The sequence below is a fragment of the Paenibacillus sp. HWE-109 genome (genome assembly GCF_022163125.1).
Classification (GTDB): domain Bacteria; phylum Bacillota; class Bacilli; order Paenibacillales; family NBRC-103111; genus Paenibacillus_E.
In genome coordinates this window covers 7,008,015-7,065,685 of the sequence record NZ_CP091881.1, presented here as the reverse complement: position 1 = coordinate 7,065,685, position 57,671 = coordinate 7,008,015, and the positions used below count along the sequence as shown (strand labels likewise).

General features: G+C 45.8%; 44 protein-coding genes, 2 pseudogenes and 1 riboswitch (2 of these 47 cut by a window edge). Of the genes and pseudogenes, 23 read left to right on the top strand and 23 right to left on the bottom strand.

What is annotated here, in order from left to right; all coding sequences use genetic code 11:
• From LOZ80_RS30255 to LOZ80_RS30220, 8 genes are all read right to left on the bottom strand, one after another.
• Window positions 1-638, bottom strand: partial view of a polyphosphate polymerase domain-containing protein gene (locus LOZ80_RS30255; protein WP_238168082.1) — the 5' portion only. It extends 58 nt beyond the left edge of the window; 638 of the gene's 696 nt are visible here — the first part of the coding sequence; the start codon lies at window positions 636-638; the stop codon falls past the left edge of the window.
• A 35-nt stretch (window positions 639-673) separates the two neighbouring features.
• A complete protein-coding gene (locus LOZ80_RS30250; protein WP_238168081.1) occupies window positions 674-2,272 on the bottom strand; it encodes a CotH kinase family protein in 1,599 nt (532 codons plus the stop codon).
• 24 nt (window positions 2,273-2,296) lie between these two features.
• Complete coding sequence (locus LOZ80_RS30245) at window positions 2,297-3,967, bottom strand: CotH kinase family protein (RefSeq protein ID WP_238168080.1); 1,671 nt, start codon at window positions 3,965-3,967, stop codon at window positions 2,297-2,299.
• An 82-nt stretch (window positions 3,968-4,049) separates the two neighbouring features.
• Window positions 4,050-5,477, bottom strand: coding sequence for an exopolysaccharide Pel transporter PelG (pelG, locus tag LOZ80_RS30240; RefSeq protein WP_238168079.1), 1,428 nt, complete (start codon window positions 5,475-5,477; stop codon window positions 4,050-4,052).
• Window positions 5,458-6,888: a GT4 family glycosyltransferase PelF gene (gene pelF / locus LOZ80_RS30235; RefSeq protein ID WP_238168078.1), complete on the bottom strand. Its 1,431-nt coding sequence runs from the start codon at window positions 6,886-6,888 to the stop codon at window positions 5,458-5,460. The genes pelG and pelF overlap by 20 nt, the downstream gene beginning before the upstream one ends.
• Window positions 6,885-8,738, bottom strand: a complete 1,854-nt coding sequence (locus LOZ80_RS30230; RefSeq protein WP_238168077.1) for a DUF2194 domain-containing protein — start codon at window positions 8,736-8,738, stop codon at window positions 6,885-6,887. The genes pelF and LOZ80_RS30230 overlap by 4 nt, the downstream gene beginning before the upstream one ends.
• 3 nt (window positions 8,739-8,741) lie before the next feature.
• Window positions 8,742-9,635, bottom strand: a complete 894-nt coding sequence (locus LOZ80_RS30225) for a hypothetical protein (protein ID WP_238168076.1) — start codon at window positions 9,633-9,635, stop codon at window positions 8,742-8,744.
• Window positions 9,628-11,811, bottom strand: a complete 2,184-nt coding sequence (locus LOZ80_RS30220; protein ID WP_238168075.1) for an NAD-dependent epimerase/dehydratase family protein — start codon at window positions 11,809-11,811, stop codon at window positions 9,628-9,630. The genes LOZ80_RS30225 and LOZ80_RS30220 overlap by 8 nt, the downstream gene beginning before the upstream one ends.
• A 240-nt stretch (window positions 11,812-12,051) precedes the next feature.
• Here LOZ80_RS30220 and LOZ80_RS30215 point away from each other — a divergent pair, with 240 nt between their 5' ends.
• A complete protein-coding gene (locus tag LOZ80_RS30215) occupies window positions 12,052-13,461 on the top strand; it encodes a DUF4832 domain-containing protein (RefSeq protein WP_238168074.1) in 1,410 nt (469 codons plus the stop codon).
• 3 nt (window positions 13,462-13,464) lie between these two features.
• Here the strand turns inward: LOZ80_RS30215 and LOZ80_RS30210 are convergent, their stop codons facing one another.
• Window positions 13,465-14,004, bottom strand: coding sequence for a stalk domain-containing protein (locus LOZ80_RS30210; RefSeq protein WP_238168073.1), 540 nt, complete (start codon window positions 14,002-14,004; stop codon window positions 13,465-13,467).
• A 144-nt stretch (window positions 14,005-14,148) separates the two neighbouring features.
• Window positions 14,149-14,236, top strand: a riboswitch (cyclic di-GMP riboswitch).
• An 82-nt stretch (window positions 14,237-14,318) separates the two neighbouring features.
• On the opposite strand from LOZ80_RS30210, the gene LOZ80_RS30205 reads away from it, so the two are divergent.
• On the top strand, window positions 14,319-17,120 hold the full coding sequence (locus LOZ80_RS30205) for a right-handed parallel beta-helix repeat-containing protein (protein ID WP_238168072.1): 2,802 nt from the start codon (window positions 14,319-14,321) through the stop codon (window positions 17,118-17,120).
• Window positions 17,121-17,541: 421 nt separating this feature from the next.
• Here LOZ80_RS30205 and LOZ80_RS30200 read toward each other — a convergent pair whose 3' ends face one another.
• On the bottom strand, window positions 17,542-18,615 hold the full coding sequence (locus tag LOZ80_RS30200; protein ID WP_238168071.1) for a M42 family metallopeptidase: 1,074 nt from the start codon (window positions 18,613-18,615) through the stop codon (window positions 17,542-17,544).
• A gap of 165 nt (window positions 18,616-18,780) precedes the next feature.
• On the opposite strand from LOZ80_RS30200, the gene LOZ80_RS30195 reads away from it, so the two are divergent.
• Both LOZ80_RS30195 and LOZ80_RS30190 read left to right on the top strand, forming a co-directional pair.
• The gene (locus tag LOZ80_RS30195; RefSeq protein ID WP_238168070.1) at window positions 18,781-19,512 is read left to right on the top strand and encodes an MBL fold metallo-hydrolase; all 732 of its coding nucleotides are present in this window, start codon (window positions 18,781-18,783) and stop codon (window positions 19,510-19,512) included.
• 15 nt (window positions 19,513-19,527) lie between these two features.
• Window positions 19,528-20,094: a TetR/AcrR family transcriptional regulator gene (locus LOZ80_RS30190; RefSeq protein ID WP_238168069.1), complete on the top strand. Its 567-nt coding sequence runs from the start codon at window positions 19,528-19,530 to the stop codon at window positions 20,092-20,094.
• Window positions 20,095-20,422: 328 nt separating this feature from the next.
• Here LOZ80_RS30190 and LOZ80_RS30185 read toward each other — a convergent pair whose 3' ends face one another.
• Window positions 20,423-21,118, bottom strand: coding sequence for a DNA-3-methyladenine glycosylase family protein (locus LOZ80_RS30185; RefSeq protein ID WP_238168068.1), 696 nt, complete (start codon window positions 21,116-21,118; stop codon window positions 20,423-20,425).
• Between the two features lie 155 nt (window positions 21,119-21,273).
• Between LOZ80_RS30185 and LOZ80_RS30180 the strand changes: the two genes are divergently transcribed.
• The 7 genes from LOZ80_RS30180 to LOZ80_RS30150 all read left to right on the top strand — a co-directional run bounded on the left by LOZ80_RS30180 (window position 21,274) and on the right by LOZ80_RS30150 (window position 29,879).
• Window positions 21,274-23,250: a GTP-binding protein gene (locus LOZ80_RS30180; RefSeq protein WP_337950983.1), complete on the top strand. Its 1,977-nt coding sequence runs from the start codon at window positions 21,274-21,276 to the stop codon at window positions 23,248-23,250.
• A 159-nt stretch (window positions 23,251-23,409) separates the two neighbouring features.
• On the top strand, window positions 23,410-23,973 hold the full coding sequence (locus tag LOZ80_RS30175; protein ID WP_238168067.1) for a glycerol-3-phosphate responsive antiterminator: 564 nt from the start codon (window positions 23,410-23,412) through the stop codon (window positions 23,971-23,973).
• A gap of 18 nt (window positions 23,974-23,991) precedes the next feature.
• Window positions 23,992-25,500 (top strand): glycerol kinase GlpK, encoded by a 1,509-nt coding sequence (glpK, locus tag LOZ80_RS30170; RefSeq protein ID WP_238168066.1) that lies wholly within the window; start codon window positions 23,992-23,994, stop codon window positions 25,498-25,500.
• Window positions 25,501-25,633: 133 nt separating this feature from the next.
• Window positions 25,634-27,370, top strand: a complete 1,737-nt coding sequence (locus LOZ80_RS30165; protein ID WP_443146988.1) for a glycerol-3-phosphate dehydrogenase/oxidase — start codon at window positions 25,634-25,636, stop codon at window positions 27,368-27,370.
• A 205-nt stretch (window positions 27,371-27,575) separates the two neighbouring features.
• Window positions 27,576-28,160, top strand: a complete 585-nt coding sequence (locus tag LOZ80_RS30160; protein ID WP_238168065.1) for a sigma-70 family RNA polymerase sigma factor — start codon at window positions 27,576-27,578, stop codon at window positions 28,158-28,160.
• Window positions 28,153-29,130 carry a cell division protein FtsQ/DivIB gene (locus tag LOZ80_RS30155; protein ID WP_238168064.1) on the top strand — a complete coding sequence of 326 codons (978 nt, stop codon included), beginning with the start codon at window positions 28,153-28,155 and terminating at the stop codon, window positions 29,128-29,130. The genes LOZ80_RS30160 and LOZ80_RS30155 overlap by 8 nt, the downstream gene beginning before the upstream one ends.
• 161 nt (window positions 29,131-29,291) lie before the next feature.
• Complete coding sequence (locus tag LOZ80_RS30150) at window positions 29,292-29,879, top strand: TVP38/TMEM64 family protein (RefSeq protein ID WP_238168063.1); 588 nt, start codon at window positions 29,292-29,294, stop codon at window positions 29,877-29,879.
• Here the strand turns inward: LOZ80_RS30150 and LOZ80_RS30145 are convergent.
• Entirely contained in the window at window positions 29,876-30,775 is a 900-nt protein-coding gene (locus LOZ80_RS30145; protein WP_238168062.1) for a LysR family transcriptional regulator, read from the bottom strand. The genes LOZ80_RS30150 and LOZ80_RS30145 overlap by 4 nt on opposite strands.
• A gap of 111 nt (window positions 30,776-30,886) precedes the next feature.
• Between LOZ80_RS30145 and aroA the strand changes: the two genes are divergently transcribed.
• A complete protein-coding gene (gene aroA / locus LOZ80_RS30140) occupies window positions 30,887-32,248 on the top strand; it encodes a 3-phosphoshikimate 1-carboxyvinyltransferase (RefSeq protein WP_238168061.1) in 1,362 nt (453 codons plus the stop codon).
• A gap of 19 nt (window positions 32,249-32,267) precedes the next feature.
• On the opposite strand, the gene LOZ80_RS30135 is transcribed toward aroA, so the two are convergent.
• The 4 genes from LOZ80_RS30135 to LOZ80_RS30120 all read right to left on the bottom strand — a co-directional run bounded on the left by LOZ80_RS30135 (window position 32,268) and on the right by LOZ80_RS30120 (window position 36,093).
• Window positions 32,268-33,377, bottom strand: coding sequence for an ATP-binding protein (locus tag LOZ80_RS30135; protein ID WP_443146987.1), 1,110 nt, complete (start codon window positions 33,375-33,377; stop codon window positions 32,268-32,270).
• A 202-nt stretch (window positions 33,378-33,579) separates the two neighbouring features.
• Window positions 33,580-34,419 (bottom strand): SDR family oxidoreductase, encoded by an 840-nt coding sequence (locus LOZ80_RS30130; protein WP_238168060.1) that lies wholly within the window; start codon window positions 34,417-34,419, stop codon window positions 33,580-33,582.
• Between the two features lie 152 nt (window positions 34,420-34,571).
• Entirely contained in the window at window positions 34,572-35,072 is a 501-nt protein-coding gene (locus LOZ80_RS30125; protein WP_238168059.1) for a DinB family protein, read from the bottom strand.
• Window positions 35,073-35,166: 94 nt separating this feature from the next.
• Window positions 35,167-36,093, bottom strand: a complete 927-nt coding sequence (locus tag LOZ80_RS30120) for a helix-turn-helix transcriptional regulator (RefSeq protein WP_238168058.1) — start codon at window positions 36,091-36,093, stop codon at window positions 35,167-35,169.
• A gap of 113 nt (window positions 36,094-36,206) precedes the next feature.
• On the opposite strand from LOZ80_RS30120, the gene LOZ80_RS30115 reads away from it, so the two are divergent.
• A complete protein-coding gene (locus LOZ80_RS30115) occupies window positions 36,207-37,649 on the top strand; it encodes an amidase family protein (protein WP_238168057.1) in 1,443 nt (480 codons plus the stop codon).
• A gap of 59 nt (window positions 37,650-37,708) precedes the next feature.
• Here the strand turns inward: LOZ80_RS30115 and LOZ80_RS30110 are convergent, their stop codons facing one another.
• Window positions 37,709-38,260 carry an NAD(P)H-dependent oxidoreductase gene (locus tag LOZ80_RS30110; RefSeq protein ID WP_238168056.1) on the bottom strand — a complete coding sequence of 184 codons (552 nt, stop codon included), beginning with the start codon at window positions 38,258-38,260 and terminating at the stop codon, window positions 37,709-37,711.
• A gap of 133 nt (window positions 38,261-38,393) precedes the next feature.
• On the opposite strand from LOZ80_RS30110, the gene LOZ80_RS30105 reads away from it, so the two are divergent.
• Entirely contained in the window at window positions 38,394-39,209 is an 816-nt protein-coding gene (locus LOZ80_RS30105; protein WP_238168055.1) for a hypothetical protein, read from the top strand.
• 342 nt (window positions 39,210-39,551) lie between these two features.
• Here LOZ80_RS30105 and LOZ80_RS30100 read toward each other — a convergent pair whose 3' ends face one another.
• The 3 genes from LOZ80_RS30100 to LOZ80_RS30090 form a co-directional block, all read right to left on the bottom strand.
• Window positions 39,552-39,740 (bottom strand): hypothetical protein, encoded by a 189-nt coding sequence (locus LOZ80_RS30100; RefSeq protein WP_238168054.1) that lies wholly within the window; start codon window positions 39,738-39,740, stop codon window positions 39,552-39,554.
• The gene (locus LOZ80_RS30095; RefSeq protein ID WP_238168053.1) at window positions 39,695-40,522 is read right to left on the bottom strand and encodes a stalk domain-containing protein; all 828 of its coding nucleotides are present in this window, start codon (window positions 40,520-40,522) and stop codon (window positions 39,695-39,697) included. Before LOZ80_RS30095 ends, LOZ80_RS30100 begins: the two co-directional genes overlap by 46 nt.
• Before the next feature lie 152 nt (window positions 40,523-40,674).
• Complete coding sequence (locus LOZ80_RS30090) at window positions 40,675-41,904, bottom strand: aminopeptidase (RefSeq protein WP_238168052.1); 1,230 nt, start codon at window positions 41,902-41,904, stop codon at window positions 40,675-40,677.
• An 84-nt stretch (window positions 41,905-41,988) separates the two neighbouring features.
• Here LOZ80_RS30090 and LOZ80_RS30085 point away from each other — a divergent pair, with 84 nt between their 5' ends.
• The 4 genes from LOZ80_RS30085 (at window position 41,989) to LOZ80_RS30070 (ending at window position 46,712) form a co-directional block, all read left to right on the top strand.
• Window positions 41,989-43,650 carry a glutamine--tRNA ligase/YqeY domain fusion protein gene (locus LOZ80_RS30085; RefSeq protein WP_238168051.1) on the top strand — a complete coding sequence of 554 codons (1,662 nt, stop codon included), beginning with the start codon at window positions 41,989-41,991 and terminating at the stop codon, window positions 43,648-43,650.
• A gap of 235 nt (window positions 43,651-43,885) precedes the next feature.
• Window positions 43,886-44,590, top strand: coding sequence for a response regulator transcription factor (locus LOZ80_RS30080; protein ID WP_238168050.1), 705 nt, complete (start codon window positions 43,886-43,888; stop codon window positions 44,588-44,590).
• Complete coding sequence (locus LOZ80_RS30075; protein WP_238168049.1) at window positions 44,584-46,002, top strand: sensor histidine kinase; 1,419 nt, start codon at window positions 44,584-44,586, stop codon at window positions 46,000-46,002. The genes LOZ80_RS30080 and LOZ80_RS30075 overlap by 7 nt, the downstream gene beginning before the upstream one ends.
• Before the next feature lie 62 nt (window positions 46,003-46,064).
• Window positions 46,065-46,712 carry a hypothetical protein gene (locus LOZ80_RS30070; RefSeq protein WP_238168048.1) on the top strand — a complete coding sequence of 216 codons (648 nt, stop codon included), beginning with the start codon at window positions 46,065-46,067 and terminating at the stop codon, window positions 46,710-46,712.
• Window positions 46,713-47,219: 507 nt separating this feature from the next.
• Here LOZ80_RS30070 and LOZ80_RS39605 read toward each other — a convergent pair.
• Window positions 47,220-48,310: pseudogene (locus LOZ80_RS39605) on the bottom strand (winged helix DNA-binding domain-containing protein).
• Between the two features lie 192 nt (window positions 48,311-48,502).
• Between LOZ80_RS39605 and LOZ80_RS30055 the strand changes: the two are divergent.
• Window positions 48,503-51,856: an S-layer homology domain-containing protein gene (locus tag LOZ80_RS30055; RefSeq protein WP_238168045.1), complete on the top strand. Its 3,354-nt coding sequence runs from the start codon at window positions 48,503-48,505 to the stop codon at window positions 51,854-51,856.
• A 106-nt stretch (window positions 51,857-51,962) separates the two neighbouring features.
• Here the strand turns inward: LOZ80_RS30055 and LOZ80_RS30050 are convergent, their stop codons facing one another.
• Both LOZ80_RS30050 and LOZ80_RS30045 read right to left on the bottom strand, forming a co-directional pair.
• Window positions 51,963-52,340 carry a hypothetical protein gene (locus tag LOZ80_RS30050; RefSeq protein ID WP_238168044.1) on the bottom strand — a complete coding sequence of 126 codons (378 nt, stop codon included), beginning with the start codon at window positions 52,338-52,340 and terminating at the stop codon, window positions 51,963-51,965.
• Window positions 52,341-52,376: 36 nt separating this feature from the next.
• Entirely contained in the window at window positions 52,377-53,336 is a 960-nt protein-coding gene (locus LOZ80_RS30045; RefSeq protein WP_238168043.1) for a beta propeller repeat protein, read from the bottom strand.
• A gap of 701 nt (window positions 53,337-54,037) precedes the next feature.
• Between LOZ80_RS30045 and LOZ80_RS30040 the strand changes: the two genes are divergently transcribed.
• The 4 genes and pseudogenes from LOZ80_RS30040 to LOZ80_RS30025 all read left to right on the top strand — a co-directional run.
• The gene (locus LOZ80_RS30040; protein WP_238168042.1) at window positions 54,038-54,760 is read left to right on the top strand and encodes a hypothetical protein; all 723 of its coding nucleotides are present in this window, start codon (window positions 54,038-54,040) and stop codon (window positions 54,758-54,760) included.
• Between the two features lie 91 nt (window positions 54,761-54,851).
• A pseudogene (locus LOZ80_RS30035) lies at window positions 54,852-54,971 on the top strand (DUF72 domain-containing protein); the annotation flags it as partial.
• 318 nt (window positions 54,972-55,289) lie between these two features.
• Window positions 55,290-55,904 carry a hypothetical protein gene (locus LOZ80_RS30030; protein WP_238168041.1) on the top strand — a complete coding sequence of 205 codons (615 nt, stop codon included), beginning with the start codon at window positions 55,290-55,292 and terminating at the stop codon, window positions 55,902-55,904.
• A 708-nt stretch (window positions 55,905-56,612) separates the two neighbouring features.
• Window positions 56,613-57,671 carry the beginning of an RCC1 domain-containing protein gene (locus LOZ80_RS30025; RefSeq protein ID WP_238168040.1) on the top strand. The gene runs 7,968 nt beyond the window's last position, so only the first 1,059 of its 9,027 coding nucleotides appear in the window; its start codon is at window positions 56,613-56,615; its stop codon lies off the right edge, out of view.

Genomic DNA, 57,671 nt, shown 5'->3' with positions numbered 1-57,671 from the left:
GATCGTTGATGTGAGGTAATCTGTAAGGCGCGTCGAACAAATTCAGGTAAAAACTCATTATATTTGACTTCCATAACCAGAATAGGTTTCTGAAAGGCGTCCATCGTAACCAGCTCAGGGTCGAATAAATCCAGAGAGCTTACATTTCCTCTAAGATCTTTATCAAAGGTCACTCGAACCTCGCTTAAATCTAGCTTATAAGCTTCTCGTTTATAATCAACAATGGATTTTGGCACCAAACGATGCAGTTTAATTTGTTGATGGAAATCTTTCAGAAGGGGATGGTCTAAATGTTCTAAAAAGTCGCTATCACCGACTAGCAATCGGTTGGTTTGTTCCCTTGTAAGCGGTGCGGACTCTTTATTAATTAAATCCCCGAACTTTCGTTTGCGCTCCAAATGGATAACGGCATCGCTTTTGTTATAAATTCGAATACGATACTTGTTTCTTAACAAAACCCCGCTATTTTTATGCATAAGCGCGGAATCATAGACGTCATCATAATAGAGACTGCGAATTTCATAGCCATCATCGTCAATAGAGTGAGGATCTTTCTCTAGTACGGAAGAGATTCTATGGCGTAAAGCAACATATTCATGATAATGAATATAAAATTTAAGCTCATGGCGTAGCTTCATATTTCCTCTTTGAATGATTGCACCTCCAATAACCGTTAATCCTGTTGATTTAAACCATATTTCAGCATCTGCTCTTCTGTTAAATGGAACTCATCCTGAAGCTGCTTGCGCATATAGGATGGACGTTCTTTGGCGAACTTCCTCAAGCCATCCACATTCGTTTCCCACTCCGCCATGCTTCCACCCCATTTGTCCAAATGCCGCCCCATCTCTGGTTTCATTTGATTGTAGATCGCATCAATGACAGAGATAACCCGATCGGATTGAAATGTTTGCTGTAAGTGAAAGGCGAAACGTGTTAGAAACTGCTCCCGGAATGTATCATTTTTGATAAGCTGTTGAAGTATTGCCGGTGAGAGGAGCAGGTCCTTCTCTTTACTTTTTTTCTTAGTCGTTAAGATGCGATGGAGAGAAGATGTGGCGGGATCCCCGAAGCTTTGATCCGAGTCATAGACAATCCATTTCCACTTGCTACCTTCCTCACTTGTTCGCCAATATCGAATGTTATGATCAGGCCAATCTACGTTAGCGATAATCGTTTCTGCAATGTGATAATCCATAAAGTTCATGACATCAAGTTGACTACTGACATAATTGTAGGCGTCAGTTTGTCTGAGATCATGGGTTTGAATGTAATTGATCAACGCCAAGTAAGTACTGTTGCTCCCGCGTTTAACGATGGCGTCGGATTCGAGAAGATCGATGTCCTTTTCATCTACATTGTGATGCGAGGCAAGGAAGGATTCGTCAATCTTCTCGCGTAGATCATGGATTCCCCAGTATTGGGCATTCAAGTAAACGACCACAGGCCGGTAGGCTTGGACATCTAATCCCGTGTCTTTCAATAATGTAGCTACTAACCCATCTCGGAAGTGTGTCTGACTAAAATCCTGACCAGAATTCCTTAGTACGATGGAACGCGGCGACAGGATATTCTGTCCGGGAAATAAAGGCGCATTTAGTTTCTGGCCGTCTTTCTTCCCGGTTGTCAGAGCTAATGCTTTCTGGGGAAGCGCCCTTGTATTGCCCCCAAATATTTCGGCAGAGAGGTCGCTTTCTAACTTCAGAGAACCACCACTTTCGAAAAATTCGAGATGGAGAGGGATCTTCCAGTCCTGCCAGAAGTTAGCCCCCTCATATGGCGATTTGGAGGAGGCCTTAGGGCCTTTTACATAAATCCCCTTTTCATTAGACCAGAGGTTGTCAGGGTTTGTTGAAAGTGAGAATACGGCTAAAGGATGTGTCTGTCCAATGAAATAGGAAGCCGTAACCAGAGGACTGGATGAACTGTCAGGCGAGTAAGCCTTAGCCTTGAGCACGGTCGTTTCTTTAATGGAAAGCGACTCCTTATAGACAGGAGAAGCTTTGGTTGGATCAGAACCATCAAGTGTGTATCGTATGACATCTTGCTTCCCTGAGGTCTCCAGAACCAGAGAGATCGCTTCTGCGTAAAACCCGCTGGGCAGGGAGATTCGCAATTTCGATGAAGCCACCGATAGCTCCTGCTGTGTGTTTTGCGGAGCGCTCGATGAATGGGGTACGACAGCAGCAGGAGAGAGCCACCAGTAAACGATCATGCCGGCTATGGCCAAACTCATAACAAGAACGAGCCATTTTATATGTAACTTGGTCATAAAATCCTCCTGCTGTAAGCATTTCTAATTAACAATGTATTCTAGCATTCCATAGTAGATGTTATTGGAAACATCTGTGTAATCATCAAATGGAATCTGAGTGTTTCCTTTGCTATCTTTGATACTTACCCGCCAATAATAAGTGCCTTTGGTTAATCCGCTAACTGCATGATGAACAATTTTTAGTCCGGGTTGCTCGGCTACTATTTTAGTAAACTGGGGATCCTTGCTGAGTTGAAAGTCATAGCTGAGTTCATCGCCTTGCAGATCGAAAGATTGATCCCAATAGAAGGTTGTTACATTATCTTTGATCTCTGGTACTCCAAGGAAGATCGGCATAGGATTTTCAAGAGATTTGTAGTAGTCCTTCTTTTTCAATTCAGGGACATTTACAAGTCGCTTATACTCGTTTTCAAAAAAACTGATACCACCAGCCGGCAACGTATTAATATCAGGTGCATTATTTACAAATTTGGTCACGATAGGGTGATAAGAGTTAAGGAAACTTTGCGTTCGTTCTTTTGTGATAATCTTGGATAATTCCTCAATTTTTTCATTTAGCTGCTTGACGTTGGCTGGATCTTTAAAAAATCTTCTTTGTAATAATGAATCCCAGTAATTAGCGATCCCGTTCCCCCAGCTAGCACGAAGTTTAGTCTCTTTGGGTCCTTGACCGTACCAATCCCAACCACCATCATAATCCCACGGCAAAAAATACCATGTTTCTGAGTTTGATGGACTATACAACATGTAGTTCTGATTAATGGTGTCTGTGTTATCAAGTAAGATATTCGTTGCCATCCACGTCAAAAAGTTATCCCGGTTAAAGTAGGTATCAACAATATCATTAATATTCTTGGAGGTATCGTTGACTTCATCCAGCATGTGCAAAAACTTGGTGTGATTTTCACTTGCATTGATTTTCAAAATCTTCTCAAATTCTGATTTATTGTATCTAGGATCATTAGCTTCTACCAGAACATCAGGATATCTTTGGAATAGGAAGTTATTTGCTTTATACAAGTTTCCGTTAGGGTCTAGGCCATGATACTTGAGGAAAGTCTTATCTGGCTGCTCAATATCGGTGTACAATCCGTAGTCAACGAATTCCTTGGCCGGAACGGTCGTCGTTAGATCTTTAACCTTCAATTGAACGAAATGGGTACGCAAACTCGACATATTCGGAATCAGCTTCAGATAGTCAAAACTTAGTTTATTGCGTACGCGTGACAACTCGAAAGCATGCTTATTGAGGTTTAGGATTTTATGCTCCTGCCATAAGCCGGCTTTATTGTTTAATTTGATTTTATACGATTTTTGATTTGCGGCGCGGGATGTATTTCCTCGAATCTCGAGCGTTGCATTCGCTGTTTTCTCATTGAAGCCAATTCCACCCTTTACAGGGCCAGTCTCGTCGCCTTCTTGGATGATAACCTCAACTTGTGGATCGGCTTCATTATCAGGCATTCGGCCGCTTGTGTTATTCATCTCACTAAAAGAAAAGACGGGTTTATTTTTGGAAGAACCGCTCTTCAAGATGGTTACGTACATAATATGAAGGCCATCCGATTTATCCAGTTCATAGATAGCTCGGCTTTCTTTCAAATCAGGTGATTTAGAAGTAATGTGTGTAGGGCTATCATTTCCTGGTAGACCTTTGGCACTGTTCTCTTCACTTGTTGGCTTGCTTCCCAAGCAGCCTGTAACCAGTAGGGAAATGAGGATTAAGGTTATTGATAGCTTACTCCAGGTATATCGCATGACTATCTCCTATCAGTTATAAACGAATACGGTTCATAATTTTTTTGAAAATGGGTTGTTTCTCTTTGACGACCAAAGGTTGTGCACAATAGGTGTAATAATCAATGTTGTCAAGGATGTAAAGAAGTCTCATGATGGCTACCCCAACAGCAATAGCAGCAGAAATAAGAAGCCCTAACCCATGGTGCCCTGTCTGCATAATGATGGGTGTAGTAATTATGTTTGCTGCCAGAAAGAGTGACGAGGTAAGGATTGCCCCCTTCCGATCATCGAAATAAAGTAGAAGCAAGACAATTACATACATCAAGATATACAAACAATCACCTAGCACGAGAATATTAAAAGAGTCAATTTGCTCTGCGGTTTGGCCAATTTTCGGCAAAAGTTTAATCCCCACAGCCATAGCAAAGAGTGAGAAGAAGAGCTGAATTTGCATAATGAAACTTAGTTCCTGTAAAAGCACTTCGTTCATTTCTTTCTTGGCACGCGTGATATCTTGAATCGTGCCGGAGCCCAAAATAACGGCGTAATAGCTTCTGAATTTTTCGTAAAAGGATGTCTCTACGGAAACAACAAAGATAACCATTGTCGGTATGACCGATAAGAAGGCAAAGAAAACAGGAACATCGTAGGAGGGCGAGAACCTAAAAGTGTCACCCACGGTAATGCTCATGTGGCTTCCCCAGTAAATAAAGTTGTGCACATAAATGCCGAGTGTGGAAATGAAACCAATGGCAAAGACGGCAGGCAATTTCGTGATATACGTTAAAAAATGAAAATATCTTGTTCCGCCTTGGGGGAAATAACCTTCAATATGGGTCATCAATAAAATTAAGGTCGTAAGGAACCCTATATCCATGGCAGCGATGGTGGCCGAGGCATCTTTGATACCTAAGAATATAAGGAAGATAACTCCGCTTAAAATGGTAATAATAGCGCCGTATAAGAAACTTTTGACAATCCGGATATAGTCTTTCAACGCCGACACATAGACAGTTAATAACCAAATCACAATAAGTTCCATGAATAGTAAATATCCAGTGATTTTAAAGGCTAGAGAAAGTGGAGAACGGAATAAAAAGATAAATCCAACTATTCCTCCAACTAGCAGGCATATCGCCATTACGCCATACAATGAAGGCAGCAAGTCATCATATTTCTTCTCATATAAACGGTCGGCCACATAGCGTGAGAGCAGCATGACAAATCCGCTGGTAATCAGCAGCGAGAATACAAAAGCGTACTGCGAACCGGCTAAAAATAATTCTTTCTGAGCAAACGGCATTTCTACATAGCTTTGTAGTTTCTGCATGACAGCTACCATGACCATGCAAAGAAGCATAGGGCCAATGGTAACTAATGAGGAATAGGCGTAAGCCCGGATATTAGTAAAGAGACTTTTTTTCCGAAAGAGCTTTCTTAGTTCAAAACCGATCCCTGCCATATAAACTCCTTTCGTAATCGCTATAAATAGTCCGATAACCTTCGATGAACCGATCCCTGGAGTAGAGGGCGGATACTCTCCGCTTGCCATTCAGACCCATTTGCTCACGAAGTTGCTTATTCTGACATAATGAAATGATGGCTAAACCCAATTTCTCATAATGCATGACGGGCTCTACAATGCCTGCCGGGCCAAAATCATCCTGGTTGCCATAGAGCAACTCACGACAACTGCCTACGTCGGTTGTTACAAAGGGTTTGCTTGCTGCTAATCCTTCAAGCACAGCAAGAGGCTGGCCTTCACTTATACTGGTGAGAGCAAGAATATCCATCTTTCCGATATACTCCCGAACGTTAATACTGCCTGTAAATATGATGTCTTCCGTACCAAGCTCCTGTACAAGTTGCAAGCATTCCTCGTAATACTCTTCATCTTCATCTGTTGGCCCAAAGATATAGAATTTGGCATTCGGTATGGTGTGCTTGACGATAGCGAAGCTTTGAATCATCGTTTTGATATCTTTGATCGGGACAATTCGAACGATAGCGCCTATGGAGATCTCTTCGTCATTCTCTTTTTGCTGAAGGTAATCGTAGTCACTGGACTGAACACCATTAGGAATAATCGTAATTTTGTTACCATTGCAGCCGAGTTCTTCTTGAATTTCTTTGTTGCGATTGAATAATGAAATCACTTGATCCGTATAGGAATAGGCGCAGTTAGATAAGCTGTAGAAGTATTCGATCCATACGTCTTTGAAGTACCCCTTGACCCAGTCTGCTTTGATAATTTCTTCTTCCCGTTCTCGTGTGTAGATACCATGCTCGGTAAGCAAGAAGGGCTTATTATACAGATGCTTACCCAGGGAACCGAGAACACCGGCATAACCAGTTGCAACGCTATGGTAGAGATCCGCTTCCGGCATAGGGTTCCGAATTGTCAAAAACAAGGGGAGAATCATGGAACGCATTGTCCAGTACATCTCCGTAAATGGAATTTGGGAGTAACGCTGCTGACAGACTTCGTACATAATGTCGAAGAAATCTTTGCTAGTAAGAAATTCAGACACAGATTTAATCTGATTGCTAAGCAAAAAGGTAAACAGGTCTCCCCAGATGATTTTCTCGCCAGCTAAAAAGGAGTAAAGGGTTTCACGCTCACTTTTTGAAATCTTGTAGCGCTTCCCCCAGACTTCTTCTTCATTCAAAAAAGTATCCAAGAAGGTCTCACGAACTTCAATGACATTGTGAGGCAGCGTATATTTGAATTTCCCGCGTGATTTCTCTTCGGCTCCGATCACGTAAAGGATAAATTCATGCTCTGGCATATTCGTGATTAAGCTATGAATCCAACTGGAGACGCCACCCGTAATGTAAGGGTAGGACCCCTCAGCAAGAATACAAATTTTCATGACTGATCTCCCAACTCTATGGCAAAATGTGCTGCTTTAGCCTGCACAATGTACGTGTTAGTATCGATTAATGTAACCAGACAGTGATCTAATTTACCGATTTTACCTGTCGTGCGCAGGATATAATAGAGTTCACCGTGAAAGTTATTGACATATCCGTCGATCTTATTCTTATCCTTTTTGAAAACAACTTCGCTATTTAAGTAATCTTCGAAAGTTCTTCCGGCATCGGAGGCCGTCATAGCGCGTAACCAACCATATTTACTGTAAATGAGCTCCATGGTTTCATCGAATTCTTTGTATAATTGATCCCATGATTTATTTTGTGTTCTTGCCGGGTCCAATACATCGTCAGGATGGATAAAGTGAGAGAATACGCCGATGGATGTAATCGCATTGAAGATGTCCCAGTTCATGACTTGGTTATAATGATAGCCGGAAGAGACACGAGGGAGTTCAAGAATGCCATCATCGCTTTTTTTATATTCCTGAACATACGATTTATCGTAGGGATCTTCACTATAGAGAGAGGCGATAATTTTGAGATCTGGCAGCGATTTCTTTAATGCATCCCTTCCTTCCGCACTCAGGATATTGGATGGAGGCACATAGGTATTTATTTTGTACTTAGGATAAATATTAGAAAAATAGTTATTTGCTTCGGTAAGGGAAGCTTGCATATCTTCTTGAGACTCCCAAAGCTTGTAACCCTCTGAAAGGGAATTCTCCGTAGATTTAGAATAGGTGGCGACTAGAGACTGATGGTTATATCCATGCAAACCTAATTCACCGCCTAATTTCAGGAGTTCTCTCCCATAAATAATTAAATTTTCTTTTTCCTGTCCAACTGAAATATTGAAGGGCGGCTTAATGGTGTCATTATAATTCTCAATCAGAACACCTGTGTAGATAAGATCTCGATTTTTGGCGATTTTGATCATATCGGGCCACCAAATGTCGCGATAGAATCTCTGGTTGGTTCTCCCGTATTCCTTATAAATGTTGGTTGCTTTACCATCTCCGAAGGGAGCGGGAAAATCATCAATATAAGCGACTTTGGAATTAATAATCGGATAGATAAAGTTGTCATTGATTAAACTTAGAGCTCCTGCAACGAGCCCACGGCTAGTTTTTTCTTGGAGCGTAGAGCCGTTGTATACTATAAACTTCCCTTTGCCATACGTGTATTCCCAGATCAAAGGATTATTCTTATCGGTTACAGCATGGATTTTGCTATTGTTGTTAAGTTCAAAGAATACCATGGCATTTTCAATGAAATCCCCTTTGAATTCCATGCCCTTGGCTTTTATCAAAATATTGGATGTAATCTTAATTCCTTTCTCATTGACATAGGGACCAATGGAGTTGATGCCAAGCTTCCGGTAAATCGTATATAAACTATCGTCTACCAAAGGACTTTCGGCAAAAAATACGCGGCCCCCGTCGTTAACGTATGTCATTATGGCGTCCAAATTCTCGATTTTGGATAAATCCTGCAGGGCAATAATAATCGTTTCAAAGCCCTTGGTTTTGCCATCAAATAGCTTGGCTTCCACGTTTTGAGATTTCTTTTTCATATAATTAATTGTATAAGCAAGGTTACTTGCTAGTTTCGGACTGATTCCTTCTTCCTTGTCGAAAAGGATGAGGAAATTCTCGTTGTTGAGCTCATTGAATGCTTGTTGATCGAGACCATGAAGTGATGAAGCTGCTACCGTTGTTGAGGCATTCGTATTTGTAGTTAATTTGAACAAGAATTCCGAACGGACCGTTTCAATGGATATTCCTAGGACAACGATGATTAGGAACACGACAAGGGCCGTTCGTTTGAAATAATCAAAGGTTTTCATTACTTATACTCCTGACCAGAATCGGACGATATTTAAGGCTTGGTTGGACAAGCGAATGGGTGAGTTTTTCAAGCCGTTTAGGCTTTCTTGGAAACGCTCGTTGTTTCTTAATGTGTAATGTGTTTTCATCGAAACTAAATAAGGAGCTTCACTGTTAGGATGCGCTTGGTGGAAAGTTACACACATGCTTCGCGCTTTATCGACATTTCCGATTTCCAGATCACATTCGATCTTATCGACAAAATAGGACTCCTCTTCGGTATAAACGGACAACAGGCTCTCTAGCACTTGGGAATAGGTATGCTTGGTCTTAATAAGTGTCCGCTCATCCAAGAAACCGCTTGTCAGATAGCTCTTCAATACATTGACATAAGGAATCAATGTTTCTAAGTCCAATTTATTTTCTTCGTATTGAACTGCGAATTTCTGCTTAGTAAGCATCAGCTTGCGCTTGATTTCTAATACAGCTGTGGCTGCATAATGAGAGGTTTCCGTATCTTCATTTTCTAAAGCTTTTTGCAGAATACCAATGTATTCAATGGAATCATTTTTCAACGCATCGATCAGCATACGCCGCTTTGTCGAAGTGTCATTAAGCAGCAAAGCTTCTTCAATTGGAACAATATTAATTTCCTTTTTGACGTCGATCCTGTTGTATATGCCAAGTGATGAAGTTTGTGGAGAGATATCCTCATCGGAGAAGGAACTAAAAGCTTTTTGCGACTTTCTTCGCAATGTCAAGGAAGAGAAAGCAAGCATCAATGCTCCTGCAAAGGGCAGTAGAACCAGAATGGCAAGATGAGTTAACGCCCGCTCTTTGGTGTACTTCTTATAAAACTTCAGGATGTAGATACCAATGATTAGTAGATAAATGCCCAGAAGGATCAGTTCAAGCATAAAGTAGTTCCTCTTTCAGAATTATAGGAGTAATTCCTGATTTCGTTATGCGCTCCGTAACAATCGCAGCATCCTGCTGCTCAGAGTTCGATAGCAGGATATAGTAACGGCCGTCGGGCCCTTTCCCAATCACATCGGTCTCACGTAAAAAAGAGCTGACTTTAGTAGATAGTTCTTCCACTTGAATATCCGTATGAGGAATAACCAATAGCGTATATTCTATATTTTGTTTGATTTTCGTTTGTTTTTTACTGTCTAGAACCGTGAAGAAGGCCTCTTCCGTAAGTATTTCTGTTCCGTCTATGTAACGTTCACTTTGCGTAGCCTCCAGATAACGGTTGGCTTTGGATAAAGAGGCAGAGATTAGTTCTACAGCAACTTTAAAGAGATTTTGGTAGTATAAAGTGAAATTCTCAAAAGGCAGTTGATGCAGATTGACGACCGCAATGATACGATCATGATCCATAATTGGCGCTGATAGGACAGGAATATTTTGATCTAATGCTTTATTACTGTATAGGCTCTTGCTTTCAACTAACTGCTGCAGATGTGAAAAGTCGGCCACCTTCATCGATTTAGCCAGTTGCATCTCAGTTACTTTGGATTTGGCTGTAAGCCGTAAGAAATTGCCGTATTTATTAAAGGAATAGATGGAAATCGAGTTGGACTTCATAATTTGTTCCAATACGCTAATGGCTGAATTAAAGATTAACTCGGGTTCGAGACTATCTAATTCTTTGGTAATATTATAGATTTTGCCGAAGCTGTCTTCGGTATTCATGATCTGATTCTGCAGCTCTTCTTTGACAAGCCGAGTATCATTGTAGATTTCACTTAAGAATTCATTACGCTCTTCGCTTGCTACGACTTCAATTTTGGCCGTTTTGATTTCACTGTTTTTGCGATCTACCGTATACCCGACCACAATCCCAATAAAGAGATAAGCAGCTAAGGTAACCATACTTTGTGAGTCATAGATAAACGAGATCAAGTCGCGCCCGTTATAGAGGCTCATCCCAAGGAAGAGGAGAGAAGACAAGGCGAAGGAAATGATAGACTGCCTAGTGCCATAGAGCATACTGATCACAAGGATATAGATGAGTTTATAATCCAATTGATAGCTTTGCAGATCGGATTGTGTGCCGATCGTTAGAGCTGTTACAACACCAAAGGCAGCAAAGTTCTCGATGTAGGGTAGAGCAGGTTTCAGAGAAGTGAATAATTTGGATGAGGGTTTATCCTGTTTCTTTTGCTCCGGCTTTTTCTGCTGCGCTGCAAACCATTCATACGTCTTGGTTAACCCTTCTTTGAGGCTATACATGGGAACCCAATCGAGTTGACGTTTAACTTTGGTATTATCCAGGCTCGAGCGGTAAATATCGCCTTTGCGTGCTTCGCGGTACACCACGCCTTTGACCGGGTGAAGCTCTTGAAAGATGCCAAGCAGTTCGTTCACGCTTTTCTCCGTATTGGTGGATAAGTTAAGAACGTCCTTGTACTCGCTCTCTACTCCGCGATAGATAGCATCCGCGACATCTTCAACATAAATGAAATCACGCGTCTGATTCCCATCGCCAAAGACAAGAAGCTCCTGATCGTTGAACATGCGTTCTAAATAAATGGACACAACGCCGCCTTCACCAATGGTTCCCTGCCTAGGGCCATATACGTTAGAAAACCGGAAGCAAAGAGTATCGAGTCCATATAACTCAGTGAATTTTTTGCAATAGTATTCTCCGAGTAATTTATTCATCCCATAAGGTGAGAGTGGATTGCAAACCTCTTCTTCTTTGAGCGGTGTTTGTTCATTCATGCCATAAACGGCTGCGGAGGAGGCAAATATAAACTTTTTGACACCATACTTGGCCGAGAGATTGAGCATATTGTTTAAGCCGAGAATATTTGATTTGGCATCTAAATAAGGATTGTCCAAAGATGTGGCAACGTTGATTTGCGCAGCAAGATGAATCACTATATCGAATTTATGGCTATTGAATACTTCTGCGCATTTGGAACTTTCCACATTTAACGAATATAGTTTGTACGGGATATTGAGGTTGTCAGAATTTCCTGAGGATAGATTATCTATGATGTAAATTTGATGACCTTCTTTGTAGAAACGCTCTGCAACGTGGGATCCAATAAAGCCAAGACCTCCAGTGACTAAAACTCTCATTAAAAAAACACCTCGTGACTTCTAAATTTGATGTTGTAGACCTATATAGACATAGTTCTAAAAGACTATTCTATGTTGTTTTTTGTTGAAAAACAATAAATTTATGTAAACTTTGTTGAATCTTTATAAATTAAAGTTACATCCGTTAATATTTTGAGAACAATCGGTACTTATCTCGCATATTGCTGCGATTTAGCGTAAAATATGTCCAAATAACAGAGATTAGGAAGGCGAATATAAATGAAGCGCAAATATAGAACGTTAGGAATGGTTATTTTTCTTTCTGTCATTGTATTATCAGTTACTATAAGTCTAGTGAACGCTGAGGTTAAAAGGAGAGCAACCGTTAAGTTTACTCCGACTGAAGTGAGTAGTGTTCTAAATAACCCCTACATGGGGTTTGCTCCTGATGCACGCTGGGGGCCTTATAAACAGCCTCATCGACTTGTCTTCTTCGATTTTACGTGGAGGGACATCGAGGCGACCAAGGGCGTCTACACCTTCGACCAACTCGAGGAAAAGAATCAATTCAAGAAATGGACGAGTCAAAATGTAAAGATTATTTTCCGTCTTATATTAGATGATCCTACGGATAGTAAGCATATGGATATTCCGGATTGGTTATACAAGGAAATCGGGGAAGAAGGCACGTGGTACAAGACAAGTTACGGACAGGGGTTTAGTCCAAACTACGATAACAAGACATTAATCGAGGAACATCAAAAGTTGATTCGAAAGTTGGGAGAGCGGTACAACCGGGATGCCCGGATCGCCTTTGTGGAACTGGGCAGTGTGGGACACTGGGGAGAGTGGCATACCAAAGACGGTGATGGCGGAGTGGCAGAAGCATTTCCCAAGATTGCAGTTACGGATCAATATGTAGAAGCGTACATACAGGGGTTTCCTGACAAGCCTCTGCTCATGAGAAGGCCTCATGACATTGCGAAAACCAATCATATGGGTTTATTTAATGATGTGTTTGGTGATAAAGAGGAAACCACGGCTGGCTTTGTGGATTGGATTAATAATGGCTATACTTCTTGGTTGACAGAAGAGAAGATGCCAGCTATGCCGGAGCATTGGATCTACGCGCCTAGCGGTGGAGAGTTTGCTTTTTCCGAAGATGATACGAAGTACATTACAAACAAAACGATTGAAGAAACGCTAGCGCAGGCGAAGGCGAGTCATACAACCTGGCTTGGCCCCAATGTACCGTTACTTGATACAGAAAAGGGTAAATATCAAGGGAATATAGATCGTCTGTTGAATACAATGGGGTATCGATTCGTTCTTAAAACAGAAACACATCAAGCAAAAGTGAAGCGAAGTGAAAAGCTTGTAGTTAATACAATTATGGAGAATAAAGGTGTGGCGCCTTTCTATTACAATTGGCCGCTTGAATTTTCATTGGCGGATAAAGATGGGAAGATTGTTTATAAGGAAAACGCACAAGTGGATATCCGGAGATGGCTGCCTGGTACACAGAAATCCACAGCAAGCTTGAATATCCCTGGGACGCTGCCAGTTGGTAAATATACATTGTGCGTAAGTATCCTAGATCCCGAAAAAGGCAGCCCTGGTATCGATTTGGCGATCCAAGGCAAGCGGGCAGATGGCCGATATACATTGGGCATCGTTAATGTCGAGTAAGCTTCAGTAGGTAAGGTCGAGTTGAAATTGAACATATTTGTAGTCGGTTAGATCATCCGTGGTGACAAGATTAGCTACTTTCGTAACGCCTGGTTTAAGGTCGAACAAGTATCCATCAGAGGTGCCAAGCAAACGATCATGCTGATCAAAGAAACTCGCCTTGAAATGAAGACCGCGGTAAGCAATATCCTGGCCGTTCCAAACATCTGTCGTAATCTCCCAACCATATTCTTTATTCATCAAGGAGACATTGGAGAAAGTGATGCCATCCTCTTTATAAACGGCAGATATATCATTCAGCATACGTCTATGGGAAACAATGTTGATCGTGCGCGAAGAGTTGTCCCACTCAACATTAGCGCCAAACATTTCTGCAATAGAGCGAAGAGGAACATAGCTGCTATCATTAACGATCTCTACGTTGGAGTCTACCGGTTTTCCATCAATAACAATACGAATATCAGAGGCAGCGCGAACAACAATTGTGGCTGCTAGTCCAAGCGTAAGGATAAGCAAAAATGCCGATAATATTTTCCTTTTCAATATAAAAACCCCTTTAGTTTTCTAATAATTTCAATTGTTTTTTTTCTAAGCCTATCATTCGGGAAAAAGTTTTACAAATTTCTTAATATTGGGCATTTGGAACTATAGAATTGTCGACATTTTTTGATTATTGTGAATTTAATAAAACCGAAAAGGCATACCTTGGGAAATCAAGGGGCGCAAAACTATAGGGGCTTCCTCTTTCATGAAGAGTTGCCAGCCAGTTGCCGAAGTAAACGAATTCGCGGACCTTGCGGATACCGTTCTTCGGTATCCTATTTCTTTTTTATAATAAAGAATGAGGTGCTGACGATATGGATACAATGACAAATCGCAAAATAAATACTCTACATCAATGTGTATCTACATTTCTCGCTGTCATCATCATTTGCGCGCTGTTTGTAGCCGGAATCTCCGCTGCCCCTGTCCATGCTGCTGGAAACACGTATTATGTCTCCAACTCAGGGAATGACAGCAGCGCCGGGACATTAACTGCACCATGGAAGACGATTCAAAAGGCAGCCAATGTACTTGCTGCCGGAGATACCGTATATGTTAGAGGTGGCATCTATCGTGAGCTGGTGACAGTCAAAGGTTCAGGCTCAGCAAGCGGAGGCTATATTCAATTTCTGAATTATGCTGGAGAAACGCCTATAATCGATGCTTCTAGTCTAACATTAACGAGTGCAAATCAGTCTCTGTTCTATATCTCCAAAGTAAGCTACATCAAAATCAGCGGTTTCGAACTGGCTAATGCCAATGCTTCGAGCAGTTCCTTGGATCCTGCGGCAATTCGCGTGACGAATGGCAGTACTAACATCCAGCTTTTGAATAATCATATTCATGATATTAAAAATACAGCAAGCGGCGGTAATGCCCACGGCATTCATGTGTTGGGCAATATGGCGACTGCAATAACCAATCTTACGATAAGCGGCAATGATATTCATAATCTTGTGACGGGCTGGAGTGAATCCCTGACGTTAAGCGGGAATATTGATGGTTTTGAAATAACACGCAACAAGGTGCATGACAATAACAATATCGGTATTGAATTAGCTGGATTTTATGGTGCATGCGCTAGTTCCTGTGTAGACCAAACACGCAATGGACGAGTTGCAGAGAATACCGTCTATCATATTGATTCTTCCACAAACCCTGCTTATCGCGGCGTGCATGCAGCTGGAGGGATTTATGCCGACGGAGCTACCAATATCGTCATAGAGAAGAATCACGTCTACGCCAATGATTTTGGCATCGAACTAGCAAGTGAAAAGACGGGCAAAACGACAAGTGCTATCAAAGTACAAAACAATTGGATTCACCATAATTACGGAGCAGGCTTGATTATGGGCGGTTCCTCCTCCAGTAATGGCGGAGCAAGCAACAATCAGATCATAAATAACACCTTTGTAGAAAATGACACGCTTTTACAGGGGTATGGCGATATTGCTTTTCAGTGGAATATGGTGAATAACACACTTAAAAATAATATTATTTACAGCCAACCTCAAAAAACAATGTTAAGCAAGACTAACACAAGCGGTTCAGCAAATGTTCTTGACTATAATTTGTTCTATTCAGCAAGCGGAATGAACAATGGGTTATGGAAGTGGCAAGGTAAAACCTATACAACATGGGATTCCTATAAGACTGCGACAGGTAACGATGCTAATTCGCAGTTTGCTGATCCTAAATTTGCCGATAAGACTGCGAATAATTTTAACCTGCAGACCGGCTCTCCTGCAATTGATAAGGGTCTTGCCAGTGCCTTAGTCAATGCTATAGATGATTATAAGGGATCAGCTAGAATCCAAGGAGCTACCATTGATATTGGTGCAGTTGAGCATACATCCCTATCGATTCCTGCGAATCCTTCACCCACTGGATCCATAACGATTGATGGCAATGCAGCGGATTGGGAGGCAACAGCCCCCTTGAGTAAGAGTTCATCCAACGCAGCGATGTTAAAAGCGAAAATTGAAAATGCGAATTTGAATCTGCTTGTACAATGGAATGGCACAGCAGCGAAGCATCAATTTTATTTCAATACGGATCTAACTGCTTCAACTGGGTTTATCAATTCGAATTGGAGTTCGAGCGGAGCCGATTACTTAATGGAAAATGGCACCTTGTACAAGTATAGTGGAACTGATGGAACCACTTGGGCATGGACTAAGGTTGCCAGCTATAAAGATACGAAAAATTATATCGCCTCAAATGGAGCGCTGGAAGTATCTATCCCATTGTCAGCATTCGCTGTAACGAATGGTGAAACGATTCAGGTAGGCTACATGCTGAATGATTCCAAAACAGATAAACTTCCGCTTACTGGGTCGTTTATTTCCATAGGCAATGGTAGTCAAACAGGGGCTGTTGAACCAACGCCAGTGCCAACGCCGGTGCCAACGCCGGTACCAACACCAGTGCCAACGCCAGTGCCGACGCCGGTGCCAACGCCGGTACCAACACCAGTGCCAACGCCAGTGCCAACGCCAGTGCCAACGCCAGTGCCAACGCCGGTACCAACGCCAGTGCCAACGCCGGTACCAACGCCGGTGCCAACGCCGGTGCCAACGCCAGTGCCAACGCCGGTGCCAACGCCGGTACCAACACCAGTACCAACACCTGCGCCAACTTCACCAAATGTAGTTGTTAACGGAGAAAGTAGTGATTGGAGCAGCGTGGGTGTATTAAGCTCAGGTGATTCTAAAGTTAAAGTATTGAAGGCTTCAAACAATGCAACGAATCTGTACTTGTTAGTTCAAGGGAGTAGTTTAACTAGTAAAAGCCAAATTTATATAAACACCGATAACAATGAGTCCACTGGCTATTCGTTAAAATATTGGAGTTCAAGCGGTGCTGATTTCATGGTGGAGAATGGTAATTTATATCGCTATAACGGAACGGGCTCATCTTGGTCATGGACTAAAGTTACAAGCTTCGTAAGTAAGACTAGTTATGCTGTTAATGATTCGACCATTGAAATAGCTATTCCACAGACTGAACTTGGAATAAGTATTGGCAGCACCATTCATTTGGGCTTTCTTTGGAGCGATTCGGCAAGTAACCAATTACCGGCAAATGGGAAAATGGCGACATTTGTTTTGAAATAAAGAAAAAAGAGGCTGTTTCAATAGGTTAAAAACCTAGAGAGCAGCCTCTAATTTTTTTCGATGGGGAGCGAAATCTAACAGGAATTTCTCCTGCTATTTTGGCTTTACTAACGATAAACGGTCATCTAACTGGAAAACCTCCCGCTAAATTAGGGGGAAATCGTTATTCAGTGAGAAAGAGACAGAAATAACGGGAGATTTTCCATGTAAACCGGGTTTTCATGCAAAAATGCCTAATCTAACGGTAGCTTTTCCATGTAGTGCAATATTGAAAGCAAGAGGCTGCCCTGAAGTCATGAACTTGACTTGGGACAGCTTCTTTAATTCGATATAAGTTTATAGATTTTGGAGTTAATCCAGCTGTGTCGCACAGAGATAAGGGAACTAGAGGGCGCTAGTTAGCTGTTTGAAGGGAAAAGGATTACACGGCCGCATGGATCGTGTTCAAGGTCGTGCGATCACTCGCTTGGACGAGTTTGATGAGCAGTTCCTTCGCGGCTGCATAATCATCTACGTGGAGAATAGACGCGGAAGTGTGGATGTATCGCGCGCAGACGCCAATGACGGCGGAAGGAATGCCGGTGCCTTGCACGTGTACTTGACCAGCGTCTGTCCCACCGGCGGAGATGAAGTATTGATACGGGATCTTATGCGTCTCCGCCGTATCCAGAATGAACTCTACCATCCCGCGGTGGGTAATCATCGTGGGATCGAAAATACGCAGCAGCGCCCCGCGCCCCAGCTGCCCAAAAGCATTGCGGTCGCCGGTCATATCCCCGGCGGCGCTGGCATCCAGCGCGTAGAATAAATCCGGCTGAATGAGATTCGCCGCCGTGCGTCCGCCGCGCACGCCAACCTCTTCCTGTACCGTTGCACCTGCGTACAGGATGTTCGGGAGCTTCGTACCGTGAAGCTCCTTCATCAGTTCAATCGCCAGGCCGACGCCGTAGCGATTGTCCCAAGCCTTGGCCATAATCCGCTTCGGATTGGCCAGAGGGGTGAATGGGCAGATGGGAACAATCTGCTGCCCGAGCTTGATGCCGATGGCGACCGCATCGGCTTTGTCTTCCGCGCCGATGTCGATATACATCGTCTTGATGTCTGCGGGCTTGCTGCGTGACGCTTCGTCCAGCAAGTGCACGGGCACCGAGCCGATCACACCGATGATCGGCCCCTGCGGGGTCATGATCTGCACGCGCTGTGCGGGCAGTACTTGGCTGAACCAGCCGCCGAGCGGCTGGAACTTGATCGTGCCGTGCTCGGTGATGCCGCTGACGAGGAAGCCAACCTCGTCGAAATGGCCGGCAACCATGATTTTCGGTCCGGCTTCATCGCCGCGCAGGATGCCGAACAAACTGCCGAGTCCGTCCTGGACGAACTCCTGTGTATATTTTTCCAATTCGCCGCGTACAAAAGTGCGAATCTCTCTTTCGAACCCAGGCGCTGCCTGCAGTTCAGTCAGGGTTCGGAAAAGTTCTAAGGTTTCTGTATTCATGTGGATTCCCTCGCTTTATCAAGTGTGATCTTCTGGCTGTACAACAAAGTATGAGGATTATTTTAACATAGGGAGGCCAAAAGCGATAAATGCATAACTGCCCATTGACTAAACTAATGTTATTAGTTATTATACTAATATAAATAGTAATCAGGAGGCGTTATTATGAAAATCACGCAAATCGGTCAGGTCTATCAAGTTGCTTTTATGCCAAACGTATTCCCCGTTAATTGTTATTTGGTCGAGGAAGAAGAAGAGCTAACTTTGGTTGATGCGGCGATGCCATTCAGTGTCAAAGGCATTCTGGAAGCTGCTTCCAAGATAGGGAAACCCATTACCCGCATTGTTCTGACTCACGCTCATGGGGATCACATCGGCGCACTGGATGGTTTGAAAAAGGCGCTGCCACAGGCCATCGTGCATATCTCTCGCCGAGATGGAAAGCTGCTGGCCGGGAATCAAGAGCTGGAAGCTGGCGAGCCTAACCAGCCGATCAAAGGGGCCGTGCCTAAACCCGGAGCGATCCAAACGAAACCGGATGTTTATTTGGAAGATGGCGATAGGGTTGGTTCTTTGCAAGCGGTAGCGGCGCCTGGACATACACCGGGAATGATGGCATTCTTGGATATACGCAGCCGTGCGTTGATTGCGGGCGACGCGTTTCAAGTGCGCGGCGGATTTGCTGTATCCGGTGTGGTGAAATTCTGGTTTCCGTTCCCGGCCATGGCAACTTGGAGTAAAGAAGTGTCACTGGCAAGCGCAGTTAAACTGCGGGCCTTGAAACCAAGCCTGATAGCCGTAGGTCATGGTCAGATGATCGTGCAGCCGCAAGCGTTGTTGGATAAGGCTGTGGATGAAGCGTCGAAGAATTTTCAAATCGAAATCGCAAGCATTTAGAGATGGGGGAGCAGCATGGCCGTTCGACAAGGATTAGATACGGAAACTGTGCTTCAAGCAGCAATTGAAATTGCTGACGTGCAGGGGATCGAGCAAGTGACTTTAGCTGCATTAGCCGCCAAATTGAATGTGAAGACACCCTCACTTTACAACCATATTAAAGGACTGCCGGATCTCAGGAGATTGATGTCGCAGCGGAGTTTACAAGATATCAAGGCGGCGATGGTCGATGCTGTGATCGGCAAATCGGGGGAAGAGGCACTGCTGGCAGCTGGCTTCGCTTATGTGAATTTTGCCCGAAATCAACCGGGTTTATATGATGCTATGGCGGCGCTGCCTGATTTAGAAGATCCGCAAGTCAAGGAAGCAGGCACGCAAGTGGTGATGTTTATTCTTCGACTTCTGGCGTCCTATTCATTGAGCGAGGAGGATGCTTTGCATGTTGTGCGCGGATTCCGCAGCATCGTGCATGGCTTCTCATCCCTGGAGATGAAGAATGGCTTCCGTATGGGGTTGGAGCGCGATGAGAGCTTGAGGAGGCTCTTAACGACTTACTTGAGGGGATTGTCGGTTACAAGTTGAACAGGTGAGATCGTAGATGAGTGAGTCGGATAGGCAGCGCGGAGCAATCTGTGGCTGTCTTTTTTATTTGAGAATAGGAGTCTCTGAGAGCTTCTATTCCCTAGAAAAGCAGCCGCTCAAGGCAAATAGAAGACCCTAAGGGCCTTTATTTACAGAAGTGACTTGTCAAAACTCACCTTTTCCCGGGATAGGAGTCTCTGGAGGCTTCTAAATAGGTTGAAAATAGAGAATTTGCATGAATAGGAGCTTTCAAAGGCTCTTATATGATCTTATATGAGGTGTACTGCTTTCACTAGCAAGGAAAATGCTACGAATATTCACCAACAGATTAAGATAAGCTCACGCAATCTTCCACCCGCTGGCCGGAAGCAACGAAGCCCAAATCAACAGCGCGCCACAGGTAGAGGGAGGCATAACTGCGGTAGGGTGCCCAGACAGGAGCAATTTGGCCTAAATAGTTGCCGTCCTCGCGTTCTCCCAGTTGGTGCAGCCAGCGGGCTGCGCGCTGAAGCCCGGCGTCGCCCAAGGACATGACATCGGGGCGGCCCAAGGCGAAGATCAAGAACATTTCGGCGGTCCAGATGCCGATGCCTTTGACACTCGTAAGCTGTTTCAGCAGCTCGGCATTGTCCAGTTCATAGAGGCTATCCAAAAGCACCTCGCCTGCTGTAATTTTACTGCTCAGATCGCGGATATAGCGGATCTTGGGGGCAGATACGCCGCAAGCGCGGATCGCAGCTTCGTCAGCAGCCAGAACGGTTTCGGGCGTGAAGTCCGGTATGAGATGTTTGACTCTTGATTTTATCGTCGCAGCTGCCTTGGCTGATAATTGCTGGGAAATAATCGACATCGCTAACGATTCAAACGGATGGGAACTGGGCATTAGTGTTAATTCACCAACGAGCCTGATAAGCTGAGCTAGCTTGGGATCGGCTTGGCTAAGCGCAAGGATAGCCGGATGCTCATTATGAAGCAGAATGGGAGCTTCAGGCGAGAGGGATGGTTCGGAAGCGGGATGATCCATAAGGTGCTTACCTCCATATTGATTTAGTTAGAAGTACATACGACAGCTGTAATTATAGGTTGCGCATTTTGGAGAGTAGCAGGTTTATCGTTTTGAATGCGCTTTTAGTATAATAGGAGGATAAGGCTGAGAGGTAGAAGGAGCAGAGCATTGGGATGATGGACGATAAGAGTAAGCAATTATCGGTTTCGCGAAGGAATGTGGGGATTTTTGCTCATGTCGACGCGGGGAAAACAACGACAACGGAGCATCTGCTATATCATAGCGGGCGGATTCGGGCCTTGGGCAGTGTAGATAGCGGGACCGCGCAGACGGATTCTATGGACGTGGAGCGGGAGCGGGGGATCTCGGTGCGCAGCGCGACGACGGCTTTTTCGTGGAAGGATACGTTGATTAATCTGGTCGATACGCCGGGGCATGTGGATTTCCTGTCAGAGGTGGAGCGCGCTCTGCGGGTGATGGACGGAGCCATTCTGATCGTGTCAGCGGTGGAGGGTGTGCAATCGCAAACGGAGATGATTTGGCATGCGCTCAAGTCGCTGCAGATTCCAACCTTGCTGTATGTGAATAAAATGGACCGCGTTGGCGCGGATCTGGCACGCGTACTGGAGGAGATTCATAAGCAGCTTACACCGATGGCGGTGCCGATTCATGCGCCGCTCGGTATAGAAGACACGTTCCGCGGTGCGGAGAACGTGCTGGATCTCGACCTCGCTGCAGCGGTCGAGAAGCTCTCCGAGCTCGACGAGCCGCTGCTGGCGAGCTATATCGAAGGCGTGCCCATCCCGGCACGCCAAGTGAAATCAACCCTGCAGCATTATGCGCGGCAGGGGCTGGCTTATCCTTTGCTGGTGGGGGCCTCCAGCAAAGGGATTGGGATCGAGGAACTGCTGGAAGCCATCCTCGATTACTTGCCCGGGCCGAGCGGCAGCGCGGAGCAGCCGCTTTCGGCCGTGGTGTTCAAGGTCGAGCGGGACAAGACCATGGGGCGCATGGCTTACGTCCGCGTCTATGAGGGGGCGATCCGCAACCGGGACACCGTCTTCAACAACACGCGAGGCGTGGAGGAGAAGGTGACCCAGATCCGCAGAATCGACGGCCGTCGCGCCGAGGATATTGGTTTCGTGGGGGCGGGCGACATCGCCGCCGTCTGCGGTTTGACGCAGGTGCGAATCGGCGACGTCCTGGGCCGGCCGGACGCTGTCCCGCCTGCTCCCCGATTGGCAGTACCGCTGTTGACGGTACAGGTGCATGCGGAGAATGATGCGCAGTATCCTGGGCTAGTGGCTGCACTGCAGGAGCTGACGGATGAAGATCCGCTGCTTGACTTGCAGTGGCTCCAAGAGGAGCGGGAGCTCCACGTGAAGGTGATGGGCGCAATTCAGCTGGAGATCCTGACCAGTCTGCTCGCTTCCAGATTCGGACTGCAGGCTAGATTCGATCAGCCTTCCGTGATTTACAAAGAAACGCCTTCGCAATCTGGCGAAGGCTTCATCGCCTATACGATGCCCAAGCCGTGTTGGGCGATCTTGCGCTTTCACATCGAGCCCGGTGAACCGGGAAGCGGGCTCGTCTATCAATCACTGGTACGCGGCGAGCAGCTGCTCGTGCAGTACCAGAATGAAGTAGAGCGCCGCGTGCCGGAGGCGCTCCAGCAAGGTCTGCTCGGTTGGGAAGTGACCGACGTGAAAGTCACGCTCACATATGGTGAGCACCATGTGTGGCACACCCATCCGCTCGACTTCGCTGTCGCGACGCCGATGGGTCTAATGCAAGGTCTCGCCCAGACAGGCACGAAGCTGCTTGAGCCCATGCTGCAAGTGCGCATTACCGTACCCGAAGTCTACGGCGGCAAGGTGCTCAGCGATCTGGTGCAGATGCGTGCGATCTTCGATCCACCGCAGATTAGCGGCGACCGATTCGTCGTGGAAGGCAAGCTGCCTGTGGCCACATCTTTGGACTATCCGGTGAAGCTCAGCGCCATGTCTGGCGGCCGAGGCGTGATAACGTCATCCTTCGGAGGATATCAGCCGAGTCCGCCCGATGCACAGGCCGAGCGCAGGAGGCGGGGCGTGAATCCACTCGATCAGTCCAAGTATATTCTGGCAGTACGCAAAGCGCTGTCGACATAAAAGGGTCATCTTGTGCATTGACAGCAGGCACCCCCCTCAGTACAATGAGGGTAAGTTAATATACTGTGACGGAGATCGGGAGACTCACTAAGAAACGCCAATTGCATATAATTGGCACTTCTTGGTGAGTTTTTTATTGTTTTGAAGGAGGCGAGGGCCATGTCATTAGAAACACAGCGCATTTTACCAGCGATCAAGAAAATGAAGGATTTGGAGAAGCTCCTCAAGTCGTCTTTTACTTATATTGTGCTGCTCGATAGCCACATCGGGCAATTGAAGAATATTGTCGATTTGGGCCGTGCGAACGGGAAGAAGCTGCTGCTGCATGCGGACTTGATCGAAGGACTCAAGAATGATGAGTACGCCGCTGAATTTTTATGTCAAAGCATTCGCCCTGCCGGCATTATCTCGACGCGGGGGAATGTGATCACGAAGACCAAACAGAATGGTCTGATTGCTATTCAGCGGCTTTTTCTGCTAGACAGCAGTGCTTTGGACAAAAGCTACACCCTTCTCGAGAGAACGCAGCCTGATTATATAGAGGTGCTGCCCGGTGTGATTCCGCATATCATTCGGGAAGTGAAGGAGCGAGCGGGGATTCCTATTTTTGCAGGAGGCCTCATTCGGTCTGTCGAGGATGTGGAGCTGGCGCTAGGAGCAGGGGCGACTGCTGTGACTACGTCACAAACGGAATTGTGGGAGCACTATCACAAGCGATCTTGAACAATTGGAGGCATGAACATGACAGCGACAGGGAAGAATCCCTCTTATATACTTTCCCTCGACCAGGGAACTACGAGCTCTAGAGCTATCCTTTTTGATCAAAAAGGGCATATTGTGCATACCGCGCAGCAGGAATTTAAGCAGCATTTTCCAAAGCCAGGCTGGGTGGAGCATGATGCCAATGAAATCTGGCTTTCTATTCAGGGGGTCATGGCAGCTGTTTTATCCGAATCCGGTGTACAGCCTGCGGCAATTGCAGGAATTGGTATCACGAACCAGCGCGAAACGGCGGTTGTTTGGGATCGCCACACGGGCATGCCTGTGTATCATGCGATTGTTTGGCAGTCTCGTCAAACCGCTGATATTTGCGAAACGTTGAAGGCTCAGGGGCTAAGCGACTTGTTCCGGGAACGCACAGGACTGTTGATCGACGCTTACTTCTCAGCGACCAAAATCAAATGGATTTTGGATCATGTCGAGGGTGCACGAGAGAAGGCATCGCGTGGAGAGCTACTCTTTGGCACAATGGATACGTGGCTGATTTGGAAATTGACAGGCGGCAAAGCGCACGTGACGGATTATTCAAACGCTTCGCGTACGCTCATCTACAATATTCATGAGTTGAAATGGGATGAGGAGCTGCTTGGTCATCTGGACATTCCGGCTGGGATGCTCCCGGAAGTTCGTTCGTCGTCTGAGATATATGGCTATACGCAAGAAAGCCTCTTCTTCGGGTCAGCGATTCCGATTGCTGGTGCGGCAGGAGATCAGCAGGCTGCTTTGTTCGGGCAAGCGTGCTTCGAAAAAGGGATGGCCAAGAATACCTATGGCACAGGCTGCTTCATGCTGATGAACACGGGCAATCACGCGATACCTTCGCGCAGCGGGCTTTTGACGACGATTGCTTGGGGACTCGGGGGCAAGGTCGAGTATGCGCTGGAAGGCAGTATTTTCGTGGCAGGATCGGCGATTCAGTGGCTGCGTGACGGGCTGCGGATGATTAAATCGGCCAAGGATACGGAAGACTATGCGAAGCGGGTGGCTTCAACAGATGGTGTATACGTCGTGCCTGCTTTCGTTGGGCTAGGTACTCCTTATTGGGACAGCGATGTTCGGGGAGCTATTTTTGGATTAACGCGCGGCACTTCCAAAGAACATTTCATTCGCGCAACGCTCGAATCCCTCGCTTACCAAACGAAGGATGTGCTTCAGGCGATGGAAGACGATTCCGGCATTCAGTTGACCAAGCTGCGTGTCGATGGTGGTGCTGTGAAGAACGACTTCCTCATGCAGTTCCAGAGCGATATGCTGGGCGTTACGGTGGAGCGTCCTGTGATTAGTGAGACAACGGCGCTTGGCGCAGCCTTCCTGGCGGGTTTGGCGGTCGGTTTTTGGCAGGATCAGGCGGAGATTGCTGCGCAGTGGCAGGTGGATCAGGCTTTCGACCAATCGATGGCTAAGGAACAGCAAGTGAAGTTATACAGCGGTTGGAAAAAAGCAGTAAATGCCGCAATGGCTTTCAAATAATCAATAGCAATGATATACTTATAACAAGTTAATATTCGGTTGGAGACTAGGAGAAGCCATAGCGGCCTACACGTGTGAACGTGTTAGGTGTGTTGTGGCTTTTTTATTTTGATAAACGCGAGGAGAGATTGAGATGGCAATGGAACAGAACCATACACATATAACGAAGGAAACACACGGATTCAGCGGGTTGAATAGGACACAAATGCTGCAGGCTATGTCGGAACAGCCTTTGGACTTAATCGTTATTGGCGGCGGTATCACGGGCGCAGGAATTGCCTTGGATGCGCAAAGCAGAGGGCTTCGCACAGCACTGATTGAGATGCAGGACTTCGCTGCCGGGACATCGAGCCGTTCGACCAAATTAGTTCATGGCGGGCTGCGCTACTTGAAGCAGTTGGATGTGAAGGTTGTGGCGGAAGTCGGCAAGGAGCGAGCGATTGTTTATGAAAATGGTCCTCACGTCACGACGCCGGAGTGGATGCTGCTGCCCTTTTACAAAGGGGGCACGTTCGGGAAGTTGTCGACGTCCCTTGGACTGCGTGTGTATGATTTCTTGGCAGGTGTCAAAAGGTCTGAACGCCGCAAGATGTTTCGTCCTGAGCAGACGCTTTCCCAGGAGCCGCTTCTGAAGAAGAAGGATCTGAAAGGCGGCGGTTATTATGTGGAATACCGGACGGATGATGCGAGGTTAACCATTGAAGTGATGAAAAAAGCCGTCGAATTGGGCGCTTTGGCCGTGAACTATGCTAAGGTTGAGGAGCTGCTGGTTGAGAATGGGAAGCTGATTGGCGTGCGGGTTGTGGATCAGATGAGCGGCAGTGGAGCGGGGGCAGAAGCAGGGAGCGGGCGGTCTTACTCGCTGTACGCGAGCAAGATTGTAAATGCCGCAGGTCCGTGGGTGGACACCTTGCGCGAGATGGATAAATCCAAGCAAGGCAAGACGCTGCACCTGACCAAAGGGGTGCATCTGGTGTTCGATCAGAGCAAGTTTCCGCTGCGGCAGGCGATTTATTTCGATACGCCGGACGGGCGGATGGTGTTTGCCATTCCGCGAGACGGCAAAACGTACATCGGGACGACCGATACCAATTACAAAGGGGATATCGCGAATCCCCGCATCACGCTCGCGGACCGCGCTTATGTGCTGCGCGCCGCGAACGAGATGTTCCCGTCCCTCGGGTTGACGGAGGCTGACGTCGAATCGAGCTGGACCGGGCTGCGCCCGCTGATCCATCAAGAGGGCAAAGACCCTTCTGAGATTTCGCGGCGCGATGAAATCTTCGTGTCAGCGTCCGGCCTGATTTCGATGGCCGGAGGGAAGTTGACCGGCTACCGCAAAATGGCGGAGTCGGTCGTGGACAAGATCGCCGCCATGCTGCTGGCGGAGGGCACGGTCTCGGCGGCGCTGCCGGCGAGCCGCACCCGAACGCTGCCGATCTCCGGCGGCGAGGTGGGCGGCTCCGCGAAGCTGGCGCCGTTCTTGCAGGGCAAGATCAGCCAAGGCCAGCGGCTGGGGCTGACCCAGAGCGAAGCTGAACTGCTCGCGCACCGCTACGGCTCCAACGTGGATGCCGTATTCGAGCTGCTGGAGCAGCACCGGGCTGAAGCGGCGCAGCGGGGCATGCCCGCCGCTGTGCTCGCTGCGCTCGTGTACGCGATGGAGCGCGAGATGGTCGTGAAGCCGGCGGATTTCTTCATCCGCCGGACAGGCGCCCTCTTCTTCAACATCGCGTGGGCCAAGCAGTGGAAGGCGCCGGTGGGCGCCTACCTGGCAGAGCGCTTCGGCTGGGACGAAGCGCAGGCTAAGGCTTATGCAGCCGAGTTGGAGCTGCTGCTGCATGAGGCCGTGAACCCGTTGGAGGCTTAGGCTGCTGGCGTTCTGCTTCGCCTTTAAATGAATAATTTAATCTAGTGAAAAGCCGATGAGAGCAGATTTAATATGCTCTCATCGGCTTTTTGAATATTAAGAAGCAGGCAAGTAGGAAATCAAGCGGCTCCTAGAGAAAATAAAATGAACTTTTTCTCGAGTCGGAACCAATATATAACGAAAATAGATTGGAGGTGGACAGTGCATGAATGAGCAAGAATTACATGAAAGGATTAAACGAATGTGTGAAGGAGATGAAGAGTCGTTCCGACAGGTTTATGAGCATATCAAACTGCATGTATATCGCACAGTATCGCTGCTAGTTAGGAATCCGGCGGATGTGAACGATGTCGTGAGTGAGATCTTTACGGAACTATTCCGCTCAATGCCGAATTACCGTTATAATAAGCCCTTTCGGTCGTGGCTGAATGGTTTAATTATCCGTCAGGCTAGCAGTTGGAATCGCAGTTTATGGCGATCGTTCCGATTATTGGACCGAAGTAAACATTTGAATGTTTCCGAACCTAGCGTAAATGTGGATGACCATATTCTCCAGGATGAGGAGCACCAATTTTTGATTAACTTGATTATTAAGCTGCCGTATAAGCAGAAGAGCGTCTTGATCTTGCGATATTTTCAAGATTATTCATTTGAGGAAATGGCTGACATGCTTAATATACCAGTAGGCACGGTGAAGTCGCGTCATCACAGTGCTATCCGGACACTGCGACAAAAAGCGAATTTGCAAGATCTTATTTACCCAAACAAGGAGGGTCTTCTAAATGTCTAAACTTCATTCATTATCTGAAGAGTTGAATCAATACACACAAAGATTGCAATATCCAGAGCATCTCGATAGCAAAATCGAAAAACTGTATCGTGCACATATGTCGAAGAAGCCGCTATCTCTTGCTATAAAACGCAGGAAGTTTGCGCGGCCTGCTCTTATAATGGCTGCTTGTCTCATTCTTTTCTCCGGTATTGCCTATGCCTCCACCTTCCTGTACGCCTTAGATACCAAACAAGTCCACGTAGAGGTTACAAAGGATGGGGCATTTAGTCTGCCAGACGACGTGAGGAAGGAACTCGGAGAATCATTCAAAAGCATTCGAAACCAGCTAGAGCCTGGAGAAAGTGCCGTAGTCTATAGTGCTGAATTGAAGAACCGAAAGTTGCCTGATTTGCTGATAATTACGAATCCGAAATCTTATTCTAATCTTGAGCAATGGAAAGCAGAAGTTGACCCCTATAACAAAGGGTTAAAGCTTCCCGAATCTCTTCCCGATGGATTTACTTTCGTAAAAGGCGAGCTGCAATCTCCGTTTGGCGGGATTGATGAATCCATTTACAAACAATATCATTCTCTGCTCCAAATTCAAGCGAAAGTAGCAGGAACCTCTACATCTTGGCAAAAATACAACTCGTCTGAGGGGCCTTTTTCAAACATGACAGGCTTGATCTTTCAAAACAGACAACACGAGGAGATCGTTGTCCGTTATCACCCTATTGATCCATCTGTTAAAGACGTAATGATCAATGTCAAAACCAACGGATCTGCATTGGCTGAAAACGTGACATTAAATGGAAAGAACGGCTATTATTCAGAAATGAATGGCTTTATGTTCAGTGAGACTGGTGTCTCCAAATCTATCCAATGGATGGAAGAATATAATGGGCTGACGAACCTGTATAGTGTAGAGACTCCGTCCACGAGCATCAGCAAAGAAGAACTTCTTATTTTCTCTAATACCTTGAAATAAATAGAGCGGCAGCCAGAAACATTATTATCTTGTTCCTGGCTGCCGCTCTATTTACAAGTTTCAGATATAGTAGGACCAACCCCGCAAAAATATGCTATCATGCCTATAGACGACGGCTCACACCGTCGCTAATTTGGCTAAATAGAGTAGGTGTGACACACATGGGAATCACAGAGATTTTATCTTATTTCACCGAAGAAAATCTGTCCTTATTGTTGGACAAATATCGCTCCCTGGGTCCGTTGCCCGGTCTTCTTCTCCCTTTTATGAAATCGTTCGTTCCGCCGCTCCCTACGCTTGTTATTATTAGCGTGAATGCGGCTGTATATGGGCTCTGGCTTGGTTTTTTATATTCGTGGATCGGCATTGTGTGCGGCTGTTTGGTGACTTTTCTCATCGTGAGAAAGGTATCGGGACATCCCTACCTCGTGCGCTGGGCACAAAAGCCCAAAGTGCAAAAAAGCCTATCTTGGGCGAGAAGACAGGCTTTTAATTATGTCTTTTTGCTGAGCCTGTTTCCTGTAGGCCCTTTTGTGGTCATTAACATGGCTGCGGCTGTCGTAGGGATGAGATTTCGATCGTTTCTGGTTGCGGTTGCCTCAGGCAAAGCGGTTATGGTGATGTCGGTTTCGTTTATCGGCCATGATCTGAATCGGTTTCTGGAACATCCCTACGAGATTGCTTATGTGGTTGCTTTCGTGGGAGTTTCAATGGTCATTAGCAAAAGAATCGAGCGGCATTTTGCCTAAGTGAACAAGGGGTCGCCAGCAGCTAGCAGCTCATGGAATTTGGCTGCGGCTAGAGATGGAGAGATATCTTGGCGGGTTGCGATCCCGATAGAGCGTGTGGGTATGGCGACGGTTGGCTTGAGCTCATGAAGGAGACCATCCGCTAGTTCCTGCGTAACATAGGAACGGGAAACGAAGGCGACACCCAGTCCGAGCTTGGCAAATTCGATAAGTAAATCGATGCTGCCTAACTCAATATCTGCTTGGATATCGACGTCTTGCTGGGAGAACCAATGCTCAGCAAAACGTCTTGTGCTGCTTCCGGCAGATAAGAGCAGCAGCGGAAATTGGCTGATTTCCTGAGCGGTAAGCGGCTGTTCAGCGAAGTGACGATAGGCTTCGCCGCCAACGAAACAATCCTGCAGGGTCATAACGGTCTGAACGTTCAAAAGAGGCTCCTCGACCGTCGGTAGATGGATAAGGCCCAAATCGATCACGCCCTCTTTGACCCGCTGGGTGATCTCGGAAGTTTTACCGTGGGACAGGCGGATTCGAACGTCCGGGTATTGCTTATGATACGTATCCAAATAGGGAAACAGAAAGTGTTTGAACAAGGAGTCGTTGGCTGCAATTCGCAGCTCGCCGCCTGTGAGGTGCTTGAGCGCGGTCATTTTACGCTCACCTGCATCCAATAGGGCGAAGGATTGTTCGACATAAATCAGCAGGGCTTTTCCTTCTTCGGTAAGCTCTACGCCTTTGGACTGACGATGGAAAAGCTTCAGGGATAAAGCTTGCTCCATTTGCTTGATAGCATAGCTTACAGAAGGTTGGGTGATGAACAGCTCTTGTGCAGCTTTCGTTAAATTGCCTGCTTTGGCCGCATGGAGAAAAATACGATACCATTCTAAATGGATCATGATATAGAGCTCCTTTATGGGAAGGTGCTTATTTGGCGATTTCATTTATGACTAATCCTCTTATTATAATGAGCTTATTCGATAAGATCAATTGGAGAGGGTGCAGGCAAAATGGTAATCACGAGTTCACATGAACCTGATAGAGAGGCAAGGTCTCCCTGGTCGCAGCATCACGTAGAGCAGAAGGTAAGGCTATCGCGAATGCAAGGTCGTTTGGATCGAACGATATCGATACCTGGCAGTAAAAGCTTCACGAATCGGGCACTTCTGATTGCCGCAATTGGGAGAGGAACGACTGTGCTGCGGGGTGTCTTGCAAAGTGATGATTCCTATTGGTGCATGAAGGCGCTGAGGGCATTGGGGGTTGTTATTGAAGATGAAGGTGAGCACGTGACGATTCATGGCAATGCGGGAAAGTGGGCGGTTGCTGATGCTTCGCTTTATGTAGGCGCTGCTGGAACGGTTGCCCGCTTTTTGCCGGCCGTACTTGCGGTTGGCAAAGGGGAGTGGCTGATAGAGGGAAGCCGACGCATGGGCGAGCGGCCGCTGACAGCTCTGTTAGATGCGTTAACCGGTTTGGGGGCGGTTATTCAATATGGCGCAAACCCTGGCAGCGTACCTTTCACTTTATTGGCGGACGGTTTGAGTGGCGGAGAAGTCGCGATATCCGGTGCGGTTTCGAGTCAGTTTATTAGCGGTTTATTGCTGGCAGCTCCTTATGCCTCAGAAGCTTTGAGCATTCGAATCGAGGGTGAAGTGGTGCAGCGTGATTATGTCGAAATGACTCTGGATATGATGCGGGCTTTTGGCGTAAGTCCCGAGGTCCAGGATAATGGACAAGTAATAATCGTTCGACCAAGGGTCTATGAGGCGCGTTCGCTGTGCTTGGAACCTGATGCTTCGACTTGTGGTTATTTCTGGGCTCTCGCGGCACTTACGAATGGCCGGATTCGGATTGAGGGGATTTCGGCGCAGACACGCCAGCCGGATATTGCATTATTGCAGGTATTGAAGCAAATGGGTTGCACCATTATAAGCGGCGCTGACTTTGTGGAAGTGCAAGGCACAGACCGCCTCAAGGGAGGCTTCACGGTCAGCATGCAGCGTTGGTCCGACCAAACGCTTACGCTTGCTGCGTTAGCCCCGTTCGCGGATGGACCGATTACGCTGACAGACGCTGCCCATATTCGGCACCATGAATGTGATCGGATTGCCGCAATTTGTCAGGAGCTTCGCAAGCTGGGCATTGAAGTGGAGGAGCACGCAGACGGCTTGACGGTGCATCCCGGCCAGCCGCAACCAGCGCTGCTTGATCCTCATGACGACCATCGGATGGCGATGGCGCTATCGCTGATCGGTGCGCGGGTTGACGGCGTGCAGATGATGGACCCGGGCTGCGTCTCCAAAACGTGTCCGGACTTTTATGAGCGCTGGCGTGATCTCGGCGTTGGAGTCGATTTTGATTTTGCCTGACGAAATTGGCCTGTTTGGTTTAACCTGTTGATTCATCCAGCAGCACTTGAAGGCGTAGTTTCGGATACAGTACGGATATTTCCGCAGCCTGTTTCTCCAATTCCTTGCGATCAAATGGTTTAGGGAAAATGTCCAAATCCGGCAAGAAAGTTACACGCGTTCCGGTCTCATTGGTGAAACCGACCGTTTGCAGCTCACTTTGGGGGATGCCGTGCTTATAGGATTGTTGAAACACACGTCCGTCACGGCGAATTTCAACCGAAAGCTTGAGAGACAGCGCGTTGACGATGGGCATACTGATGCCTTTTTCGCTCCCGGGTGCTAAGAACGAGGCACTTGCGCTAAGTCGGTTCATGTCCGTGAGAACGGTTTGAACACGGGGCTGCTCTACGCCAGGAAGCGCCTGAACAGGGATGCCTCGACCGTTGTCTGCAACGGTAACGCTGCCGTCTCGATGCAGGAAAAGCTGGACCTCGGTACTGGTCCCGTGCAAATGCTCCAGAATGCTGTTCTCGACCACAGCCCACAGGAGGAGATGGGGATCATAACCATCATCGGCTGCGCCCAAGTAGGGACGTGCATTATTTCTGACCTCCGACATATCAAGGAAATCACTGGTATCGAATAAATCAGTTGTCGCGGCCAGCAGGAGAAGGAGCGGAAGTGCACGATGGCCGGGAACTACGTATTTGCCGCCTCGTTCTTCCTGAACAAGCAGATCGGCACCTGCTAATGCTTTCATATGATGATAAAGTTGTCCCGTTGTTCCCATATTCAGACGCTCGACGAGCTCTGGACCGGTAAGCGGCTCTTGAAGAACGGTCCGTAAAATATCTAGACGCTGCTTATGGCCCAGAGCGCCGAGGATTTTGGCTGCTTTATCACTATCCAAGTGCAGAAGCTGACTAACGCCTCTCTCTTGCGGCTCCCAGCGATAATGAGTAGGCCCGCTCTGGAATTGTCCCGAGTAAAAGACTCTGCCTTGTTCCGCGTCCGGCAGCTGTTGTTGGGCCATAAATTTACTCGTCTCTTCCTGCCTTTGCATGAATTCTCCGATGCTCTGTTGGAGCATATTCATTTGTGTTTGCAATGCATCTAGTTCGGCTCCATAATCCCGTGGTACTGTCAATTGGATCACCTCATAAGTCATTTATTTAAATACGTAATTACGTAATAACATAATAACATGGCGATTAGAAAATGTATACAACGGAATAAATGCTCCCGATGTCCAGGGACCCAGCGTTATTCGGCAAATCCATCGATAACAAAAAAGACGGACAAATGCTACGAATAGCGTTTGTCCGTCTTTTTGTTTCGCAATTGGCTGCCTATAAGCCAACTTCCTGTTCACTCCACGTCCAGAAGCGATGTGCCATATCTGCATCTTGCGCCCTCTTCGAGATAGGCTCTATTTTTTTCTTATACCAATATTCGCCGCTGACCGTCCGCACATCCGGGCTGGTTGCCAAATAAACCGCCGTCTCCGCACCTTGCGCCGGGGTCAGGAAAAAAGGCCGCAGCAGCCGATACACGGCCTTCCCGAATCCGGTGTCGCGATTGACACCGAGGTTCGTGCCGACCGCGCCTGGGTGCAGCGCGTTGACCGTGGCTGTCGTGCCCGCTAGTCGCTGGGCTAGCTCACGGGTAAACCAGATATTCGCAATTTTGGATTGCGCATAGCCTCTCCACACCGTGAACCCGCGCATCAGGTACGGGTTGTCGAAGTCGAAGCGCCCGATCTTATGGGCGCCGGAGGAGACATTCACGATCCGCCCCTGCGGAGCGCGGACGATGGCTTCAAGCAGCAGGTTGGTCAGCAGGAAGTGACCCAAATGATTGACGCCCGTCATGGCTTCGAAGCCGTCAGACGTGGTTTGCCGCTTCACGGTGACGACACCGGCGTTGTTGATCAGAACATCGAGCACCGGATGCTTGGCGAGGAACGCCTCGGCGAAAGCGCGAATGCTTGCGAGTGAGCCCAGGTCGCCTAGCATGAGCTCGATGCGTTCGGAACCGCTTTGCTTCTTCGCTTCGGCTAGCGCCAGTTCTCCTCTGTGCTGGCTGCGGCACAGCATAATGACGCGAGCGCCTTGTCGTGCGAGGGCGACGGTGGTTGCCAGCCCCATTCCGGAGTTGGCTCCAGTGATCAAGACAGTTTGATTGTGCATGCGGACGCCTCCTTTGGCTTTTTATACCATTATAACTGATGGATACAGCGTCTGCATTGTCTGCTGGCGTGACGAAAATTAGGTTTGATGCGCTGAACTGCAAGGCATCAAAAAAACCGCCAAGGGTTAGCCCCGAGGCGGTTATCCAGCTGTTAAACCAAAGGCTCCATGCCTTGTGCAATCCAATCCTCGCGAGTCGGACCATAGATGTCCGGTACACGAAGACCGGCTTGACGCATAAGAACGATCATTTCACCGCGGTGATGAATCTCATGGGAGATCAGACTCCGCAGTGTCGTTGCGTTCTTCCACTGTTCACCATACATATCGGTGGATTCAGCCAAGGATTCATCTGTCCACTGGGAATGGATGGCACTCGTTAACCCGGCAGCAGCAGCACGGTAAGTGTCAGCGATAGTTTTGGCTGAAGCCGGGGCGTGATGTTCACCTCCCGGAGGGTCAAACGTTAACCCCGTGCGTGAAAGCATTTCATGAATTGTAGTCGCGATGTGCCAACCTAACTGTCCTAGCGAGCGGAAATCAGGGGCGATTTTTTGGCTTAGTGAAGCATCTGTCAGGGTGTCCAACACGCGTTGGGTCGATTGATTTTCTCGGGTCCATTCGTTGACGAAATCTTGGATTGTTGTGAACATGGGTGAGCCTCCTTCATGTTTTCGCCAGATTAACTGGCATCGTAAGGCATAGATTCAGTATAGACAAACTCTGCTGACAACATAGTGTCAGTGGTCATGAATAGAGCTGAACTATTTTTTCAGCTTTCTCCCTAATAGCAGCAGCTAGGTGGGATGGTTCTAGAATGCGCACGCTTGGACCATATCCAAGCAGCAAGCTGTGAAGCCAAGGCTCATCAGGTTGTCTAGCGGTAACAATCATCGAACCATCAGACTGATAATCAATCTGTTGCGATTGGAAGTAGTCTTCAATTTGCGCTTGGATGTTAGGCTGAGCATGAAGCACGAGTGTAATGAGGGATTCCGGGTCTCGGTTGCCCATGCCGTGATGAAGCGATTCAATCGTCTCTGTTTTCCGCTCAAACGTCTGGGAGAGCACGTTAAGTTCCTTCATCCGGGATAAGCGGAAAATGCGAAAGTCCTCCCGCAGCAAGCAGTATCCATATAAATACCAGCCGAATCCTTTGGCCACGATGCTCAGGGGTTCGGCTGTTCGCACGGATTGCTCGCTTTGCGAAGAAATATATTGAAAGCTGATTTGTCTGGATTCTTTGATAGCGGCACGAAGTGTATTTAATTTCTCTTTCTCATGATCGCCACCCCGCCAAGGGTTCATATCGATGACCAATTGATCATTCAAGGAGTGATGCTCCGATTTGGCCACAAGCGCGCCAACTTTATCGAGCAAGGAGCTGACTTCCTGATCGCCTACGGTGGAACGAATTCCTTTGAGGCCGACAATGATGGATTGGAGCTCTTCGAGGGAGAGAAACTGGCGTTCCAGCCGATATTGATCCATAATTTCATAGCCGCCATTTAAACCCGCATAAGAAGCGATGGGAATTCCGGCTTGGTTAATGGCCTCTACATCGCGATAGACGGTGCGTAAGGAGACTTCAAAGCGTTCAGATAGTTCCAATGCGCTAATTCTTCTTCGATTCAAAAGCAGCATCGTGATGGCAAGCAGACGATCTATTTTCAAAGACAGACACCTCATCATTATTTTCATCCTATCTATCATAATAACCCAAATCGGAAAGGAAAAACGAGGGGAACAGGGAATTGTTTACAGATGGGAAATGGAGGGATTTAGCGATGACAGGCAAATCGGTTGATTGGATTGTGGAAGCAGACATCAGCATCCTGCAGCAGGCGATGGAACGGGGCGAAAGCGATGCCGTGGAGTTAGTAAATTTATATTTAAAACGAATAGAAGTCTACGATAACAAGATTCATGCTGTATTGGAACTGAATCCAGACGCTCTGGAGATAGCCAGGCAGTTGGATCTTGAACGTCAGGAAAGAGGCCCTCGCGGCCCCTTGCACGGCATTCCTATCCTGCTCAAAGATAACATAGACACAGGGGACCGTATGCATACAAGTGCGGGTTCTTTGGCACTAGCAGACTCGATAGCCTCAGCGGATTCCTTCGTAGCGGCCAAGCTGCGGGAGGCAGGGGCTGTGTTGCTAGGGAAAGTGAATATGACGGAGTGGGCTAATTTCATGGCTGTAGCGATGCCCTCGGGTTATAGCTCCAGAGGAGGCCAGGTGCTAAACCCGTATGGCCCGGGCCAATTCGATGTGGGTGGCTCCAGTGCAGGTTCAGGCGCTGCGGTTGCAGCTTGTTTTGCTGCTGCTTCTATGGGGACGGAAACGTCGGGTTCAATTGTGAATCCTGCGCATCGCAACAGTATAGTTGGCTTGAAACCAACCGTAGGCTTAATTAGCCGAATAGGCATCATTCCGATTTCACATACGCAGGATACACCGGGACCGATGACGCGGACAGTGGCAGATGCGGCTATCTTATTGGGTGCTCTAACTGGTGTCGACGAACGAGATCCTCTGAGTTTGGCGAGTGAAGGGAAGAGTCTTAGAGATTATACATCCTTTTTGGATAAAAAGGGGCTTGAAGGCGCCAGAATCGGGATTCCCCGGTGGTTCTATCAGAATTTGAAAGAGGATGAGCGCATCGTGGCGGAGAGGGCTATCGACGTCTTGCGGAGGCAGGGGGCGGTCATCATTGATCCCGTATCCATCCCTTGTGAGCGAGCGAAATGGAATTTCGATGTCCTGCGCCATGAGTTCAAAAAAGATTTGAACGATTACCTGGCCCTGCTAGATGCCTCCGTACCTGTTCATTCTTTGGAAGAAGTTATTGCTTACAATGATCAGCATGCTGATAGAGCCTTGCTCTACGGGCAGGATACCTTGATCTGGTCGGAAGAGACGAGCGGTACGCTGACGGAAGAAAGCTATCACGAGAGCTTGCGCAAGTACCAGAATCTCACCCGAGCGCAGGGTATTGATCATGTACTGTCCGAGCATCGACTCGATGCGCTGTTCTTTCCTGGGGATGAAGGAGAGGACATCGCGGCGAGAGCGGGCTATCCGCTCTTAATCGTCCCGGCTGGCTTTACAGAAGCAGGTCCGATGGGCGTCATGTTCGCTGCTGGGGCTTATAGCGAGCCAACGCTGATTAAGTTGGCTTATGCTTTCGAGCAGGCAACTCAGTATCGGAAGGCTCCAGTGTTGTAGGTGCGCAAGAAGAGGCTGCTTCACAAGGTTGAAAACCTTGTGTGCAGCCTCTTCTTGTATTAATGCCCCGCTTTAAAATTAGGTGAATTCTCCGGATCCAGCGCGTAAGTCACATATGCTTTGACCGATAAGTCCAATTGTTCTTCAGTGACTTGGTGTACCCCGTTGACCGAGAAAGGTGTCAAGTAATGCGTGCCAATGAGGTTGCTCGTAGCTTGAAAAGGGCGCAGCAGCTCAGGCAAAGTGTAATGATTGTAGCCTCCAGGCGCGTAGGCTTTCTCTGGACCGCCGGTGGAGATGGCAATAAGCAGATCTTTGCCATGGAGTTTGTCTCCTTCGCTGCCGTAAGCCCAGCCATAAGTTAGGACGGCATCCAGCCATTTTTTGAGCAAAGGGGGCGAACTATACCAATAAAAAGGGAATTGCAGAATGATACGATCATGGGCTTCCAAGAGCTTCTGCTCGGCTGCAACATCGATTTGTTCATCGGAATAAACATCATATAGGCGGTGAACGGTTACATGCGCTTGTTTTTCCATTTCTTCCGCTAGACGGCGGTTTACACGCGAGGCAGATAAGTTGGGATGTGCTACAATGACCAAAGTTTTCATAGTTAATCTCTCCCTATAGTGATCTACAAAAATCCTATAGCTATATTTCCCAAAAGTCAACGCGCCCAATAAGCATACGATTTGGTAACTATTGAAATAATAAGCTGAATTCAATTGCGAAGGGGAGTCTAGTATGAAATTTAGAAAGTTTACACCCATTACCGTGCATAAAACAGCGGTCAGCTTGCTCATCAGCAGCCTGCTCCTCTGGGGTGGGGGATTCGCAGCTGCCGAAGAGCTTCCGCCTCCTGCCCCTGCACCTGCGCAGCAGGGGCAGCTGATTCAGACGAGAGAGATTGATGTGACAGGTGACGGGAAACCGGACATCGTCTCTCTATTCGGTTCGAAGGCGGATACCAGCAGCCCATACTTTGATAAATTGTACATCGCTGTAACGGGACAAGCGCAGCAGCAGGTCATTATCCCGCTCGAAGGCGGTTACAATCCGTATATGGCGTTCTGCGATTTCATCGGGGACAAGCTGCCGCAAATCTATGTCGCTGCGGAAACGGGGGGGAGTGGCGGACTTTCCTACTACTACATCTATTCTTTGAAGAATAATGTTCCTACCGCCATTCCACTGCCTGAGCCGCTTCGCGTCACATCCACCTTCAAAAACAACTATAAGGTGAAGCTCAAGATCGAAGAAACCGGCAAATCGTTCCTCATTGATCTCAGCGATCGCAAGGACGATTACGAGAAATTCGGTGTCTACAAAGACGGGAAAGTGGTCAAGCCGCTCATCGTAAATGTGGATGGTTACGGAGCCCTGAAACCGATTGATAAGGACAATGACGGCATCTGCGAATTGATGGGCATTCAGCGCATTACTGGCATTGCCAATGCCGATACGATTGGATACGCCACTTCCATATGGAAATGGAAAAAAGGCAAATGGGTACTGATGAAATCAGCCGTTGTCAAAAATGTGCCGCAGAGCCCCCGTTAATTGATCGAAAGGGGCTGTCCTAAAATGAGTTCATCTTTAGGCTACCTCTTGCTTTCAATGTTGAACTACATGGAAAATCTACCGTTAGTTTAGGCATTTTTGCATGAAAAGTCGGTTTACATGGAAAATCTCCCGTTATTTCTGATACTTTCTTGCTGAATAGCGATTTCTCCCTAAATTAGCGGGAGGTTTTCCATTTAAATGACCGTTTAGAGCAATTAACGCTAAATTAGCAGGAGAAATTCCTGCTAGATTTCGCTCCAGATCGAAACAAAAAGAGGCTGCTCTCTAGGTTTGAACCTTTTGAGTCAGCCTCTTTTGACTTTTTACAGGAGGATAGGATTATTGCAGTTTGAAATAAATAAAGGTATCTTCGTACTCAAGCGTGCTGTCGCTTCTTGTGAAAATAAGATAGTTCTCTTGTCCTTTGATCACGGGCAAAATAATTTTCCCGGAAGCGGAGTAGGATTTGGATTCGCCTTCTTTTACTTTCGGGAAATCAGGCAGCGCATCATGAATCTTTTTGTCCAAGACCCTTCAAATCCGCTTTCATTCCCGCCAATAATATGATTTCCATCCGAGGTTTTACTTCCCCAGAGGTTCGGTGAGTACATCGACAAATACTGATCAGAGTAATAGGCGTCCGTTTTGCTGCCCTTTTTGAAGGTGGCATTGTCTACTTTCAAGGAAATATCGATTAACTTATATTCGATTAAGGCATTAGCTTCTGGTTTGCGGTAGCCGAGCGCCTCAATTTCAGTAGTAGAAATAGGTTTGACCGTGTTAACGGTTACCGTGTATTTGGCAGAGGTGGTATTTTCTTCACCTTCTTTGTAATTCACCTTGTCCACATAGGTGAAAGAGGAACCTAGAAGAATAGGATCGCTGCTTGAACCTGATCTTTTGGAAGCGGAGCCCTGATTCCCGGACGTGCTGCCTGTGGAACCGCTGCTAGCACCTCCGCTTGTGGAGGTTGAACCTGATGAATTATCTTTACTAGGAACTCCAGCATTCGGGTCAACGTAGCCGCCAATGGAGACGCTCACGGTTTTGGTCGCGTCATCATAGGAAACTTTCCCGCCCATAGCCTCAGCAAGACCTTTGGCAGAAACATAGCTGTGTCCATCATAAACGAGAGGATACATAGGTCCGTCTTCGCTGGATTGGTCGATTTGTTTACCGTTCACTTTCACTTGCAAATTGCTGTTTTGATAGGCTGTAACTTGTTTCAAGGCTGAGTCCGCATACGCGCCAACACCAATTCCAAGCACTAATGTGGTTAAAACCGTGCTCACTAACAGTTTCTTGCTCATTGAAATCTTCATCTGTCTACTCTGCTATGTCTATCAAATGGATTTTGTAATATATATCATACTAACATAGCGCGTCAAATATTGTAAATAAACCTCCAACCCCACTTCTGCAAGTAGTAATTGGAGGTTCTATAGGTAGATTACAAGGCAGCTTACACCCAGTTGCCCTTACGGAACAAAGGTTCATGCGTTCCATCTTCATAGAGGCCGTCGATCTCCATATCGGCAGAGCCGATCATGAAGTCAACGTGGATGAGGCTTTTGTTGTAGCCGTTCGCAGCCAATTCCTCCGCGCTCATCGTAGTTCCGCCCTCAATGGTGAATGGGTAGGAGTTGCCAAGAGCGATGTGGCAGGAAGCATTCTCGTCGAACAAGGTGTTGTAATAAATCAGCCCGGAATTCGAGATCGGGGAATCATCCGGCACAAGGGCCACTTCGCCTAAATAACGGGCGCCTTCATCCATATCCAGCATCTTGTTCAGCACTTCCTGCCCGACCTCGGCAGTCGCTTCGATCACGCGGCCGTTCTCGAATGTCAAGGTAAAGCCGTCGATTAACGAACCTTGGTAGCTTAGCGGCAATGTACTGCGGACCGTTCCGTTCGTGCCGTTCCGAGCAGGCATCGTGAAAACTTCTTCGGTCGGAATGTTGGGGATGAAGAAAGTTCCCTCTTTGGACTCGCTTCCTGCAGCCACCCACAGATGCTTGGGAGCCAATTCGATGTATAAATCGGTTCCTTCGCCTTTGAAATGCAGCTGCTTGAACCTCTTCGTATTCAACATATCTTGTTTCGCCGTCAGCAAAGCAATATGCTCATTCCAAGCGGCTACCGGATCTGCTTTATCAACGCGAGTCAGTTTGAAAATTTGTTCCCAGAGCTTGATGATGCGCTCCTGTTCGTTCAATTCGGGGAACACCTTGGCGGACCATTCCGCTGTCGGGTAGGAAACCATCAGCCAGTTGACCTGGTTGCTGCGCAAATACTTCAAGAATCCCTCACGCGCAGTGGCCGTCGTTTTGCTGGAGATGGCGACACGCTCTTGATCAACATCTTTGAGCAAATCAGAATTAGGGGCATAGATTTGTAAAAAGGCTGCGCCTTCCTTAGCCATTTCTTCCATGCCATTCGCCCGCCACATCGGGTATTCCCGGAGAGTGGATTCAGGTGCATGCTTCATCCGCAGAGCCTTGACCTCATCGTCATCCCAGTCGATTACGACATCTTTGGCACCGGCGTCATACGCCTTTTTGGTGAGTTTTCGCACGAAATCGGCGCAGGCGATGGGGGTCATGATAACGACCGTTTGATCTTTTTGAACATTTAATCCTACTCGTATTGCGAGTTCTGCATATTTGTCTAAATAATGCTCGAATGTCTCCATCTGACCGGCTCCTTTATATTTTACTAAGATTTAGTGTATGATAGAAAATAAAACTTTAACCTGTGGGAGAAAGGCTGGCGGAATATGGAAACGAAGAGCGTAACAAGCACTCCATCCAATTTCATTAAGAACATTGTAAACGAAGATTTGAAAACAGGCAAAGTCAGCCAGATCGTTACCCGATTTCCCCCGGAGCCGAACGGTTACCTTCATATAGGGCATGCCAAATCGATTTGTCTTAACTTTGAACTTGCCGATGAATTTAAAGGTCTGACGAACTTGCGCTTCGATGACACGAATCCAGTTAAGGAAGATACGGAATATGTAGAATCCATCAAAGCAGATGTAGCGTGGCTAGGTTTCCAATGGGACGGATTGTTCTTTGCTTCGGATTATTTTGAGGAGATGTACAGACGCGCGGTTGTGTTGGTTCGCAAAGGTTTGGCATACGTGGATGACCAAACAGCCGATCAAATTCGTGAAACGCGTGGAACACTAACGCAACCAGGCTCCAACAGTCCTCACCGTGATCGCTCCGTAGAAGAGAATCTTGCTTTGTTCGAACGCATGCGTGCGGGAGAATTCAAAGACGGCGAGCGGGTCCTTCGGGCCAAGATCGATATGTCTTCACCGAATATCAACTTCCGCGATCCGATTCTGTATCGTGTCGTGCATGCTCACCATCATAATACAGGCGATGCCTGGTGCATCTATCCGATGTACGCTTTCGCCCATCCGCTTGAGGATGCGATTGAGGGCGTTACGCACTCCATTTGTACACTGGAATTCGAGGATCAACGTCCATTCTACGACTGGGTTATCCGCGAGTGCGAGATGCCGAATGTCCCTAGACAATACGAATTTGCCCGTCTGAACCTGACGAATACCGTGATGAGCAAAAGAAAACTCAAACAACTCGTTGATGAGAAAGCCGTTGACGGTTGGGACGATCCGCGGATGCCGACCATCTCCGGCTTGCGCCGCAGAGGCTTCACGCCGGAAGCGATTCGTAATTTCGCCCGCGAAATCGGCGTTGCCCGCAGCAACAGCACGGTGGACGCGAAGATGCTGGACCATTTTATCCGCGAGGATCTGAAATTAAAGGCGCTGCGCACCATGGGCGTGCTGAACCCGCTGAAAGTAGTCATCACCAACTATCCCGAGGATCAAGTGGAGATGCTGGAAGCCGAGAACAACTCCGAGAATCCGGAAATGGGCAATCGCCAAATTCCGTTCTCCCGCGAGATCTATATCGAGCAAGACGACTTCATGGAAAATCCGCCGAACAAATATTTCCGCTTATTTCCCGGTAACGAAGTGCGCTTGAAACATGCTTATTTCATTAAATGCAATGACTTCGTGAAGGATGAGAACGGTAAGGTCGTTGAGCTTCACTGCACATATGACGTGGAAACGAAGAGCGGCAGCGGCTTCACAGGCCGTAAAGTGAAAGGAACGATCCACTGGATTGACGCGAAAAGCGCCGTACCTGCGGAGTTCCGCTTGTACGAACCACTGATTCTGGACGACTCGGAGGACGAGAATGCTACGTTCCTAGAGAACCTGAACCCGAACTCTTTGCAAATCGTCAAAGGTTTCGTCGAAGACAACATGAAGCAAGCGAAGCCGCTGGATAAATTCCAATTTTTCCGCCATGGCTATTTCAACGTCGATCCCAAACACACAACAAGTGAGCAACTGGTGTTCAACTTGATTGTCTCTCTGAAAAGCTCGTTTGAAGTATAAGCAGGAAATCATCCCGATGAGGTTGTCTCAACAGTCGAACTTGACTGCGAGGCAGCCTCTTCTGCTTTGGAGAGAATAATAGGTGGATGGCTGAGAACAGGCAGAGTGAGAAGTTAAGCTATTCTTCAAATTCAAATTCCTGTACTATTTGTGTAGAGAAGGACGAAAACAAGCCGCATGACGCGAAGTCATGTAGCATATATAGACACACGTTGCTGAGGAGAGTGCCGCCTGCATGAATACCGTTCTGGTCGTAGATGATGACCTTAATATTTGCCGGATTACGAAGCTGTATTTGGAGAAGAGTGGCTATCTCGTGGTTACGGCCCATGATGGCGAGCAGGCGTTAACGCAGTTCGGGCAATTGGGTCCGGACTTCATCGTTCTTGATATTATGCTGCCCAAACGGGATGGTTGGTCGGTCTGCCAGATGATTCGGGCGAAAAGCGATGTGCCCATTCTGATGCTGACGGCAAGAGGTCACGTAGACGAGCGGATCGAGGGTTTGCAAATGGGCGCCGACGATTACTTGGTGAAACCTTTTGACCCGAATGAATTAGTGGCACGCGTCACTACGATTCTTCGCCGAACACAGCTTAGGACGGAAGCAGCCGCGCCATCACACATCTATGAAGTCGGAAGCTTGCGCGTGGATGTGCTGTCTCACGAAGTGACCGTTGAAGGGCAGTCCGTAGCTTTGCCTAAGAAGGAGTATGAGCTGCTGCTATTTTTCATGCGCAATCCGAATCAAGTGTTCACGCGCGAAGATCTCATCGCGAAGATCTGGGGCTGGGACTTCGAAGGCGAGGATCGGGTCGTCGACTTGTATATCAAACGCTTGCGGCAGAAACTGTCTGCCCTCACAGAGCGCAAAGATGACTGGGCGATCCGCACCGTCTGGGGCGTAGGCTATAAGTTCGAGGGACCTGACGGATGCTGAACTCCTTTTATAGAAAGTTGTTATTTGTTTATATGTCGATCACAATTGTATCCATTCTGGCGATTTCCGGAACAATTGGCTATACCATGAATCAGCAGACATATGACCGCAGCGAGAAGCTTTTGCTGGAAAAGGTGGAGCAAGTCGATGAGCTGGCCAAAGGGTTGCTCGATGGTTCGACGCTGTTGAAAGATTTCCGGAAGCAAATCAGTGCTATTGAGCGATCATCCAACGTCCGTGTTGCGGTAATTAAGCATCCCAAAGTGAATTTGGACAAAGTTCAATCCGTCGGCGAAACCCCTGCGCGCAAGGAATGGGTGGATAAAGTGCTGGCGGGTAATCAGGTGACGGTGCGGAGCAATTTTTCGCAAAATAATGCGATCAAAATGCTTATCGTTGGACGTCCTGTTGTTCAGGATAGCAGCGTGATCGGAGGCATTTTCTTATATACGCCAATTGTTAGCATTCAAGGGACTATTAATGGAATCAATCAGGCGATTTTAATAACTGCGATATCCGTTGCTTTGTTGGCGATAGCGGTGTTGTATTTTGTTTCCAGACATTTCGTGAAGCCGATTCAGCTGATGAGTAAAACTGCGGAAGCCTTGGCTTTGGGGGACTTCAGCGGGAGGGTTCCTGTCAGAGGCAAGGACGAAATCGCCTCGTTATCGGGCTCTCTGAATCGGATGGCCGGTAAGCTGCAGAAGGTGGAAGCAGGGCGCAAACGATTTCTCTCGGAAATCTCCCACGAACTGCGAACACCGTTGACAACGATTCGCGCTTCTTTGCAAGGAATCACTGATGGGGTAGTGGAACCGGAGGACGCGAAGGAATTCATCGAAGTTTCCCTGCAAGAAACACTGCGATTGAGCAGTTTGGTGGATGATCTGATGGACCTGTCTTCTTTTGAGGAGAAGCAGGTGAAGCTGAATCTGCAAGCAATGGACGTCACGGAAGTTATCGGGCTTGTCGTTACGCAGCTCAAGATGAAGGCGAAGGGAAAAGACATCGAACTGCATGCCCAGGCTGATGAACCTTACATGATCATGGCTGATGCGGATCGACTGCGGCAGGTGTTCATTAATTTGCTGGATAATGCCATCAACCATATTGATCAAGGAGCCCAAGCCGGGATTCGCGTGAAAAAGACCAAAAACGAGCGTTGGATCGAGGTTTGGGACAACGGTCCCGGTATTGCGCCGGAGAAGCTGCCGCATCTGTTCGATCGCTTTTATAAAGCGGATGAAAGCCGCAACATATCGGGTGCTGGTCTCGGTTTAACGATCTCTAAGCATATAATTAAAGCGCACGGCGGGTCGATAAGAGTGGAGTCCAAGCTGCAGGCGGGGACTGTTTTTAAAATTTTTCTACCCGCTGCGAATGTTTCGCCGCATGACAAACTTATGACATAACTATCCAGTAAGATAGGGTTCGTAAGGTAAACATAGACGAAACGAATCGAGGCGTGATACTTATGTTGAAAAAGTTAACAAGTATAGCATTGTTGGGTGCAATTGTTTTATCCGTTCCGGTAGCGGCCTTTGCGGAAAACGCACAAGGAAGCAAGACAGCTGCGACAACAAGTACATCACATCCTCTGAAACAGCTGCTGCAAGATAAGGCGCAAGCGCTGGGCATAGCAACAGAAGGCAAAACAAATGAGCAAATCAAAACCGAGATCAAAGCTGCGCTTGCGACTCAAAAGACGGAGCATTTGAACAAAGCAGCTGCGAAGCTTGGGATCAGCACGGAGGGCAAAACGGCGGAGCAATTAAAAGCTGCCATCAAGGACGCGGCCGAAGCAAAGCTGCAAGAGAAGGCAGCGAAGCTTGGAGTCAGCACGGAAGGCAAAGCCAACAAAGATATTAAGGCAGGGCTGAAAGCAGCGGGTTTAACGAAGCTGAAAGACAAAGCGGTCAAAGCGGGCATTGCAACTGATGGTTTGACAGGTAAAGAAATTCGTGCAGCGTTAAAGGCTGGCAAGGAAGCTAAGCAAACAACAGCTGTGAATAAGAAAGCAGCTAAGCTGGGCATCTCCACGGACGGCAAAACGACAGCGCAAGTATTTGCTGAAGTTGAGAGTGCCTTGAAAGCGAAGTGGGAGAAGAAAGCACAGAAATAATACGATTCGGAAACAAACCTCGAGGGTGATCTCGGGGTTTGTTTTTTTTTCTACAATAGAAAGTATACGGTTCCCGAAAATGTCTTTCTATTTGGCGATAAAACCTACATCTAAACGCGGTCGCTCATCTTTGAATGGCCTCGATAGAGGTTTTCTCACAGAATCTATATGTTTTTGGGTTTGGGGTGAGCGAAGCTTTCCCCTTATTTACTGACGTCCACCTCAGGCTGCGCTTTAGGGGTTTTCGGTCTCAGAGGGCATCTAATGAACTGTAGGATCCTTATAGACCTGAAAATGGCTACTTTGGCGCAATAATGAACTGGATTAACGCTATCGAGCAAATTGTAGGCGGAAAGGTGATCATTAGCTTCAAATAGGGCATCAGGGATTCATTAGAATTTCAGAATGAGCGATTTTGACCGAATAAGGGGTATTGAGTTCGTTAAGGGGTTTGGGTTTGCCTCAAGGTGCATGGACTGGATGACCTAGCCGCAGGCTAAGTTTTCCTTAGTATGAGATGCGAATGTCCCTTGTTTGGGCATCGGGTGCGATGAAATCAAACAGCTGGGCAGCTTCGGTCTGGATAGCCGCCAGTTGTTCTTCCGCTATGGGCCGAAATAGCTTAATGGTCAAGGTGGCTGTTTGGTGCTTCTGTGCAGCCGACCAAATACCGCAAACAAATCCATCAACCAGCAGTGTGGCGCGAATGATGCCATTCTCAGTGAAGACCAGAGGCTTATCTTCATCTGCAAGAATGCGCGTGCGATCTTCGAAAGACAGGAGCATATTGTCGAACTCCGACAGAAAGCGTGGCGGAGCTGGGGTTGTAGGATCCGGCCGCGGGGCGTCCGGGAGGTCGAACAGTTCTTGACCTTGCTCGTCGCGGAAGGTGAGCAAGTTCGGGCGCAGCTGCTCGATGATCTCGCGCAGCCGGGTAAGCCCGCACCAGACCTGCATATCCTTGACGGATGCAGGTCCGAAGGCCGCCAAGTAGCGCAGCAGCATGGCGGCCAGGTCTGGGCCTTCGGCGAGCGGGCGGCCTAGCCAAGCCTCCGCCGTGGTGTGGGCGGCCTGACCGCTGCTGCCCCAGATGCCGCGCGGCGGCACCTGAACAAGCGGCAGCGCACCGCTTGCGATAAGGCTGTGGCGTCGCTTTGCGGCCACAGGGCTTGCATGCGCTTGCCGAGCTCACTGAAGGTGAGCGGCTGCTGGTCCAGGAGCGCTCGCCCGGCAGCGGCGAGCGCATCCAGATCCAGTTCGGCGAGTTTCTTGCCGAACGTGCCCTTCAAGCCGCGCTCCTGCACCGGCTGCAGGAGCGGGCGCAGCGTCACGCAGTCGTCTGCCGTGACGAGGTGGATCGTTGAGCGCATGAGAGCGATGCGCACAACGCTGCGATCCATGAGGAGCTGCGACAACGCCTCATGCCGGAAGTGCTGCAGCCGAGTCCACAACGCCACGTAGGGTGGGTTAGGAGCCTGGGCCTGCAGCCCGACCAGATGCTCGACCGCTGCGCGAACGGGCAGGTCCGAGCGGGTTAAGAGCAGTTGCCGAGCGAGCAGGGCTCGGTTAAGCGCTAGTGTGCTTAAAGTAGTTGTCATGGGAACACGATCCTTTGATGGGGAGTAGTAAGTTCAGTATAGTATGTGAACCCTGACAACTATCTGTCAGGGTTGAAGAAACTGCAGTAATAAAGGAATTATAAAATTTCCTTTATACTCCTACGATGACCTTTAAAATCTAGTATAATTACCTAGTTTACTAGTTCTTTATACTCATCAGGGGGAATGGCAATGAAAATACGTAAAACTCGATGGACCGTTTTTCTACTTATTTTGACAATGATGTTTAGCCTCATTGTCCCCGTATCTGCTTCAGCAGCTGAACAAACGAATCTTAGTGATACGCTGGATTCCTACGCAAAAACAGAGATTGATTTGCTTGTAGCCAAAGGCATTATTTCGGGCTACGCAGATGGCAGCTTTCAACCGCGTAAAGCGATCACGAGAGCAGAACTGGCCAAAATTCTTGTTCTTTCCTTAGGTTTGAAAGAAGATGCTGCGAAAGCAGAGTCTTATAGTGATGTAGATACATCTAGCTGGTATCGCGGCTATGTCGGAGCCCTGGTCGCTTCTGGCATCACACAGGGAACATCGCCTACGACGTTTGCACCAGATGCTAACGTGACGCGTGAAGAACTGGTTGTGTTCTTTATTCGTGCTTTTGGATTGGAGAAAGCCGCCAGTCAATTAACGGCATCCGCCGCTTTTGCTGACAAAGAGCAAATTGCTGAATGGGCACAGGGGCATGTCGCCCTCGCTTCCCAGATCGGCTTTATCAGCGGCTCAGATGATGGGAATGGGAGCAGCCGGTTTAATCCCAAAGATAACGCTGAGCGCCAAGCTTTGGCAAGATTAGCCTATGAATTTACGCAGCATGCCTCTCAGTATGTAGATAAAGCGAAGCAATTGGCTGCAGCCCAGCACCCGTCTCCGATTAAATCGGTGTCAGTCGTAAACAACACGAGCGTAGAAGTGACATTTTCGTCCGAGTTGGCGACAATTTCCAAAGAGGAATTTGCTTTTGATCAGGATCTAAAAGTAGTGGACATTGCTTTTAAAACAGGCAGCAAATCCATTGTTGTTTTAACAACCTCCGCTCAGAAAAAGGATACCTCCTACAAGCTTTCTTATAAGGGAGTAGCCGTAGATCAAGTTTTGATTGGCGTAGAAGCCGCATTCTTTGGCGGCGGTGGCGGTGGCGGTGGCGGAGCACCTGCAGTTCCTACAGTGGCGCAGCAGCTAGCCAGCGGTAAGGCATTAACTTCGATTACCATTAGTGCTTCTGGTACATATGGTCCAACGAGCGGTGCAACAACTGTTGAAAATCTAACCGTCGATCCGGGTCCAACCGGTGAAGTTACACTTACTAACATTACTGTGCAAAATTTAGAGATTCGTTCCGGGGCTACAAGCTCGATTAAATTATCGAATACGCGTGTTCATTTACTTAGAGTAAATGCTGTAAATAACGGAAATCAAGTTGTACGTGTTGTTGTCTTAGGCGGGACTGTCGTCGCAGATACGGAAGTGAGTTCTCAGGCTGTCCTAGAATCCTCCACTTTGGATGGAACTCTGGGAAAAATCAGGATTCTTTCCGCGGCAACGGGAAAAGAAGTTCGATTTAGAGGGAATATTGACGGGGAAATCACTGTGGAGGCGCCGGATACGACGATTCAGATTGATCCTCCAAGCGTAGGCAATGCACTTCCAACGGTGATCAAATCCTTAAAGTTGAAAAGTGGATTAACAGGTACGCAACTCCAACTCGGAGCGGGGACTAACTTAAAAGCAATTACGACGGATACGCTCCTTACAGTTAAAGGGGATCCGGAAGCTGTCTGGAATCTTCCCAAAGGCAATCCTAACTTAGAAGTCGATGGACAAGTACAAGTGGATTCGAAAAAGCTTGCCAATCAGGCGATCAATGAGGCAGCTGTCTACAGTCTAGAACTATCTGCACATTTAATTAAAATTGATGCAGCCGACAAGGCAGTAGCCGTTGCGAGAAAGTACGGTGCTGTTGATGCTGATTTTCCAAATCTACCAAACTATCAAACTATCAAAAGTTCTGTTATTGATTTTAGTAATCAAATAAGCCAATACCAACTGCAGTTCCAAGCGGGTGACTCTGCATCATCGGTTACCAAAACCATTACTTTTCCCAAAATGGATGGAACAGGAGTTACAGCTGTCTGGCAGTCCGATCGGTCAGATCTCGTTTCTTCATGGGCTCCCCTCAACAGGCCAGCTTCTGGCGCAGGAGATGCTACAGTAGAATTAAAAGTAACCTTTTATAAGATGTCTTTTAGTGCTACTAAAACATTCATCATTACAGTCAAGCAGCACGACTCCAAAATTGTCAACATGAGAAGTTTACGTGGAGATTTGGTGTTAGTGGAATTTGACCAACCGATTATTAATTCCAAAACAGCAGATTATCAGTTTGATAACAATTTACAAGTTCAGGCAGTATCGCAATACCCGCAACTTAATAAGTTTGCGTTATTAACAGTAAGCGCTCAAACAAGTGGCACGAAGTATAATGTAACTTATAAACAAGTTAATGCCCACCTATCATTTGTGGGAAGCGTAGAGAATAGATGTACTTCGACTACGTGTCCAACCGATGCTTATCCTGTACCTAGTATTCCATTGCCAGGTGTACAAGTTCCGGGGGCAGTCGGCGGTTTGATTTATGAAATGACGGAAAATGGGATCAAAGGGATTTCCAATGCTACGGTTGAGTTAGTAGGAACAAATCAGAAAGTTCAAACGGATGCTTCCGGATTATATGTATTCCAAAATGTTTCACCAGGCGTTACTTATTCTGTTAAGGCGACTTTTCCAGGATATTCTACCGCTGCAACAGGCAATTTTAGCATTGCATCAGGAGAATCGTATGTAGCTGCAACACTTTTATTGCATACGAAGCCAAGATCAGTAACCGGACTGCAAACTATACAGCTTGGCTCAGCGGTCAAGTTTATCTTATGGACTCCTTACTGGGTAGACATGGGGAATAAAATCACTTATAAAGTTTATCTGAATGACAAAGAAGTCGGCAGCCCATTATATTCCCAATACACGGTTGATAAATTAGAGCCAGGTCGCTATACATTTGCTGTTAAAGCATGCAACGATATGGGCTGTTCCGATCCAACAGCAATTAATTTTGAAGTGTCCATGTCGCTGCAGGTTGCTGGGGGGAAGACCTACTCAGTAACAGATCAGGTGTATAGTGAACTTGTTAAGACACCATTATCAGAGAATCGTTTTGTAATTTCTAAAGGGATCAATGTTGACTATTTATTACTCGTATTGAAGGACAGTGATTCCATCCCTTATGGAAGTAACTTGAAGGGGACGCTAGATACTTCTAATGCTAGCATTGGAATAGCTGGCTCACAAACACCTGTCCCTGGAGAACTTGTCATAATCAACGGCATAACCTACTATAAAATCGATTTTTCCAAACCTGATCCTAAAATAGGCGCTAATATATATGCGATTTATGGGTTGAAATATATAATTAACGGTCAGATAAATAATTTGCAGGAGATATTCTTCACGGTTGTTATTGAGTAAATTTTAAGCAAATGCCCATCCCTGCCACTCGGCAGGGATGGGCATTTTAGTTTTTTCGACGCACTAACTATCTGATTTAAGGATAAGATATTAATAATATTTTGTATCACTTTGGACGGGCAAACTGCACAAGTCTGCCGTTGTTAAATAATACATTCAACGTGTCTCCAGTTGAGCTAGATTCTAGTTTCACAATAATAGTACATCCTATCATAATAGTACATCCTTGATTAACTATATTGATAAATTCATAGGTATGTAAGGGGTCATATTCTTTTGAATAATTTAAAGCTTGTTTCTTATAATCCCGATAGTCCCAATAAGATAAGTTGTGTTTTTTAGAAAAGATATAAGAAAACGATAGAAATACAAGTAGTAATAATATTCCTATTGTAATTGTAATTTGTATTGATGTTTTCATCTTATATTTTATATTCACTATTATCAGGATAAATGCAATTAGACCCAGTAACACTTCTATCATAAGCTGACACCTTTGCTTATTTGACATCTGAAAATATTATTTAATTATTAAAATTTTTGAGTGTGAGCTTGAAGCAACCAGTTCGTTGATCCCGTAAGAAATACCGGATAGACTCAGGCCCGGTGGTAGCAATTTTCTATCCCATGCGTGTCCGTCTTCGGAGTATATAAATGATTGTATGCCAGCAAGAAAGAATTGACCGTGTGCATATGTCATATCACTGATATGGTCTTTTACTTGTAATATGGCTCTCCAAGTTGATCCATTCGTTGAAGTCCATAAAACACTACCTAAATCATCTCTTGCCCCTACTGCGATAAATTGACCATTACCGTATGCTACTGTAGTAAGATAACCTCCGCCAGATTTTTCAGGAATCGTAACTCTAGTCCACGAGATCCCATCAGTCGAAAAGGATGCTTCGTAGGCGCCTACCGCGACGAACAAACCATCGCCATAGCAAACATCCCAATGGGGATAACTTTCGTATTTCTCCCATATCAGTCCATCGTTTGATCGCATGACTGCGCCGTATCCTCCAGATCCTACTGCTACAAAAACACCATTACCATAAGTAACACTTTGCAACGGATTCTTAATTTCTAATTCTATTTTTGACCAATTAACACCATCCAATGAGGTTATTATTTCTCGATATCCTACTGCAACAAAACGCCCATTTCCGTAAGTGATATCATTCAGCATTCGAGTTTCTTCTTTAGAGTCTGTCAAATGGTAGGTCCATGTTTCTCCGTCTAGCGATGATGCGATTTCTTCTGATCCTACCCCAACAAATACTCCAGCGCCAAAAGCAATTGATCTAAATTCTCCATGTTTCTCCGGTAATTCTACCCAACTTCCTTCAACATAACCAGATGGTTCCAAGTAACTCAGTGAGTATTTAAAATAAATAAGGACAACTGAAAGAATTAAAATGATGACTAGTGTTAGAGAAGAAGTATAAATAATTACATTTCTATTAAAAGTGTCTTTCAACTTGCCACCTTATTTCTTGGGAATATGGAGTTTTAGTCTCTTGGATAAATGTAACATTTGGGGAATTTTAATGATATGGAATTTATGAAGTTCTAAGGTTGATCTACATGCTGATAAAAGTGTTTTGGGATATGCATTTTGGTTGGCGGGTCCGAATCATTATATTATCTCTTAATGCAACTAGTTCGAATAACATATAAACTCATATGGAACTGTTTTGAATTATCGAATAAAGTAAAAGTAAGTATTTTATGGAAACTGTAGGTTTATATTTCAGAGTGATTATAATTCAACCTATGAAGTTAAGGAGATTACTGGAGATGTCAAAGAAAATAGTATATGTAACATCAGCTATATTAGGGGGACTCATACTGGGATTCACATACTTTATAGTCGAATTTTTACTAATAATTCTTGTCGATACCAAACTCGGTCCGATTGGAAATGAATCGTTAATAATTATTGAAAATGTCCTGGTTTATCTAATTCCAACAATTGTATTAGTATGTTCAATTCTTTTCAGGAAATGGTATCTCGTTCTAGTCCTAATTGTATTTATGGTCACTGAATCTATGGTAATCAAGAATTTTAAGCTAGACTTTTGCTGTTTTTAATTATCTCTAGCTTGAAATTAATATGAATTTCGTTGAAGGGTTGGAAAATATAGATTTGCTGTAAGAGAAGTGGAGGTTGGGGAGCTTGTGAGCAATGGGAAAAAAACTATTACTATTTTTGTGCTATTAATTATTTTTATTTTTGTTATACATGTACTTTGGGATCATCATCGAGTAAAAAATATTGCGTTTAAGAATTTGCAAAATAAATATAATTTTATTTCATTTCAAATATTTAGTCCAAAAAAGCAATTGTTTTCCCCTGGTTCCTCAGTATTTGGTTTGGATTACAATGTTCCTGTAACAGCAGAAATAAATGGGATGATAATTAAATTTTGGATCGAATTAAACGATAAAGGAGAAGTAGTTTTTGAGAATCTGTTGGATCAAAAGTTTAAAATTGAAGGAGCCAACGTCGTTAATCAAATGATTTCTCCCATTATCCGAATGAGCAATACTACGATAAACTTTATTGGTGGAAATGGTTATAGTAATGAGTCTAAGAATATGGAATCATACTATCTCTCGATGAAGTTTACTGAAATGATTAACAGTAACATAAGACCGACATCTATGAATGCAGTAATCAAGTGGAACGAAGGCAGTGAAAATTTATCAAATGAGGCGTTTATTGAGAAATGCTTAGGAGTAGCAACTTTATTAAATGATTTAAGGTTTTCGGAGATTAGTTTTTATTACTATACAACAGATAATAATTATTTGAATATCACATTGTATACAAGGACGGATTTAAAGTTACCAAAGGAGCAACTAATAAAGAAAATTCAAGTATCTCAAAATATAAAATAAAAACGAATTGGGGTTACACGGGTCTTCTAGTTGTCCCCTTGCTCGCAGATAGGTAAAATATAGAAAAACAACGGCAGAAGGAGGAACAACGATGATCAACATCGGCCTATCCGGCTGGGGCGACCACGAACTAGGCGGCAGCAGAGGCAAGCTGCGCGAGTACGGCGCTCATTTCCCAATCGTGGAGCTAGATAGTTCATTCTATGCGATATAAGTACAGTTGTGGGCTATAATGGGTTAAATGTTTCAAAATAACCACTTATTATGAAGTATTTTAACCTTTATGGTTAAAATCACTTAGTGAATATTATAATTCGAATATGAATTACTAAACATAGATTGATAAGTAAATATAGGAAGTGAAAGTTTTGATTGAAATTTGTTTGCTGTAGTATCACCTAATTACTCTTCTGTACTTCATTTTCATGCTTCATTCTAGAAAGTGCGATAGTATCAAATTACTGTGATAAAATATAAATAGTATTTTTATATACTAGAAACTCAGACTAGTACAAAAGAGGTGAATATATTGAGGCGTTATTTTACTGCATTTTTTGTTTTGATTTCCACTTTATTACTTACTAGACTATGGTATTATATGATTGATCCGTTGAGAGTCCTTTTCTCAACCCCTAAGAATCTAATTGATAAGTTAATAGAAAGTGCAATACTTATTTTTGTGATGATAATTATCACTATTGTTTACAAAGTGTATTATAAACTTCTGAATATCAATAAATTTATCCTATGTCTATGGGGGGCAGTTATTCTATTTGTCCTATTAAATACCGGAACGTATATATTTGAGGATTTTGAGAATAAACAATATCAAAAAACTATTGATGAAAATTCTTTGTATTATAAACAAAATCTAAAAGATGGCTTCTCAATAGTAAGTATTGAACAATTTGGAGGACAAACATTATATATATTCAAAAAAAATGCTAGCCTTAGTAAGGAAGATATGAATTATCTTTTACAGTCGATAAGACCACTAAACGATATTGAGGATATTACAATTGAGTTAATAAGCACTGAGGATAATAAACAGTCCACAATGAGATATTCTGCATCTAAGAAGTTTCTAGCCTGTAGAGATGCCAATTATGCGGCGTCATCTATCCCTAATATATGTCTTAAATAATAAGGAAATTCTTCTTTTAAGGATATATTTTTTAATAGTTGATATATTCTAGTAAGAAAGTGAATATAGAATAATTAAATATATATTATGTGGGTGAAAAGTCACTTATGTAAGTAAGCAACGCTAACTTACATAAGTGACTTTTTTTGAATGTATTGGATTAGTCTGTCTGAATTCTAAGACTTTTTCTTTTATCCGAATTCATCAAAACTATTATTTTAATGTGATACATCTGAATTTTTAAAAAATAAAATGATTATATAAGTGTGATTAGGATCATTTGGAGATTACCGAAATTTCGAAAGAAATTCTTGTTGGGTATTCAAATGTGTTATGAATTTTATAAAAACAAATGCAATTTATCTTATCTTTACTGAATTCGACATGAAAATACAAAAAAATACAATTTATCTTAATGCACTCAATTGAGTAAGGATATAAACTATAGAATAAGTTGTTAGTTTTTACCGAATAAAGTAAAAAAATAAGATACTTGTTGAATACAATGATTTCTAACAAATATCTCAATATATGTGAAGGAAGTGATCTTGTGCAATTCATTAATAAGTAGGGTACAAGGTATTCTGTAGTAATTTATCGTGTGAGAATCTGAGAGTACTAATCAATATTATGCGGCACAGTATGCAACAAAAATTTAAGTATTTAACTGATATTTTTGTAATCTAATCATTCTAAGGAGGAGCAGAATTGAAGAGGCTCAAAAATAATTTGGTTCTTTTTTTAGTATTTTTATTTTTTTTTAACGCTATGATGCCAACACTAACAGGTAATGCATCAGAAAATGTAAATAAGGAAGTCAAAACAGAAAAGATTAATGCTCATGTCGCTCCTAATGATATAACTAAGCAAGACAGGGACACGGTTACTGGAGAATCGTATTCAACGGAGAGCAAGATAGGTGAGCATTATGGTTTAGATAGTGTCACTTCTTCAGTGTATATGGATAACTTCTCTAAAAGAAAATATTTAGTGAAATTCAAATCGAAAATTTCAAAGAATACTATCAGCCAGAGTTTTATGAGAAAGCAAAATATAACGGGCAAACTTCTTAAAGAGTTCAAGAATTTTAATCAGACTTTATTGGAACTTAATAATGAAGAATATCAAAATTTATCTAATAACCCTGACGTACTTATTATTGAACCGGACTACCCAGTCACTGTTGCAGGAAATGTTTATCCAAATAATGAGACACTGACTTGGGGATATGAAGCATTAAACACCCAAAGCCTTCAGAATTTTGGGGTTTTAGGTAGTGGTATTAAAGTAGCTATTGTAGATACAGGAGTGGATCTAACTCATTCTGAACTTAGTGTTCTAGGTGGAGTAGCACTAGTAAGTGATAGTTATAATGATGATAATGGCCATGGAACTCAAATCGCAGGAATAATCAGTTCGAAAATTAACGGACATGGAACAGTGGGTATTGCACCAAATGCAAGTATATATTCCGTTAAAGCTTTAGATAGAGAGGGTAATGGTTCCTATAGTCAGATTGTTTCAGCTATAGATTGGTGCATTGAAAATAAAATCAATATTATCAATATGAGTTTTACTGGTTCTTATAACAGTGTTATTCTCCAGGATGCTATGAAACAAGCATGGGATGCAGGTATTTTAGTTGTTGCCTCTGCTGGTAATGAAGGTGCTAATGCAGTTAAGTATCCTGCTAGATATCCTACAGTTATGTCTGTAGGCGCATTAAATCAAAGCTTGGAAATTTCACCTTTTTCAAATTATGGAGAT

Excerpts from the sequence above, each read along its gene's own strand:
- LOZ80_RS30250 (WP_238168081.1), bottom strand. The coding sequence starts at position 2,272 with ATGACCAAGTTACATATAAAATGGCTCGTTCTTGTTATGAGTTTGGCC.
- pelG (WP_238168079.1), bottom strand. The coding sequence starts at position 5,477 with ATGGCAGGGATCGGTTTTGAACTAAGAAAGCTCTTTCGGAAAAAAAGT.
- pelF (WP_238168078.1), bottom strand. The coding sequence starts at position 6,888 with ATGAAAATTTGTATTCTTGCTGAGGGGTCCTACCCTTACATTACGGGT.
- LOZ80_RS30230 (WP_238168077.1), bottom strand. The coding sequence starts at position 8,738 with ATGAAAACCTTTGATTATTTCAAACGAACGGCCCTTGTCGTGTTCCTA.
- LOZ80_RS30225 (WP_238168076.1), bottom strand. The coding sequence starts at position 9,635 with ATGCTTGAACTGATCCTTCTGGGCATTTATCTACTAATCATTGGTATC.
- LOZ80_RS30220 (WP_238168075.1), bottom strand. The coding sequence starts at position 11,811 with ATGAGAGTTTTAGTCACTGGAGGTCTTGGCTTTATTGGATCCCACGTT.
- LOZ80_RS30215 (WP_238168074.1), top strand. The coding sequence starts at position 12,052 with ATGAAGCGCAAATATAGAACGTTAGGAATGGTTATTTTTCTTTCTGTC.
- LOZ80_RS30205 (WP_238168072.1), top strand. The coding sequence starts at position 14,319 with ATGGATACAATGACAAATCGCAAAATAAATACTCTACATCAATGTGTA.
- LOZ80_RS30200 (WP_238168071.1), bottom strand. The coding sequence starts at position 18,615 with ATGAATACAGAAACCTTAGAACTTTTCCGAACCCTGACTGAACTGCAG.
- LOZ80_RS30195 (WP_238168070.1), top strand. The coding sequence starts at position 18,781 with ATGAAAATCACGCAAATCGGTCAGGTCTATCAAGTTGCTTTTATGCCA.
- LOZ80_RS30190 (WP_238168069.1), top strand. The coding sequence starts at position 19,528 with ATGGCCGTTCGACAAGGATTAGATACGGAAACTGTGCTTCAAGCAGCA.
- LOZ80_RS30185 (WP_238168068.1), bottom strand. The coding sequence starts at position 21,118 with ATGGATCATCCCGCTTCCGAACCATCCCTCTCGCCTGAAGCTCCCATT.
- LOZ80_RS30180 (WP_337950983.1), top strand. The coding sequence starts at position 21,274 with ATGATGGACGATAAGAGTAAGCAATTATCGGTTTCGCGAAGGAATGTG.
- LOZ80_RS30175 (WP_238168067.1), top strand. The coding sequence starts at position 23,410 with ATGTCATTAGAAACACAGCGCATTTTACCAGCGATCAAGAAAATGAAG.
- glpK (WP_238168066.1), top strand. The coding sequence starts at position 23,992 with ATGACAGCGACAGGGAAGAATCCCTCTTATATACTTTCCCTCGACCAG.
- LOZ80_RS30165 (WP_443146988.1), top strand. The coding sequence starts at position 25,634 with ATGGCAATGGAACAGAACCATACACATATAACGAAGGAAACACACGGA.
- LOZ80_RS30160 (WP_238168065.1), top strand. The coding sequence starts at position 27,576 with ATGAATGAGCAAGAATTACATGAAAGGATTAAACGAATGTGTGAAGGA.
- LOZ80_RS30155 (WP_238168064.1), top strand. The coding sequence starts at position 28,153 with ATGTCTAAACTTCATTCATTATCTGAAGAGTTGAATCAATACACACAA.
- LOZ80_RS30150 (WP_238168063.1), top strand. The coding sequence starts at position 29,292 with ATGGGAATCACAGAGATTTTATCTTATTTCACCGAAGAAAATCTGTCC.
- LOZ80_RS30145 (WP_238168062.1), bottom strand. The coding sequence starts at position 30,775 with ATGATCCATTTAGAATGGTATCGTATTTTTCTCCATGCGGCCAAAGCA.
- aroA (WP_238168061.1), top strand. The coding sequence starts at position 30,887 with ATGGTAATCACGAGTTCACATGAACCTGATAGAGAGGCAAGGTCTCCC.
- LOZ80_RS30130 (WP_238168060.1), bottom strand. The coding sequence starts at position 34,419 with ATGCACAATCAAACTGTCTTGATCACTGGAGCCAACTCCGGAATGGGG.
- LOZ80_RS30125 (WP_238168059.1), bottom strand. The coding sequence starts at position 35,072 with ATGTTCACAACAATCCAAGATTTCGTCAACGAATGGACCCGAGAAAAT.
- LOZ80_RS30115 (WP_238168057.1), top strand. The coding sequence starts at position 36,207 with ATGACAGGCAAATCGGTTGATTGGATTGTGGAAGCAGACATCAGCATC.
- LOZ80_RS30110 (WP_238168056.1), bottom strand. The coding sequence starts at position 38,260 with ATGAAAACTTTGGTCATTGTAGCACATCCCAACTTATCTGCCTCGCGT.
- LOZ80_RS30105 (WP_238168055.1), top strand. The coding sequence starts at position 38,394 with ATGAAATTTAGAAAGTTTACACCCATTACCGTGCATAAAACAGCGGTC.
- LOZ80_RS30095 (WP_238168053.1), bottom strand. The coding sequence starts at position 40,522 with ATGAGCAAGAAACTGTTAGTGAGCACGGTTTTAACCACATTAGTGCTT.
- LOZ80_RS30090 (WP_238168052.1), bottom strand. The coding sequence starts at position 41,904 with ATGGAGACATTCGAGCATTATTTAGACAAATATGCAGAACTCGCAATA.
- LOZ80_RS30085 (WP_238168051.1), top strand. The coding sequence starts at position 41,989 with ATGGAAACGAAGAGCGTAACAAGCACTCCATCCAATTTCATTAAGAAC.
- LOZ80_RS30080 (WP_238168050.1), top strand. The coding sequence starts at position 43,886 with ATGAATACCGTTCTGGTCGTAGATGATGACCTTAATATTTGCCGGATT.
- LOZ80_RS30075 (WP_238168049.1), top strand. The coding sequence starts at position 44,584 with ATGCTGAACTCCTTTTATAGAAAGTTGTTATTTGTTTATATGTCGATC.
- LOZ80_RS30070 (WP_238168048.1), top strand. The coding sequence starts at position 46,065 with ATGTTGAAAAAGTTAACAAGTATAGCATTGTTGGGTGCAATTGTTTTA.
- LOZ80_RS30055 (WP_238168045.1), top strand. The coding sequence starts at position 48,503 with ATGAAAATACGTAAAACTCGATGGACCGTTTTTCTACTTATTTTGACA.
- LOZ80_RS30050 (WP_238168044.1), bottom strand. The coding sequence starts at position 52,340 with ATGATAGAAGTGTTACTGGGTCTAATTGCATTTATCCTGATAATAGTG.